Source organism: Pseudomonas sp. LP_7_YM (assembly GCF_004364435.1).
Lineage (GTDB): Bacteria > Pseudomonadota > Gammaproteobacteria > Pseudomonadales > Pseudomonadaceae > Aquipseudomonas.
Genome location: NZ_SOCT01000017.1, coordinates 1 through 57,298, shown reverse-complemented (window position 1 = coordinate 57,298; position 57,298 = coordinate 1). Strand labels below are relative to the sequence as shown.

Below are 57,298 nucleotides of genomic sequence, written 5' to 3'. Positions count from 1 at the left end.
TTCCGGGCACGTCGACTGGACGGATTGGTCGACCAACCTGGGCGTGGACGCAAGTCGTCTTTGCCTGAGGAAACGGTTCGCCGGGTCTTGGAACAAGTCACCCGACCCCGCATCGGAGAGCCGCGCTGGAGCTGTCGGAGCATGGCAAGGGCAGCGGGAATTTCCTCGACCACCGTCCATAAACTGTGGGCTGCCAACGATTTAAAGCCTCACCTGACACGCACATTCAAGCTGTCCAACGATCCGCAGTTTGACGAGAAATTCTGGGATGTGATCGGGCTTTATCTGGCCCCACCGGATAAGGCTTTGGTGTTGTGCTGTGATGAGAAAAGCCAGGTTCAGGCGTTGGAGCGAACACAGCCGGGCTTACCTTTGGGCATCGGTCATATCCAGACTAAATCCCATGATTACACCCGTCATGGCACGGTCACGTTATTCGCCGCACTGGATTATCTCCAAGGGAAATTGATCAGCAGCATCGAGCGTCAGCACCGGCATCAAGAGTGGCTGGCCTTTCTCAAGAAGATCAATAAAGAAACGCCCAAGCACCTCCAGCTTCATCTGATCGTCGATAACTATGCGACCCACAAGCATGCTGCGGTGAAAGCCTGGCTGGCGAAGCATCCGCGTTTTCATATTCATTTCACCCCAACCTCCAGCTCCTGGATGAACATGGTTGAGCGCTTCTTTCGAGACATCACCGTGTACTTGCGCGACGGCAGTTTTGCCTCCGTGCGAGAGTTAGAAAGCTCCATCACAACGTTTATGGCGTTACGAAATGCTCGGCCGACCCGGTACGTTTGGAACGCAAAGGGAGAGGAGATTTTGAACAAAATTCAACGTGCGCGTGAGGCGCTTGAAACTGCACAAGAAAATTAAGTTATTTCGAAAACAGTACACTAGGTCAGGTTCTGTAATCTTGAGCTTACGGGCCAGAACAATTGAATGCCTGCGGTCGACGGCGTGATGCGGTTTTGGCGTCAACTTGTCATAGCCGAAGTAAGTAATTTGCTGTTCTACCGCATGCCCATCCTGCTTACGGTAGATGCGTTCCGATTCGATGTGGCAGTTGAAGCCGATCTCATCGCCTGGGTAATCAATAGCTACCGGCAAGCTGAAAGCGGTCGTTGCGTAGTTGTTCTGGCTGTAGGCTTCAAAGCTCGTGAATTGGGCTATTTGGCTGGTGGTGAACGATGTATGTTCCAGAACGGTTCCTGTAAGCGCTCCTCTAAATAAATTTTTTAAAACTGTTTCTACGATGGTAATAGCGCCGGATGACAATTGGGCAAGATCTTTAGCGACTGAGTAATGAGTGTAATTGTTGAAATAGGTCCACTCAGTCACATTGTCGCCGCGAGCAAGGGAAATCAGATTACCCTCGACATCAAATTCGGCGACGGTGTTGTCTACAGGTTGGCCATCGATATGATGGCTAGTATGGAGTACTGCTACGTTGCGAGACTCGTCAGCCTGCAGATCGTACTGGACAGTGGAAATCGATTCTCCTATTTGAACGGTTTGCTTGCGCAGCTGATTATCAACGATTTCGAAGAGCGTCCTCGATAAGGTAGCATCGCCCTTGCTCAAAACAACGGTGGTGCCCTTCTCGTCATAGGTATAGGTTTTTCTCAATTCAATGCTGCTATTCTGTGATTGAACGCTGTAGCTTGATATTTTTTCAGCATGGTAAGTAAGTGACTCTCTGCTCTCGCGAGTAAAGTTGTCCGAATAACGGGTTTCGCATGAAACGGTTTGAATTTTATTATCACCAATCTGTATTTTGTAGATCATCTTTTCTGCTATCGGATCACTGCCCGTGATAATGATATTTACACTGTTAGCCGAATACACGCATTCATAAGTGATTTGCTCGTCGCTGTCTGGAAAGAGTACCAGATCCTTCAGTTCCGCCCTGTTATCATCTCTAATCCAACTCGCGGTCAGCAGCGTGCCGGCGGCATCCGCGATTCTGACAATTCTTGGGTGTTTCTCCTTTGATTCCCAAGTGAATGTCAGCCCCAGTCCGGACGGTTGCAGCAACTCCGTCATCAGGACGTTATCCTGGCCGGCTTTAAACGCCTCGCCCGCGCATTCGAACACTTGGGCCATGCCGTTCTTATGCAGAATGGACACGAATTGATCGGCAAGCGGTTTGCTTTGAAAATCACTGGAGCCCTCGGGAAAAGCCTTGCGGCGCTTGGTCAGTAACGGCGATGCATCAACAACGTAGTTCGGCCCCACCGTTCTGTCGTTTGTGCGGCTGGAAAGCTTGGCGTTAATGGTGTGGCCCTGATAAAGAGGGACGTCAATCAGATCCACACCGGTGCTTGGATAGTTATGTCCCCCAGTCCCTGCCCAGCGACCGTGGTCAAAGATATTCAGAGTGAGTCTGCCGTCATCGGCATCGAGACCAGCGGTAATATTGAGTTCAAAGGGCGCGCCTCCACCTTGCTCCAGAAAGTGCCTGACAGGCAGGCGGAACACTCCTTGTCCGGTGTGCTCGTTGATGACGATACAACTTGGGCCTGCCGCATGATCAACGCTTTCCTGGCCCAAAGCTTTATCGTCTGTTGAAGAAGGGGCCTCCGGTATATCAATGTCGTTCAGGACGTATAGTTTTAATATTTCGAAGATGTAAATGCTCTTGCTTTCTACTTGCCTAGCATACGTCAACAAACCAAAGTGCGGTTTCAGCGCGGAGTACGTTTCTCGAGTTTGCCCTTCGCTATGCAAAGTTAATTGCCAGCTTGCCTTTCCTGAAAGGCTACTTTTTATTTCTTCAATTCGCTCAACATTGCCATAAAAATAACCGTCTTCTTCTACCTCTATCAGCACCGGTCCAGAGGGTAGTGGAAGGAAGTGTATGTCATCGGATTTGACTGCTTTTGCGCCGTCTTCAAGTAGGCGTTTCACCTGTGCCGGTTCTTCGGATTTTTTTTTATCCAGCTCCGGGATGCTTTTGATTTTCTGATAGTCAAACTTTTGCGTCTCAGGTGTACCGAGGTGAATTTCATTTCCAAAGATCCCGTTAAAAATTCCTTCGTTACTGTCAACGGTAATGGAATCTCCCGGTGTGAGAAATTTTCTAATATCGTGTTTTGTATAATTCATTATGGTGTCCGTTTGTTGGGGTAAGTATTGAGTTAAAACTTCAACGTATAATACTTGCTAGCTGGGTGTTCATCTGAATGGTGCTGCTGTATCAGCAGCAATCAATACGTCTATAAGCAGCTAGCGCCTGAATATATTCGAGCGCGGCATCTATGTATTTATCTTGCTTTTTGCTTTTGCTATGGGTTATTGGTTCGGTTATGAATTTGCTGGAGTGATGAGTATAAGGAGCACTGCTCCGGTGAGTAATTGACCGCCTCAGTTCAAAGACTAGCAGCGTCGACAGCGTATGGAGAGAAATGGCCAGACGGATTAGCAATAATGTGTATAGCCAATCGCTATAGGGCCAAAGTGCGCTGTCCCATTGTGGAAATAACGCACGAAAAGCCGCCGGCGATGTATCGTCGGCAGCTGTGTGATTGGTACTTGAAGTTAATACGTGGCGGCAGTGCCCTGTAAGGCTTCGGCGTAATATTTCCCAAGTGAGCGTGGTGAAAGCTGTCGTCTCCCAGGGTTTTGCTTTGCGGCGAACGACCGAATGGCCCTAGAATCCAGCGTCAGCGTTATCGCTCAACCGAAGCCAACATCGCATCCACTCCAAGGGCCCGGATGCTTTCAGCCGCCGCTTCCGCCAGGCCGCCGACGCAGGAACGGTTTGGGTGGTCCAGCAGGCCGCCGGTGTGAATCACATCCACATGGGTCGCATCTGCCAGCGCATTGACCACGCCGAAGTCGTTGGTGACCACCGTCATGCCTGATAGCGCGACAATGTACGGCACGATTCCAACGTGCTGGTGCCGGCATCCAGATACACCGTCATCTTCGGGTGCAGCAGCCCGGCGGCCAGTTCCGCCATGTGCTTGTGCGGCAGTTCGATGACCGCCTTGGACTGATGGGCTAGGCTCGCTATGAACCTGACTGGTGATATGCACGCCACCGGTCACCGAATAAGCGCGGCCACTCTGTTCGCGCAAGGCAATGTCTTCTTCGCTGGACATTCAGGCTCCTGGGGCATTGGCACGCTTTCACGGTGGCTGGCATCTTAGCCAATCATTCGCGTTGTAGCAGCACTCAAGATGGCGCCGCAAAATGGGTGGCTGCATTGCGATGCGTTAAATCCATCTATCCTTCGCGACGCGCAGGCCACTGGCCGATCCGCCGAGGTCGTGGGCGGCTCGCTTACACGCCATGTCGAAGAACCTTTCGCTGCGCGGTGGCTCTTAGCTGTAGGCAGGTAATGCCCGAAATGCTTCTGATGAAGTTCAAAATTCAAAAGGATGATGCAAATGACCGTTGCTTTCTGGTGCGTGTTGATCGTGATTCTGTTGCCGCTGGTGTGCACCTCGATTGCCAAGTTCAGCAGCGGCAAGTTCGGGTCCCGGCAAAACCACAACCCGCGGGATTTCCTCGATAAGCTCGAAGGTCTGCCGCGCCGTGCCCATGCTGCGCAACAGAACAGTTTCGAAGCGATTCCCGGATTTGCCGCCGGGGTGATCATCGCCCACGTGGCAGGGGGCGCGCAGTTGGTGACCATCGACGTGCTGGCGGTGTTGTTCGTCACCAGCCGCCTGCTGTACATCATCTTCTATCTGGCGGATCTCGCGGCGCTGCGCTCGCTGGTATGGTTCATCGGCCTGGCGCTGGTGGTTGCGTTGTTTGGCGTTTCCGTCTGATCGTTCGGTCATTGGTTTTCATGGCGCAGGTTCAGGCGATCCATTTTTTTAGCGTGGGGATGCCGCGCCCTCCAAGAGCGTTGCCGTGAAAAGATCGCTGAGCAGTTCGTGGTTAAAGGTCACAGGGATGGTGCTGGTCGCCGGTTTGACGCTTGTCGCCTGCGGTGGAGTCGACCCTGATTCGCCGTTGGGCCAGCGCAAGGCCATCTTCAAGCAGATGCTCAAGACCAGTGAGGACACCGGCGGCATGTTGCGCGGCCGCTTGCCGTTCGACGGCGCCAGGTTCGCCGAAGGTGCAGTCAGGCTCGACGCACTTTCGCACGAACCGTGGAAGCATTTCCCTGCGGTGAAAGAGGCCGAGCACACAAGCGCCAAGGACGCCGTCTGGCAACGGCAGGCGCGGTTTCAGGAATTGGCTCGGGCGCTGGAGGCCCGAACCGGCGAACTGGTGCTAGCCACGCAGCAATCGCAGTTGAGCCCGGCAAACATGATCGCGCCGATGAACAACGTCGAAGATGCGTGCGATGCGTGTCACAAGGAGTTTCGGAATCACTGACGCTTGGCCGTTCAGGTAAACGTTATTCGTCATCTTCATCGGGCTGTAATTGCTCCAGCTTCTGCTGTTCGTCCTGCAATTCCTTGCGCGATTCGGCCAGCTTGTCCTTACGCTTGTTGATCTTGTCCGGATCGCCTTTTTTCATGGCCTTGTCCAGATCGGACTGCCGGGTGCTGACCTCGCGCTTGGCGTCGAGCACTTTCTTTTCCTGCTCCTTGAGCAGGCTGGCCTCGGTACAGTTGGCGGTGACTTCGCTCAATGCTTTTTCCAGCCCGGCCTGTTGATCGCTGTTGCCTGCGGTCTTGGCCTGTTCGATCCTGGCGCTGATGTCCTGCCGTTTGGCCGCACAGCCGCTCGGCTCGGGCGCAGAGTCGGCGGCAAGTGCGCAGGCCGTAAAGAGGCTCAATGCGGTGAACACCATCGCTGGTGAGAAGAACTTCATGATGACTCCTTAAAAAAACAGATAACCCGGACCGTCGATACGTCGTCCGGGGTAACAATGACTAAAACCCCTTGATGCCTTGCTCTCGCAATTGCCTGCTCAGCAACTGCACAGGCGGGTCCTGAAAAAATGCATATAACTGCCGGGCACGACCGGGACCTATGCCGGGCTCGGCTTGCCAGTCATCGATATTGCGAGCCGATAACGCCGCCCATGAATCACCCAGATCCGCACCGGCGGTAGGCGGTAAACCGAGGGCTTTGAGCCAGGTTTCGAACGATTGTTCGCGCGCCCCCTGAAAAGTCTCCGACAGTCTAGACCCGCTCAGCTCACCAAGGCCGGGAATATTACGCAGCTGTGCAGCGTCCAGCCGCATCCAGTCAAGCAAACCCTCAACCACGCCGGCTTTGATCAGCTTGTCCCAGGTGCCGGGTCCCACGCCGCTCAGAGCCAGGCCTTTCTTGCTGCCGAGCCATTTCAAGCGTTCCCGGAACTGGCCTTCGCAGCCCTCGGTGGGCTGCCAGCAACTGAGCGGGTGGTAGTCTGCCGCATGGGGTACAGGTAACGGCATACGGTCGACACTTCGTGTGACAACTTCGTCCAGTCGCGCAATGGTCAGGCCGGCCAGGCTGATGCTCACCTGATCACCAGGACGAATGTCCATCTTTTGCCAGCGCTTGAGCGATCCCACACTGACGCGGCTGATCTTCCGATCATCCAGCCGCACCGGCGCGAGATCCAGCACGGGCGTTATTTTGCCGCTGCGGCCCACGTTGAAGTTCACTCTGCGCACGTCGGCCAGCACCCGCGCGAAGGGGTATTTCCATGCGGCGATCCAGTACGGCGCTTTCGCCTGCCAGCGCTGCGTCGGCGGGCGCTCGCCCTGGCGGATCACCACGCCATCGGTGGCGAATGGCAATGGATGGGTGTACCAGTGTTCCCGCCAGTTTTTGGCTTGGGCAAAGCCCTGCATCGGTTCGCTGAAACGCAGACTGTCTTCAAAGCCCAACGCCCGCAGGCTGGCCAGGCGCTCGCGCATGGTTGCAGGCCCGTCCGGCCAATCCCAGACAAACAGGCCAAGCTGCGCACCCTCGTCTTCGTTGATGGTATTGCGCGCAAGCAACCCCGCTGCCTTACTGCGAGCGTTCAGACTTCCTGCCTTCGCCTGTACATGGTCCGACAGCCGCCAGTACAGCTCGCCCTGCAGCACCAGGGTGTTTTCCCAGGCGATATGCCGAGGAATCGCCTCAATCTGATGAGCATGTCTGGTCCAGTCCTGCCCCTTGACCCCATCACCGCGACTGATCGCCTGCACCAGCTTGCCTTTGTCATAAACCAGCGTGACTGCCACACCATCGACCTTGGGCTGAATCCACACGTCCTTTCGTCCCTTGAGCCAGGACCGTACGGCGACTTCGTCCGGCAACTTGTTCAGGCCGGTATGAGGAATCGGGTGAGGAACCGGGCCGCCAGCGGTTTTCAGCGGGTTGTCGACCCTTTCAGGTGGCGTGGCAAAACAGGTACGCAGGTATTTGAGGCGCTGGCGCGATTGGTCGTATAGCTCGTCCGCCACCTGCGACACACCCAAGCGGTGGTAGCTGTCGTCCCATTGTTCGATTTGCGCCTGGTGCAGAGCGATCTCGCTGCGGGCTTTTACCGGTGACCAGTCAGGACAGGTTTGAGCCCCGGCCAAGCTAGACGTGGCGGCGAACAAAGTGAAAGCGGTCCAGCGGAGGGAGAGGGGCATTTGAGCGTCCTTGCCTGGGGATAAGCGAGCAAGGCTAAGCCGTGCCAACGCAACATTCCCGTCTGCGTGGTTACCGCATTTGTCGATGGCTGATCCACTGTTCGCGCATGGCAACATGCCTGCATTGAAGCCTCTGGACGCCGCGAAACGTACTGCTTTCTGCCCTCGTATGACCATCCGTCACTCTCGGCGAACTCTGTGTGTTTCTCCTTGCTCAATCCTTTGTAACGAGTGTGTTGTCCGGTACGAACCGCGACGGTAACCCGACCGTATCCAGATGCCGTGCGCGCCTTTTCTTTAGATGGAAGATGGTGAATGACATGCCTACTACGTACGAGACCTCCCAAGGCGAAGAACGCCGGACACCACCCCCCTCCGAGCACTTACAGGACCTGCAGGATGACGCCCAGGCCCTGTTGAATACCGCTCGCGAGCAAGGTTCGGCCAAGCTCGACGAATACCGCGGCACCGCAGCCGACCAGCTCGAAAGCCTGGCCCAGACTGCGCAATCGGCCGCCGAGCAGATGCAGGACAAAGACACGTTGGGCCTCTCGAACTACGTGACCGATGCAGCGCAAAGCCTGACCACGCTGGCTGACAACCTGCGCAGCAAAAGCGCCGAAGAACTGTTGCAGCAGACCGGGCAGCTGGCTCGCGACAATCCGGCGTTGTTCCTGGCAGGCAGCATTGCGCTGGGCTTCGGTCTGTCACGCTTCTTGCGAGCTTCTAAACCCGACATCAACGCAAGTGCAAGCCGAACCCGCGACAACGATTTCCAGCAGGGCGGCGCCTGGGGGCGTAATGAACCCGGACACGCCGCAGGTCCGCAGGGCACTGACGATGGGTTTACCGCAAGTAGTGCGGATGGGCATCACAGTAGCCAGCCAGGGACGGCGAACCCCGCGCAGAGTCAGTCCTCTGCGACCGCAGGGACCACTGAACCGGGTATCAAGCCTTCTGGCGCAGAACTGGGCAGTTTCGAGAGCAGCGCTCACCCCGCAGCTTCCGCCTCTGATGAGCATTCGCACAGCGTCATTCCTATACAGCCCACGCCGAAACGTGAAGGGGAACTGTGATGGCCGTTAATTCTGATCTGCCCCCTCGCGAGGGCGTTGAAGGCGATACCTCGGTGCTGGGCCTGATTCGTCAGCTGGCTCACGAAGTACCGGTATTGGTCGGCAAGGAACTGGCGCTGGCAAAGGCTGAGATACGCGCCTCAATCGAAACCACCAAGGCGGGTGTAAGTGCGGTCGCAGGCGGTGCGGTGGTTATGCTCGCCGGGCTGGTGATTTTGCTGATGGCAGCGGTGTATGCCTTGGCAATGGTCCTGGCGCCGTGGCTGGCTGCACTGATCGTGGGCGTCGTGGCGATGCTGGTTGGCTATTTGATGATCAAGGCCGGCAAGAAGCAGTTCGAACCCTCCCATTTCACGCCCGAACGCACCATGAATTCCTTGCATAAAGACAAGGAAGCTATTCAGAGGAAAGTCTGATGAACAACGACAACAGTTTCGCTAATCAAGACAGTCTCGACAGCACAACCCGGTTCGAAGCCGATTCGCAAAAGACTCCTGAAGAACTGGAGCTGGAGATCGATCAACGCAGGGCCAGTATCGGCAGTTTGGTGGACGCTCTGGAAAGCAAGCTCTCACCGGGGCAGATGGTCGACCAGGCGCTGGCTTATGCCAAAGGCAACGGCGGGGAGTTTTTCACCAATCTGGGCAATACCGTCAAAGCCAATCCTTTACCGACCGTTCTCACTTCGGTGGGCCTGCTATGGCTGGCGCTGGGGCAAAATCGCAAGCCTGCTAGCGATGAAGGCTCAGTGTTTGGCGGGCTTGCTGATCGCGCCAGCGGTATCGCCGAACAGGTGGGTGACACCTTTGGCAATGCCAAGGCACGGGTTCAGGAAACCGCTGCCAAAATGAAGGCCAAAGCCAGTCACGTGTCCGATCAGGCCAGTGGTTTGGGCGACAGTGTCAGTGACCTCGGGCACCGTGCTCAGGATGGCTTGTCCGACGCCAACGCCCGCCTGCACTCGGGTGCACAACAGGCAGGCGAAACCCTGCGCCGCCAGGGGCAAAATCTGCAGTCCAGCCTGACTTACATGCTGCGCGAGCAACCCTTGGCAGTTGCCGCCATCGGCGTCGCGTTGGGTGCCGCACTTGGCGCCGCACTGCCTGCCACGGAGAAGGAAAACCAGCTCATGGGCGCCGCCAGCGACAAGGTGACCGGCCGGGTCAAAGACTTGGCGACCGACACCTATAGCAAGGCCAGCGACATGGGCAAGGATTTCGTCGATAACGTGAAGTCCCAAGCCGCTGCTCAACCGCCGAAACCGGAGGCTGGCAGCGACGCGCCGCCCAACGCGTCGGCGGTTTGATAGCAGTGTCGATAAGGCCGCCTTCCAAGAGGCGGCCTTTATTTTTGAGCGTTCGCGAGCGGTACAGTCCTTCTGTATTTCGCTGCACAGCTGTCTCTTGAGCTCATTCAAACGGCGTGCAAAATGGTGCCTTAATCCTGTGCCTGAAAAGACGCCCAGCAATGGACCTCTCGACCCTCGCCGTTTTCATCCTCGCGGGCTTGTTGGCCGGTGCTGCGTCGTTTTTGCTGGTGGCACGGCGCGCATAACGAAAAAAAACCCTGCTGATCGTCATCGGCAGGGGTTCGGCAAGCGTGCTTTGGGCCGAAAGCGGGCCGCATCAGGTTTTGATGTCTTTACGCAACGTTGTGATTTTATCGACCAGGGCGCTGTCACCGGGCTGCGCGGTGTACACCAGATTGAGTTGGATGTCTGTGACGACCGATTCCCCGTTCGCGTTTATCAGCGACTTGGCGAACTCACTGCCGGGCACCTGCAACTGCCAGTCCGAAATGGCGCCTGTGCCCTCGAACGGCAAGTAACGACCGTCATGAAACATCAGTTCGTACACCCATTCATTCGGCCCAAAGCCCAAGCCGTCTTCCAACGTCGAGGACGACAGGGCGATCTGTTGCTGGGCGCGCAGGTTGCGCTTGATGCTGGCCGGCGATGTGGCGGTCGGTGTGTACAGGTACTCCGCGCCCGCGCTCTCTGGTTTGACGAGCGTGGTGTTGCTGGTCTGGGTGAGGATGGCGGACAGCCCGTTTAACACCGCGCCGGACGCCAGAACGAATGACACCGACACGTGCTTGATCTGCCGCAGATAATGGCCCGGATAATCCTTGTCAAAATCTTCGGCTTTGAAGCTGAACACCAATGGCTCTCTTGCAGCGAGCTTTTTCACTGCCTCCTGCCATTTCCCCGAAAGGGCCTGCTTGAGGCTGAACGTGCGCTTGATCGTCAGCCGTCGTTCGTTGGCCAGCAAATAAGCGTTTTCCATTTCCTGAAGATCGACCAGCAGCGATTCCCCGGCCAGCATGCCTTTGTACGAATCATTCCAGCCCCGAGTCTTGATGAAGGCCTCATGGGTGTAATCGCCGATCTCGTAACGCCAGGCGGCCTCCAGGCCCAGGCACAGGGACAGCACGGCGTCGTACGCCGCGCCATACATCAGTTCCTGGCGGGAAACCAGCCAGTTGTAGATCGGAATAATGACGAAGCCAGTGGTCATGACCTCGTAAGCTTCTTCCAGGTTGGCGCGTTCTTGTCGTGCTTGTGCAAGGCTGATATTGGCAGCGTTGAGTTCGATGTTCGCCTCGGCGATTTGTTGATCGATCATCTGCATGTCCCACTGCGCCTGTTGCAGCTCAAAGTCCCATTCCGAGGCACGTCGCTCGTAGTCGGACTCAAGCAATAGCTGTTCTGATGCGAATTCGGCGATATCGCCCACAATACGGAACGTTGAAGCCATCCGCGCGCTGCCCCCTCCCGGGTGCGAGCCCCCGAAGGCCATGCCAAAAATGGTCGGAATATATTCCTGAATAGCAGCAACAGCCTCCAAAGGCACCGCTGTGGCATTGGACATCCTGGAGGCAATGGCCAGCCCGGTTGCCGCTTCCTCCATGGGCGATTTACCTTCGTCCAGAAGCGCCTGAAGCCGAGCTTTCCTGGCTTGCACCGCGCTGCGGCCCAGCTCCAGGGTGCGCTTGCCGGCTTGCACCGCATTGATCGCTTCCTGCTGCAGCTTCAACGTGAAATCGCAGAGCCTTATTTCCTGTGCCGTGAGCAAGGTGCTGAGCGTGACCTCGGACTCGTCTTCCATCAGCTTCATGTAGTGCCGGCCAAAATCCGCCAACTGGCGGGCAGCGGTACGGGCGGTAGGCAACAGCTGGCGGAAGCGGTACGCCGGGATCGCCGCGCGTTCGCTGTTGTAGCTACCGGCGACAAGGCTCACGGCCCCGCGGGCAGAGGCGAATGGGTCTGCGCCTTCACCTGCCCAGCCCAGATTGGGCAAGGTCTTGCCGTTGATCGTCAGGCCGTGACGCAGGTTATACAGGCGGTTTTCCAGGGTGTTCCTGATGCCTGTTACCCGCTGATTGATCGGAACGCGGAAGTGACCGGCAGTCACCGTGGACAGCGACAGTGGACTCCAGCGAGACACAGCCGTGCGTTCCGGCAAAGGCCCTACCAATTTCATGGCCTGTTGGTAACACAACCAGGCATGGTTCAGGCCGCTCAAGGTGAGCTGGCGGTAATAATGATCGCCTTGCTGTTGCCAGTTCTCCACCAGCGCCAGAAAAACCGACTGCCTGTAATAGCGAGACAGTGTGAAGGCGCGCGACGTTGGGTCCACCGGTTTGAGCAGCTCGGAGTTGAGTGAGCCTACCTCTGCCAGGGGGCGGGTATTCCAATGAGCGGGCCGCCCGGCCTGGTCCGGCTGCGCCCGGTAAGGATCGAACAGGTAGCGCAGGTACCAGACTTCTGCGTCTTCGAACTGTTGCTGTTCGGTGAGCCGAGTGGCGATGAGCGCGGGCAGGTGCAGGAACAGTTCGCGGAAATACAGGCCATTGGCGCCATGAAAGTCCACGGGCGGGTTGGTATTGGCAGCGTCAATGGTCGGCTCCTGCAGTTTCTGCGTCTCCCAGCCAAGGGCGCGTTCGATACTCTCTGTGGCGCGGGCGACCAGTTGTTTGCCGAACAGGGTATTAAGACGCACCTTGTCAGAGGCGAGTTTTGGTGCGTCATTCGAGACCGAGCTCAGGTCAAGGTACTGTGCTTGCTCGTCGTTGTTGATTATCGAGATGTGCCATGATTCGTCGATCACTTGTTCAGAAAGGTTGTAGGTATACTCCATGGTAAATATTCGGCTATCAAGCACGTAAATGAGTTCGAATGTATAGGTGCCAAGTTCTGTGAGTTCATGTTCATATTCATATTCACCTTTAAATTCATTTTCATTTTCATTTTCATAGGCTGACGATGTTTGTGAACTAGGCTTTACTATAATAGTGTGTATTTGGTCGCCGGGTCCTTTAATCGATATTTTAATATTTCGGATTTTTAGTTCGTACGCTTCATTAAAAGACCGGGTGAGGCTGATGGTCTTGCGAGCAGTGCTTAATAGTGTGGCTTTGAATTTGAAAGCGTCTGCGATAAATGCACTCGGTTTGGAGACTTTTAGACCGTTTATATTGATCGCCGTCTGCTTGAGTATCAGCGGTCGACCGTTATAGATATGTTGAATGGTTCTAATGTCTTGATAAGAGTTGTAGGCGGTGGTTGCCAGTTTTTTTTGTTCTGTATCCTTGAGTTTTTTACGCTCAAGTAATAACAGATCACGCATTTCGATAAAGTAATCCTTACCCTCATCGCCTAGTGAGTATTGGCCTTTTTCATTTTTATTACAGTCATATAGAATCACCGTCAGCCATGGATCTAACGGTCTATCTTCCACATTCACGAACGCAATCAGACCGGGTATATAGTTCTCGTCCTTAAGGTAATGGCTGTCCGTATCCTCTACGCGCTTGCCGTTTTTAGTACCATCCAGACTCATGAGTTCATTGGCGGGGCTCCAGAACCCATCACTTTGTCGATAAACATATTGAACCGATATCTTTCTCTTACCCGCAAGGGTCTGATTATTGCCCTTGTTGCTGGGCAAGTCAGTCGTGCTCCGTTCTACCCAGAACACATACGGCCTGCCAGCGATGATAACGGGGCGAATGGCATCAGACGTGTATACACTCCTACTCACCTCTTCTTGAACGGTATTTCCCTTAGCGTCTTTTACTTCTGTTCCGTTCTCGACCTTATTCTGCATCGTTATTTTCTCGTAACGACTCTGAGCAAGCTGCCCGGTGACCGGCAGGGTAATTTTCTCCCATTCGCTCCAGGCCAGCGGGCTCAGGCGCTGCTGGTCATCACGCAGGCCCATGTCCACGGACCGCCAGTAATATTCGGTGGGTGAGGTGTTGGTCTTGCCGATCAGGTAATAGGTGTCGCTTTTAGGGTCGCTGCCGTCCAGGTAACCACTGACGATATGCAGATTGCTCAGCCTCTCGAACTTGGTCAGGTAACTCAGGACCGCCGTTTGCAGCCTTTGGGTATCCAATCTGCCTTGAGAAATCTGATTGACCTCGACTTCAAGGTCCTTGAACGCAGCGCTTTTGTTGGGCCTGCTGGCGTAATAGATCAGGTTTTCCGGATGGTTGAGCTGCGCGCGCCATGCTTTCCAGGTGCCGTAGTGGCTCAGATATTGCTGCCAGTCACGTACGGTATCCAGCGCCAGACTGACCTTTTCATAGCCAGGTTCGAGGTGCGAGAACAGTCGGTAAAGGTAGTGCTGCAGGCTGGCAATAGCCTGGCTCACGGTGGCTGTCTTTCTGGCGTCGCTGCTCACCAGGACATCCGTGAGGAAGTAACTGGACAGGTCATCGAGCGCGGGCATGAACAGTTGCCGTTGCTCAGCGTAGGGCACCCAGTAACCCATCAGATAAGCTGCAAGCGCATCCCTCCACGCTTCCTGCAGGCCGTCCTCAATCACCTCACGTGCGTCATCGCTGCAGGCGCCCAGTAACATCTTTCCAGCGATGTCGATCTGTTCATAGGTCGATTGCTCGCCCAGCAACGCTATATCGCGAAGCGACTGGCACGACAGGCCGGTGATTTCGCATAGTTTTTGCAGACGCATCACCAGATCGATGTGGGTCACCGTTGAGGGGATCACCGGAATATTTTCCGTGCTCACGGGCATCAAGTTATCCTGATATTGCTCAGGTGAATAAACTTCCAGCTTTAACGGCTCTGGATTGGCTGCTTTTCTGCCACCGCTTTCTAACGACGCCTTGAACCTGGCCCATCGTTCGGGCTCGAAGCCATCGTCATATTGTTGTTGAGTGACTTTTAACGTTCCGGGGTTGTCTTTGATAAACTTCAAGAATTTATTGTATTCATTGTTGCTGTCCGCATTTGTATAGCTATTTCCATCGAGCAGGGAATGATAGTTACTAAGGAGTTGCTTGATTCCTCTGCCTGTCTTGTCAAAGTACTGTCGTTCCTCGACACTCAGCGAGTCCAGGAAATCATCAAAGGTTTTAGAGTTGACGTTGGTGTATTTTGCGAGCGTGATCGTCCGCTTGCTCTTTACATTCCTGGTGATCTTGGCCCAGATGTCAGGATGCGTCTCGGGCAAATAGTCCTGTTCGTGAACGATGATCGGCCCCGGATTTTTATCGAGAAATGCAACAAACTTCCTGTAGATCGCATTCGCGTTAGCGTACGTTTCACCGTTGTAGTGATACTTGCTGATCAGTACACCGAGCCCCTTGAGCTCTACTGCTCTGTCGCAATAATTGTAGTAGGCCCTTTCCGAGGGCAGCAGCGTTTGCAAATACGCTTCGAGTGAACTTCTGGCGACAACTTTTTGTGCAGGTGTATTGATCCTCGCATAGGGCACCGCGGCAAGCGTTTCATCTTCATCCCAATCGATAAGTTTCGCTAGCTGTTTGACGGCGTCATGAATGGCACCGGGTTCGGCACTGTCCCGCCGTTTCGACAAATAATCCAGCGCGTCTTTTTCATTGAAGTTGTTAGCCGCACAGGCGCTGATCCAGTCCCGGTAACAGGACAGCTGATACAGCAAGTCAAGGTTGAGCGGCGCTATCGGGGAAATTGCTGTGCCCGCGTCATCGGCTGGATCGCTGACCTGCTCAAGGTCAAACCACGCGGTGTGCTCTACCAAGGCTTCAAGTCCGGCAGGGCTCAAACTCAGCAAACGCACGGCCAGCGCATGTCGAGCCAGGCGGGTCCACAGCTCGAATGAGCTGTTTGGTTGCGCACCCGTGGATGTCGAGTCAGTGGCAGCGTTTGCCGGGGTGATCACCTGGTGCAGTACGTCGAGCGGTGTTTTACCCACCCATTTCAGAAGAGGCAGGGCGTATTCGGAGGTGACACCGGCGAGGCCTGTTACTCTGCCGACCGTCTGCGCAACGATGGATTTGGCCAGATCCTCTTGTTCAACCCGCCGGTTGGTCAACAGAGACGCCAGCGTCACGGCCGCCTCGTTTCGGCTCGTATCGTCACCTTCCAGCTTGCCGTTGAGCAGTGCTGTCAAGGCGGTTGAAAGTTCAGCCTCCGGCGTGAGTTCCGTGTTGATAAAACCTTTCTCGTCCAGATACCCGGCGAGCAGTTCGAGCCACGTGTCGGGGTTGGAGTCCAGCGGCTTGCTCGTCTCGGTTTTGGCACTCTTCTCGGTCGAGGATTCGACGGCAGCAGCGGTCTTGGGCTTTTTCAGTGAGGCGATGTTAACCCCCTTCAAAATCTCCTCTGTCAAACGTGATGTATTGACATTCGCCATCTGTTCTTTGAAGACCTGCTGCACTTGCTTGTCAATGGCGAGACGGTGCTCTTCGGTCTGTGCAGAGGGTGTGATTACCGCCAGTACCGCCTTGGGCGAGAACCGGTTACGGCGCAGCCATCGCTGGAGGTTCGCCAGCGCCACCAGCGCATCGAGGATGTCCGGTTGATCTGCGGCATCGCTGATATTCCCCTTACCGGCGACCGTCTTCAGAAATTGGTTATTGCTGAGGGTCAATATGGTGATCAGGCTATTGCCCTCACTGGCCGGCAATCTCAACAAGCGCGGCAGCCGGCTGAGGCGGTAGAGCGAAGACACTAATGCCAGTGTCATAGCCGGTTTGCTCAACCCATGTGCTGAAGTGGCCTGTTCAAGGTAGTTTCTGGCCAGCCGTTCTTCGGTCCCCAGTGCAAGGCACAAGCGTCCGATCGTCAACTGCGAGGCGTTATCGTCTGTGTCGTCGGCTAAATCAAGTTCACTGCCATCAATGCTCAGCCGGTCTTCGACCTCGGCCAGTTGTCGGGCACCAGGGCCGTCAAGCACGCGATCCAGAAACGGCACGTTCTCGCCCACTGCATACGGCGACACCTCATGAATGAGTGCAGCGAATTGTTCAGCGTTGATGGCGTAGATTTCGTTGAGATAACGAAACACCCCAAGCGCGCGCAGTGTGTTCTCCGTGATCTTGAAATCCCGAGTCTGGCCTTCCGCGCGCAGCGCGGACATCAGCAACAGGTCGACGTCGGCGAAGGGCAGCTTCAGTGCGTGTTGCAGATGAACGAGCTTGTGAATGCGGCCCAAGTGAGCGGCTGTCGCGCCTTTGATGGCCAGCGTAATGCCCGGACCTGCGCGTTTATCCTCCAGTGACAGCGCAGGCGCCACGCCGTTATTGATAAAGGCCGCGCCGTAGAGGTGGCCACTCGGTGCACTGCCCCGCGCAGGTTTGTAGGCGCTGGAACATTTGACGCTGGTATAGCCTTCGCTGGCATCGTCATCGACACCCGAGGTGGCAAGCAGGTCTTGAAGTTGCTCGGGTTTGAGTCCGGTTTTTTTGCAGAAAAATTCGGCATTGCTGAGTTCTTCCAGCGCAGTTTGAGCCGTTTCGGTAGTCCCGAAACGCTCGGCCAGGAATTTTTTTCCAGTGGCCGGGCTGTTATCCAGCAACAGGTTTTGCAGCTCCGGGCTGAAACCGCTCGAGGTGCGCATCACCTGTCGCAATTCTTCGGTACGCAGGTGGGCGTAACAAAAATTGGGAAAGGTATATCCCGAGGTTTGCAGCAATTCGAACAGCGGAAGTTTGTCGTGGCGCAGCACGGCCTGAATCTGCGCCAGCGGATAATGAAACGGCAGTCCAGCGGAGTACTGGGCCTGGCTGATCGCTTGTGCCAGATTGATTTCGGCTCCCGCATGACTCTGCGCCTGGCGGGTGAGGGCATTGATCGAAAGGGTCAGCGGCGGGATCTGTTTTTCCAGGCCCTCCTGATTCAGCAGCAGCTCACCGATGTCGGGCCGGCGTTGCGCCAGCGTGAAGCGTTTTTTCGATTCGCTGGTCGCTTCCAGCGCCAGTGCTTGTTGATACAGGGCGTGCAGGTAGGCGACCGGGCCACTGTTGGCTTCCAGTGCATCGGGTGCACACCGGTCGGCCAATTGCTCGGGAAAGAGCGTGGCGTAGGTGGCAGCGGCGGGCGTCTTGGTAGGGCTTGGCATGACGGATTCTTCCTTGATTCAGTAGTGCACCTAGGGCATTGCGGGTGAGCAGCACAACGCAAACGCCCACGGCGATTGATATCGCCGTGGGCGCAGCCCTGTCAGTGTCAGGAGGTTTTTGCTGGCGCTGCGGGTTCGGCAGCCCGCTTGCGCAGGTCCTTGATGCCTTTTACGAAATCACTTGTACCGGCCAGTGAGCTGTAAACCAGGTTGATCTGAATATCCTTCACAACCGGATTGGCGCCATTGATCAGTAACTTGGCCATATCGCTGTCAGGAATTTCCAACTGCCACTGCGAAATCGCCCCGGTCCCTTCAAAGGGCAGATAACGGCCGTCGTGGAACATCAACTCATAGACCCAATCACCCGGTCCATAGCCCAGCCCGTCCTCCTGTACTTGCGAAGACAGTGCGATCTGCTGCTGCGCCCGCAGATTACGCTTGATGCTCTCAGGTGGTGGCGTTGTGCCTTCGCTGTATAAGTACTCGGCGCCTTGCAGGTCTGGCTCGACCAGCGTCATGTTGGCTGCTTGTGTGAGGATGGCGGACAACTCCTCCAATTGTTGCCCCGACTCCATCACCAGTGACACCGACACGTGCTTGAGCTGACGCAGATAATGACCGGGGTAGTTTTTATCGAACTCGCTGGCTGCAAACCCAAACGCCAGTGAGTCGCCCTGGGCAAGCGTTTTGACGTTGGCCGTCCAACTTTTTTCCGCCAGCAGCTTCCTGAGGCTGAAGGTTTTCTTGATCGTCAGTCGCCGTTCGTTGGCCAGCAAGCAGGCATTTTCCATCTCCTGCAGGTCGACCAACAGCGACTCGCCCGCCAGCATGCCTTTGTAGGAATCACTCCAGGCACTGGTTTTAATGAACGCCTCGCGTTTGTAGTCGCCGATTTCATAGCGCCAGGCCGCTTCCACGCTCAGGCACAGCGACAGCACGGCGTCGTAGGCTGCGCCGTAAAGCAGCTCCTGACGCGCCACCAGCCAGTTGTAGATCGGGATGATGGTGAAGCCGGTGGTCATGGCGACGTAGGCTTGCTCCAGGTTTTTCCGTTCTTGTCGGGCTTGTTGCAGGCTGATAGTGGAAGCATTGAGTTCGATATTGGTTTCCGTGATTTGCTGATCGATCAGTCTCATGTCCCATTCGGCCTGACGCATATCGAACGTCCACCCGGTGGCACGACGTTCGTACCCGGACTCGGTTTGAAGCTGATTGGCCAGGAAGCTCAATGCCGTGCTGGACATCGACATGGCTTTCGATCCCATTCGAGCAAGCTCGGCAGGTCGGGTACCCCCCACAGCCATGCCCAGGATGGTGGGCACCACGCCATCGATGCCTCCGGCAACGATCTCGGCGGGGATGGCCGCGTACTTGAGCACGCCCGCTGTCCAGGTCATTGCTGTCGCGGCTTCCTCTCGGGGTGACCGTCCAACTTCCAGCAAACCGGCCCAATGATTCTTTCTGAATTCAGCAGCCTCAAGACTCAATTCAAGTTCACGTTTTTTTGCCTTTATGGAATTTATGTTTTCTTTACCTAATTGCAGGGTGAAGTCGGAAATCCTGGTTTCCTGGGCCTTGAGTAATACGGACAGCGATGTATTGAACTCATCTTCCATCAGCTTCATATAATGCCGGCCCATATCCAGCAACTGCTGGGCAGCGGCACGGGCTGCGGGCAGCAACTGGCGGAAACGGTAGGCCGGAACCGGTGCGCGATTGCTGTTGTAAGTGCCGGTGATGATGCTCAGCCCACCTTTTGCCGAAGCAAACGGGTCACCTCCTTCGTCGCCCCAGCCCAGGTTTGGCAAGGCCTTGCCGTCCAGGGTCAGGCCATGACGCAGGTTGTACAAACGCCGTTCGAGGAGTTTCCTGGCCTCGATCACCCGTTGGTTGACCGGCATGCGGAAGCTGTTTTCGCTCGCCGAAGCCAAAGGCACCGGGCTCCAGCGCGACACGGCAGCGCGCTCCGGCAGCGGGCCGATCAATTTCAGTGCCTGCTGATAGCACAACCAGGCGTGATTGAGGCTGCTGAGGGTCAGCTGCCGATAATAGTGGTCGCCCTGGCGCTGCCAGTTTTCCACCAGGTTCAGGAACACAGCCTGCCGGTAATAGCGCGACAGGATGAAGGCCCGTGCAACAGGGTCCACGGACTTGCGCAGTTCGGAAGTCAGGCTGCCCACCTCCGCCAGTGGCCGGGTGTTCCAGTAAGCAGGTCGGCCATCCTTCCCGGGCAAGGCACGGTAAGGGTCGAACAGGTAATGCAGGTACCAGCTTTCTGCTTCTTCAAACTGCTGCTGCTCGGTAAGGCGGCTGGCAATCAGCGCCGGCAGGTGCAGGAACAATTCACGGAAGTACAAGCCATTGGCTCCGTGGAAATCAACGCGCGGGTTGGGCTCAGCCTTGTCGATGGTCGGTTCCTTCAACTTTTGAGTGTCCCAACCCAGGGCACGCTCAACGCCTTCGCTGGCACGGGCTACCAGTTGTTTGCCGAACAGAGTATTAAGGCGAACGCTGTTGGATGGAAGTTTGGGGAGAGTTTTGTTTGCCGAACTTAGGTCGAGGAACTGGGCCTGTTCAGTGTTTTTAACGATCATCACATCCCAGAGTTCGTCCGTGTCGCTGGTTGAAAAGTCAAAGACAATTGTTCTAGAACTTGAATTAATAGAGGGGGCATCTAGGGAGAAAAAATAATCTCCTTGTTTGTCAAAGGTAAAATCATAACTTCGTGTCCTTGTTAAGGAGTCGGAGCGTAGTATTGGGCCCTCAACCAATCGCTCGGGGCGGATGCTCCCGGGCGTTTTTACCACAAGTTCAACGTGCTGTAGTCTCTGCGGAATATCGGCCTCAATAATTGCTTTTTTAAGCTGTGGGTTGGTAATTTTTATGGTAAGTCTAAAGAGGTCCAAAGCTAAATCTACAATGCTCGGATTTTTGGGTCTTGCTGTATCGCTCGTAGCGCCAGTCTCTTTTAAAGATACTACTTGGCCGTCATATGTGTGCTGAACTTTTCGTATGTCTTTATACGACTTGAATGCAGTCATTACGAGTCTGTCTCTGCGGTCTTCGCTGTCTTTGCTGTCTTTGATATCCTTTGATACTTGTTTCTTCTCAATCAACAACAAATCCCTTGCTTCGACAAAGTAATCATCGTTCAGCGTACCTAACCCCTCACCTTTTCTCTTGCAGTTATAAAGGATGACGGTAAGCCATGGATCTGATGAGCGTTCTCCCTCTTCATTCACGAACGCCATGAGGCCTGGAATATACGTGTCGTCTTTTAAATAAGGATTGGGTATGTTGTCTTTCTTGTCAGCCAAACGCTCACCGTTTTTTGTGCCGTCCAGACACATTAACTCGTTGGCCGTGCTCCAGAATCCGTCGCTTTGCCGATAAGCATATTGCACGGAGAGTTTCCTGAACTTGGTAGGCGTCTGGTTTTTCTCATCGGCACTGGGCAGGCCGGTGGCGCCTCGTTCCACCCAGAACACATAGGGCCGACCGGCAATGATCACCGGGCGGATAGCGTCGCTGGTGTGAGGGATTGTGATGGTGTTGGACTCCTCCTTGCCAGCGGGATTTTTCACTGTTGTTACTACCGTCTCCTCATAACGGCTCTGCGCGATCTGCCCGCTTACCGGCAGCGTGATCTTTTCCCACTCACTCCAAGCGAGCGGGCTCAGGCGTTGTCGATCATCGCGCAGGCCCATGTCCACCGAGCGCCAGTAATATTCCGGTGGCGAGGTGTTGGTCTTACCGATCAGGTGATAGGTATCGTTTTTCGGATCGTGGCCGTCCAGGTAGCCACTGACAATCTGCAGGTTGCTGAGCTTCTCGAACTTGGTCAGGTAGTTGCACACCGCCGTGTGCAGCAGTTCTGTGTCCAGCTTGCCTTGATTGACCTCAACTTCCAGTTCCTGAAAGGCAGCGGTCTTATTTGGACGGTTGGCGTAATAAATCAGGTTTTCCGGGTGATTGAACTGTGCCTGCCATTCTTTCCATGTGCCGTAGTGGCTCAGGTAGCGCTGCCATGCACTGTCGGCCCCGCCCGGGAAAGGACTGCTGCTATAGCCGGGCTCCAAATGGGAAAACAACCGATGCAGGTAATGCTGCAGGCTTGCGACGGCCTGGGTGATGGCGGTCGTGTCTCTGGCTTGCGAAGTCACGCTGACATCGGTGAGGAAATAGCTGGACAGGTCATCGACGCTGCTCAAAGCGGCTTGACGACCGGCATCTTTTGGCACCCACTCGCTCAGCAGATAATCGACCAGCGCATCGCGCCACTTCACTTGCAGGCCAGGCTCGATGGCTTCTCGTGCCTCATCGGTGCAGGCGCCGAGCAGTAACAAGCCGGCGATATGAAACGCTGCATAGCTCGACGCTTCATCAAGCCATGAGACGCCCAATAGCGATTGGCAAGAAAGGCCTGTGGTGACACTCAGCGACTGCAGGCGTAGTACGACGTCGATATCAAGCATGGTTGTAGGTACACGAGCATCACCTTCTTTAGCGAACACAGTGGGGGCATCTGTCGTTGGGGTAGGCGTTGGAGTTGAAGTTGAAGTGTCAGGTGGCTCTTCAACCGGTGCGCCAATCACTCTTATTTCCAGAGGTTTTGGAAGTACCGGAGTTTTGCCGTCTGCTTTTATTTTCTTAAACTCTGCTTCCCAAAATTTCGGATCATAATCAGCTTCTTTATATTGCTCTGGCGTTAAAAGCAGTGGGCCGGGGTTCTCGGACAAGAATTTTTTAAATTTTCTATTAGTCCCGTCAACTATCGGAGAGTAACTGTGATGACCGTGATTTAAAAAATATGACAGCAATACGCTTGGCATAAAGTGCTTTAATTGCTGATGGGTGTATGCCGTGACCTCCTCTGCTGTTAGCCAAGTAATGAACTCGTCCAGCGTCCCACTTTTCTTCGCAGGTTCCTTGGTTTTAACGGTATTCGTTTCTGGTTTCCGTGTTGTGGAGGTTGTGGAGGTAGATACCATGACATGCGGCAGTGCCCATAACGTCTCTTGCATATCCCAACCAATAAACTTCCCAAGCTGACGGGCTGCGGCCTCGACCGCTGCCGGTTCAGTACTTGCACGCAGGCTCGATAAATAGCCAAGCGCATCGCCTTCCTCAAACCCGTTTTCACGACAGATGCCGATCCAGGCACGGTAGCGTGTGAGTTGGTACAGCAAAGCCAGGCTCAACTCGTTCGAGATGGGAGGTTGTGTGTTGTTCTTTTTAAAGGCGAACCATTGCGGATGCTCCATCAGTGCCTCAAGCCCCGCCGGGCTTAAACCGGTGAGGCTGATCGCGAGCGTGTAGCGCGCCATGTCGCTCCACAATGCGAAGGAGTGAGTGCGTTGTGCCTGGTTGGCAGGTACAGGCACCAGCAGGTCTGAAAGCAGGTCAAGGGGGCTTCTTTTAATCCATCTCAGCAAGGCCAGCGCATAGCTGGACGCAAGGCTTGGCTCCAAACTGTTGGCGAACATGCGCGTAAAGACGTCCTTGGCCAGGTCTTCCTGCTTGATGCGGGCGTTGGTCAGCTCCGTGGCCAGTGCCTGGGCCAAGTCGGCGGCGGCTCTGGCGGTTTCTTTAAGTTTTCCCTTGAGCAGGTTGGCCAGCTCATTCCGTAATATGGGCTCCGCCGGAAGGCGGGGTTTGATCAGGCCGTTTTTGTCGAGGTAATCCTGGAGTACGGTCAGCCAGGTGCTGTCTGTTGCTTCAAACGCTTCATTGGCTTTCGGAACGCTGCGGATGTTTTGCTCTGAAAGGCAGACGCCCGCGACGTCAGGTGGGGCTTGACCCAGGACTTTTTCGCGTGCCGCTTCGATCTGGTTCAGCACCTGATCGGAGGCTTTGGGTGCGCTCAACAGTGCCAAAACTGCCGAAGGCGTCAATTCATTGCGGCGCAACCAGCGTTCGGCGTTGGCCAGTGCCATGAGCACGTCAAGGATGTCTGCCTTGGCCGGGTCGTCGCTGATCTGCCCCTTGCCAGCCACGATGCCCTGCACCTGGTCGTTACCGAGGGTCAGCAGGGCAATCAAGTTGGCACCTTCGTTCGCACTCAAGCGCAGCAGGCGTGGCAAGCGGCTCAGGCGGTAGAGTGAAGACAGCAACGCCAGCGATCGTTTGGGCTTTCTTTGGCCAAGTGCCTTGGTGACCTGTTTCAGATAATCATTGGCCACCTGTTCGCTCAAGCCAAGCGCCCTGCACAAGCGCCCCATCGTCGAGGTGACGGCGCTTTTGCCATCGCCGTCAACCTTTTCAGCCGGGTCAAATGTGCCGTCATCGATGTTCAGCCTGTCGTCGATTTCCGCCAGCTGGCCGCTGCCAGGGCCATCCAGCACGCGGTCGAGCAACGGCACCTTGTCCCCGACGGCGTAGGGCGACACTTCGTGGATCAGCGCAGCGAATTGCTCGACCTTGACGTCGTAGGCTTCATTGAAGAAGCGGAAGACCCCGATCGCCCGCAGGGTATTGGCGGTGATGTGGAAATCCTTGGTCTGACCTTCAGCGCGCAGGGCTGACATCAGCAACAAATCGGTTTCGGCAAAGGACAACTCAAGCGCATGCGCCAGATGGATGAGTTTATGAATACGGGCGTAGTGGGCGGCGGTGGCGTCCGTGATCGCCAATTGGATGCCGGGGCCTGACAGGGTGTCTTTCAGCGAAAGGCTCTTGGATTCGCCGTTGTTGATGAACACCGCGCCGTAATGTTTACCGTCCGCCGTTTTGCTGCCGGCCACCTGGTAAGCGGTGGACGTTTTGACGCTGGTTACCCCTTCGCTGGCGCCGTCGTCGACGCCCGCAATGGCCAGCAAGTCCAATACGTCCTCGGGTTTGAGGCCTGTTTTCTGGCAGAAAAATTCCACCCTGTTCAGTTTAGAGGCTACCGATAGGTTGTTCCCGGTCGTGCTGAAGCGGGTAGCTAAAAAGTTCTCTCTATCGTTCAGGTCATCGTCCTGCAGCAGTTTTTGCAATGCCGGGCTAAAGCCGGTTGCGGTGCGCATGACCTGCCGCAGCTCATCGGTACGCAGGTTGCCATGGCAAAAATTGGGGAAGCTGTATTCAGACTGTTGCAGCAGGTCGAACAGCGGCAGCTTCTTGTGTCGCAACACGGCCTGGATCTGTGCCAGGGGATAGTGAAACGGCAACCCGACACGCTGCTGCGCCTTGCTCACTGTTTCGGCCAAGGGCGTATCCCGCCCTGCATGGGCCTGCGCCTGGCGGGTGAGGGCATTAATTGCCAACGTCAACGCAGGGATCTGTTTTTCCAGGCCCTCCTGATTCAGCAGCAGCTCACCAATGTCGGGTCGGCGTTGCGCCAGCGTGAAGCGTTCGTCCGATTCGCTGGTCGCTTCCAGCGCCAGTGCTTGTTGATACAGGGCGTGCAGGTAGGCGACCGGGCCACTGTTGGCTTCCAGTGCATCGGGTGCACACCGGTCGGCCAATTGTTCGGGAAAGAGCGTGGCGTAGGTGGCGGCGGCGGGCGTGTTGGTAGGGCTTGGCATGACGGATTCTTCCTTGATTCAGAGAGTTGGCGCAGGTGGGGCCAAGGCGCGTCGCGGCTGAACCGCACTGCGTGACGCTGGTTGAAAATTGCGACCTGTTCGGGTCCTCTGAAAAGGCTAGCCGTTCTGTGGCAGGCGCGAAGGCCCCGTGCTAGAAGGGTTCGCGATAGGGTGAATCGCCAATCGCTATATGTAAGCTGCGTGAGCCGCAAAAGAGACGCGCAAAAAAATGCCCCTGACGAAGTGCTGTGTCAGGGGCATTTTTTGCGATGGGCGGCGATGGCTTTTTAGCAGGCCGGATCGCTAGACGGGCGGCGTTCGGGTGGCTTGGGACTGGCGTAAAACATCGCCCAGGCCGGCAATCGAAGCATCCAGCAGCGCCTTGGCGGCTTCGATCTGGTGCACCACGGCTCTGGCCAGGGGGCGGAATTCCGGCGGGCTGTTATCCGCTGATTCATAGGCGGTGGCGGCGGCGCAGTTGAGGTATTCGCTTACAAGTGCGAGGGCGTCTTCGACATGGATACCGGGCTGGACCGTGAACAGGTTCTGGCTGCCGATATTGAGCCCGAAGGGGGTGGATTGGGTGACGGGTATTTCAGGGGGATGCGGCGTGGATCGAATCATTGTGAACTCTCTCTTTGGGTGCCAGATCCATTCCGCTGTCAAACAGAATGGGTGGCAGCTGTACGCGGGTTGACAGACCAGTAGAGAGCAACCTGGCGCACACGAGTGTGCCCCACGTACGGCCGCCATGAGACAGCCCACAGATTCAAAATCTGTGAATGCTCGGCTGACGCTGCGTTGTTCTCTATACGGTCTGTCAAAACCGGTCGCTGGAAGCAGCGACGCGAAAGAGGGTAAGCCCAGATCCATAGAGCCGCAACGCGCGCAGGAGAATAGCGACAATTTTCAGACGCGTCCTACAAAGATGTTTGGTTTTTATTCGTGAATGTGTCCGGAATAAACATTTTGCGGCTCATTACAACGCCGCCGACTGCGTCAATGCGGCAGATGTTTCAGGCCACGAAACGCTTCGGCTGTTGCGTCGCATCGCGAGTGAATTCGCTCTCACGGCTTTTTCATCGGTCTTGCGATAGTCGCAGGCTGCTGCTTCTCGCAGCGAGGGTTGCCGAGCACACGTTCACAAAAAGCCCCTGACGATTTTCATCGTCAGGGGCTTTTCTTACGCTGTATGACTATCGGGCGTTACAAACCGGCAGCAGCGCGCAACGCCTCGGCGCGGTCGGTTTTTTCCCAGGTGAACGTGGTGAAGGTGTCATCGCCCACGGTCCTGGTTTGCGGCGTGCGGCCGAAGTGGCCGTAGGCTGCGGTTTCCTGGTACATCGGGTGCAGCAGGTCGAGCATCTTGGTGATCGCGTACGGACGCAGGTCGAAATGCTCGCGCACCAGTTGCACGATCTTGTCGTCGCTGATCTTGCCGGTGCCGAAGGTGTTCAGCGAGATCGACGTCGGTTGCGCAACGCCGATGGCATAGGAGACCTGAATTTCGCAGCGCTCGGCCAGACCGGCCGCAACGATGTTCTTGGCAACGTAACGCCCGGCGTAGGCCGCCGAACGGTCAACCTTGGACGGGTCCTTGCCGGAGAACGCGCCGCCGCCGTGACGGGCCATGCCGCCGTAGCTGTCGACGATGATCTTGCGACCGGTCAGACCGCAGTCGCCTACCGGGCCACCGATGATGAACTGGCCGGTCGGGTTGATGTGGAATTGGGTGTCCTTGTGCAGCAGTTCGGCAGGCAGCACGTGTTTGACGATCAGCTCCATCACGCCTTCGCGCAGGTCGGCGTAGGCCACTTCCGGGTTGTGCTGGGTCGACAGCACGACGGCATCGATACCGACCACGATGCCGTTTTCATAGCGGCAGGTGACTTGGGATTTGGCGTCCGGGCGCAGCCAGGGCAGCAGGCCCGATTTACGGGCTTCGGCCTGACGGTGCACCAGTTGGTGCGAGAACGCGATCGGCGCAGGCATCAGCGCTGCGGTTTCGTTGCTGGCGTAGCCGAACATCAGGCCCTGGTCGCCCGCGCCCTGATCTTCAGGCTTGGCGCGGTCAACACCCTGGTTGATGTCGGGCGATTGCTTGCCAATGATGTTCATCACGCTGCAGGTTGCGCCGTCGAAGCCGACGTTGGAGCTGGTGTAGCCAATGCCGCTGATCACGTCACGAACGATCTGCTCCAGGTCGACCCAGGCACTGGTGGTGACTTCACCGGCAACGATCGCAACGCCGGTCTTGACCAGGGTTTCCACCGCAACACGTGCGTGTTTGTCCTGAGCAATGATGGCATCCAGCACTGCATCGGAGATCTGGTCGGCGATTTTGTCCGGATGCCCTTCGGACACGGACTCGGAGGTGAAAAGGGAGTATTCGCTCATCTCGACGGGTTTCCTGAGTGTTACCGATGGTGAGTGTCGCCAGCCGGTCGCTGAAAATGGCGGACCTGGATCTGGAAACCATTACGTAAACCTATGTACAGACTTTCCCCGGGGACCAGCCCCGCAGCGATGGCCCAACGGGCCAGATCTTCCTGTTCGAAGCCCAACCAGAGATCGCCACAGGCCTCCCTGGCCCAGCTCTGGTCATGGCTGCATAACTCTGTGACCAACAGGCTCGCGCCCGGTTTCAGCAGGTTGGCCAGCTGTTTGAGTGCTTCGGCCGGCGCCGCAAGGTGGTGAAGCACCATGTTCAAGACGATGCAGTCACCCTGAACATTAGCGTCGGACAACGCATCGGCCAGTTTCAGCTCCACGTTGTGCAATGCCTTCTGCTTACAGAGGCTGCGCGCCAGATCGAGCATGGCCGGGCTGTTGTCCAGCCCCGTGACATGCACAAAGCGCTGCGCCAGATCAGGCAGAAAACCACCGTCACCGGGGCCGACTTCCACGGCGGTGGCTGCGCAGTCGAAGCTGAGTTTGTCCAGCAGCGACAACAGGCTGTCGCGGTACTGGGGCAGTCCTGCGATCAGGTCCTGCTGGGCACGAAACTTTTGCGCAGTGCGTGCGAAAAAGTCCTGACTGGCATTGGCGCGCTGACGGTGCACCAGGCCAATGCGGGCCTGGATATCGTCTGGCAGGCAGAGGCCGTCGACCTCTTCGAGCAGCGCCGCATGAAGCTTGCCGCCGGTCCGTTCGGTGTGGGGCAGGGCGCGGCGATAAAAGATTGCGTTGCCTTCGCGGCGCGTAGCGACCAGATTGGCCTGAGCGAGCACTTTGAGGTGGTGGCTCATGCCCGACTGACCGATGGCGAAGATCTGCGCCAGTTCCAGCACGCCGAACGAATCGTTGAACAGAGCGCGCAGCACATTGAGCCGCAGCGGGTCGCCACCGGCTTTGCACAAGGCAGCCAGTTCGTCGCTTTGATCAGGTTCAAGGGCAGACGCGGGAAGATTCATAAGCGGGCAGTCTAGTTACCGACCCAGTCACTCGCAAGGCCAATATCAAAAAGTTTTGATATTGGCGAATGGTGCCAGGCAACGGGCGCCACGATTACGCCATTTGCAGGTATATCCCACGGACCGCCTGAGAAAAACCTGCTGGACGCGGGAAAATCGCGCATCAGCCTGCATCTCTGATTGCCCCCAGGCAGTGCCTGAGGGAAAATGGCCGCCTTTTTCAGATCCACTTCCTTTCTGTCTCAGGAGATCAGCGATGCCAAGCCGTCGTGAGCGTGCCAATGCCATTCGTGCACTCAGCATGGATGCCGTGCAAAAGGCCAACAGCGGCCACCCCGGTGCCCCGATGGGCATGGCGGATATCGCTGAAGTCCTTTGGCACGATTACCTGAAGCACAACCCGAGCAACCCGATGTTCGCTGACCGTGACCGGTTCATCCTGTCCAACGGTCACGGCTCGATGCTGATCTACTCGCTGCTGCACCTGAGCGGTTACGACCTGTCCATCGAAGACCTGAAAAACTTCCGTCAGTTGCACAGCCGCACGCCGGGTCACCCTGAATACGGTTATACCCCGGGCATTGAAACCACCACCGGCCCACTGGGTCAGGGTTTTGCCAACGCAGTCGGGTTCGCCGTAGCCGAGAAGACCCTGGCGGCGCAGTTCAACCGTCCAGGCCACGCCATCGTCGATCACCACACCTATGTGTTCATGGGTGATGGCTGCATGATGGAAGGCATTTCCCACGAAGTCGCTTCGCTGGCAGGCACGCTGCGGCTGAACAAACTGGTTGCCTTCTACGACGACAACGGCATTTCCATCGACGGCGAAGTCGAAGGCTGGTTCACCGATGACACGCCCAAGCGCTTCGAGGCTTACGGCTGGCTGGTGATTCGTAACGTCGACGGCCATGACGCCGACGAAATCAAGACCGCCATCGACACCGCTCACAAGAGCGACACGCCGACGCTGATCTGCTGCAAGACCACCATCGGTTTCGGCTCGCCGAACAAGCAGGGCAAGGAAGAGTGCCACGGCGCACCACTGGGCAATGACGAAATCGCCCTGACCCGCGCTGCGCTGAAATGGACCCACGGTCCATTCGAAATCCCGACCGACATCTATAAAGAGTGGAACGCCAAGGAAAAAGGTCTGGCGACCGAAGCCGAGTGGGACCAGCGCTTCGCTGCCTATTCCGCTGCATTCCCTGAGCTGGCCAACGAGCTGATCCGTCGCATGAGCGGCGAGCTGCCAGCCGATTTCGCTGAAAAATCTGCAGCCTATGTCGCTGAAGTCAACGCCAAGGGCGATACCATCGCCAGCCGCAAGGCGAGCCAGAACGCACTCAGCGCCTTTGGCCCGTTGCTGCCTGAATTCCTTGGCGGCTCGGCTGACCTGGCCGGCTCCAACCTGACCATCTGGAAAGGCTGCAAGAGCATCTTCGCTGATGACGCCAGCGGCAACTACCTGCACTACGGTGTGCGTGAGTTCGGCATGGGCGCGATCATGAACGGTATCGCCCTGCACGGCGGTTTCGTGCCGTACGGCGCGACCTTCCTGATCTTCATGGAATACGCCCGCAACGCGGTGCGCATGTCGTCGCTGATGAAAAAGCGCGTCATTTACGTGTTCACCCACGACTCCATCGGTTTGGGCGAGGACGGCCCGACTCACCAGCCAATCGAGCAACTGACCAGCCTGCGCACCACGCCGAACCTGGACACCTGGCGCCCGGCCGACGCCGTGGAATCGGCCGTGGCCTGGAAGCACGCCATCGAGCGTAACGACGGTCCGTCAGCGCTGATCTTCTCCCGCCAGAACCTGCAGCACCAGGCACGCGATGCGCTGCAACTGGAAAATATCAACCGGGGCGGTTACGTGCTGCGCGACTGCAGTGGCGAGCCGGATCTGATCCTGATCGCGACCGGTTCGGAAGTCGGTCTGGCGGTTCAGGCGTTCGACAAGCTGACCGCTGAAGGCAAGAACGTGCGTGTGGTTTCCATGCCGTGCACCAGCGTCTTCGAAGCTCAGGACGCGTTGTACAAGCAGTCGGTACTGCCACTGGAAGTCAGCGCTCGTATCGCCATCGAAGCCGCGCACGCTGACTACTGGTACAAATACGTCGGTCTGGAAGGCCGCGTGATCGGCATGACCACCTTCGGCGAGTCGGCCCCTGCGAACCTGCTGTTCGAAGCGTTCGGCTTCACGCTGGAGAACATCCTCTCCACCGCCGAAGAGCTGATGGAAGACTGATCAAATAGTCTGTGCTCCAACCCTGTAGCAGCCCGGCTTGCCGGCGGTGGCATTCTCAAGATGTCACCGCTGGCGAGCCGGACTGCTAAAGGTTAAACGGTAACGTTCAGGTTCTCTGAACACCAAAAAAATTCGAGAACCCCATGCCTCAGCCACGCCCTTATAAAGTCGCCCTCAATGGTTACGGTCGTATCGGCCGCTGTGTACTGCGTGCATTGTGCGAGCGAGGCGCGAAGGCGGGGTTCGATGTGGTGGCGATCAACGATCTGGCCGACATGGCCAGTCTCGAATACCTGACGCGCTTTGACTCCACACATGGCCGGTTTCCTGGCGAGGTGCGGGTCGAAGGCGATTTTCTGCACATCAACGATCACGTCATCAAAGTGTTTCGCAGCGCGACGCCGGAAGGCATCGACTGGGGCGCGCTGGGCGTCGATCTGGTGCTCGAATGCTCTGGCGTCTACAACAGCCGGGCCGACGGCGAGCGTTTCCTCTCGGCGGGGGCGCCGCGTGTGCTGTTCTCCCAGCCAATGGCCAGCGAGGCCGATGTCGATGCCACCGTCGTCTATGGCATCAACCAGCAAACGCTGATCGGCGCGGAGCGTCTTGTTTCAGCGGCGTCCTGCACCACCAATTGCAGCGTGCCGTTGCTGGACTTGCTCAACCGCGCCTTGGGGTTGGAATACGTCACCATCACCACGATTCACTCGGCGATGAACGATCAACCGGTGATCGACGCTTATCATCACGAGGATCTGCGGCGCACACGCTCGGCGTTCCAGTCGATCATTCCGGTGTCCACCGGTCTGGCGCGAGGGATCGAGCGGCTGCTTCCGGAACTTGCAGGCCGAATTCAGGCCAAAGCTGTTCGGGTGCCGACGGTGAACGTCTCATGCCTGGACATCACGATGCAGGTTGCCCGTGATACCGATGCGCAGGAGATCAATCGCATTTTGCGCGAGGCCGCCACCAGCGGCCCGCTCAAGGGGTTGCTGGCTTACACCGAATTGCCCCACGCCAGCTGTGATTTCAACCATGACCCGCATTCGGCAATCGTCGATGCCAGCCAGACACGGGTTTCCGGGCCTCGCCTGGTCAACGTCCTGGCCTGGTTCGACAACGAATGGGGTTTTGCCAACCGCATGCTGGATGTCGCCGATCACTTTTTGCACAGCATCCATAAACAACAGTAATAAACAGGGAACGCCTCATGACCGTGTTGAAGATGTCCGACCTCGACCTGCAAGGTAAGCGTGTACTGATCCGCGAAGACCTCAACGTCCCGGTCAAGGACGGTGTTGTCACCAGCGACGCACGTATTCTTGCTTCGCTGCCGACCATCAAGCTGGCGCTGGAAAAAGGCGCAGCCGTCATGGTCTGCTCGCATCTGGGTCGTCCGACCGAGGGCGAATTTTCCGCCGAGAACAGCCTCAAGCCGGTTGCCGAGTACCTGAGCAAGGCGCTGGGCCGTGATGTGCCGCTGGTGGCCGACTATCTGGACGGCGTGGACGTCAAGGCCGGTGACATCGTGCTGTTCGAAAACGTGCGCTTTAACAAGGGCGAGAAGAAGAACGCCGACGAGTTGGCGCAAAAATACGCGGCACTGTGCGACGTTTTCGTCATGGACGCTTTCGGCACCGCTCACCGCGCCGAAGGTTCGACTCACGGTGTTGCCAAGTTTGCCAAAGTTGCCGCGGCAGGCCCTCTGCTGGCTGCCGAACTCGATGCGCTGGGCAAGGCGCTGGGCGCCCCAGCCAAGCCGATGGCCGCCATCGTTGCCGGTTCCAAGGTGTCGACCAAGCTGGACGTGCTCAACAGCCTGAGCCAGATCTGCGATCAACTGATTGTGGGCGGCGGCATCGCCAATACCTTCCTGGCGGCGGCTGGCCACCCGGTCGGCAAGTCGTTGTACGAACCGGACCTGCTGGACACTGCGCGCGCCATTGCCGCAAAAGTCAGCGTGCCGCTGCCGGTGGATGTGGTGGTCGCCAGCAAGTTTGCCGAAGATGCCGAGGCGACCGTCAAACTGATCGCCGACGTGGCCGATGACGACATGATTCTCGACATTGGCCCGCAAACGGCGGCCCAGTTCGCAGATTTGCTGAAGTCTTCCAAAACGATTCTGTGGAACGGTCCGGTTGGCGTGTTCGAGTTCGACCAGTTCGGTGAAGGCACCAAGACCCTGGCCAAGGCGATTGCCCAGAGCCCGGCGTTCTCCATCGCAGGCGGTGGCGATACGCTGGCTGCTATCGATAAATATGGTGTGAAAGATCAGATTTCGTACATTTCCACCGGCGGCGGCGCGTTCCTCGAGTTCGTCGAGGGCAAGGTGCTGCCTGCCGTGGAAATTCTGGAAAAACGCGCCAAGGCCTGATCCAGGCCAGCGTGAAGGGGAATGAGATGGTCAAGCCATTACCGCTGTTGATCATGGCGGGTTTGTTGGTTGGCTGCGCAAGCAAGCCCGAAGCTCAGACGGCGCAGAGCAATGCGCCCGAACAGCTTCAGGTCAGCTGCTATCAAGCGGGCTGGCAGGCTGAAACCGTACCGATCGTTTACAAGCGCGGCGGTCCTGAGGTTTGGGAAAAATACGAGTTCATGCCCGCGGTTGGGCCGGTCGCCTGTCACTGAATCTGACCTGACGGCGCACTGCAACATCTGAAACCAAAGAGCCTTTGGGCATCGGCGCGACCGACAGGCACCGCGCCCAGCCAGGGCCAGGAGTGGTAATGAAAGGCTTGATTGCCCTTGTGACACTGACGCTGCTGGGCGGTTGCGCCAGCATGAAGTCGTCTGAACCGGTTGCGCCGTGGACCCATTGGGTCTGCGACAGCAAGGCGCAGATTTACTGGCGTTACGCCGATGCTGCGAACAAAGAGGTCGACGTACGCTTGAACGATAGCGAGCAGGTGTTCCGTCTGCAGGTCGAGCCCGGCGCTTCGGGTTCGCTCTATAGCAACGGCGTGCTGGCGTTCGACAACAAGGGCAGCGAAGGCCTGGTCTACTGGGACGCTACCAACGATTTGATCGGTCGCGGATGCAAGGCGCCCTGACGGGCCGGGCATTCAGACCGATGCAGCACCGGGCGGTGACTGAGTCGTACGCCCCTATAATTTGAATAGCCGCCGTTACGGCAGGCACACGCGATCAACGACCCTACCGGGAGAGAAAAAGACAATGGCACTTATCAGCATGCGCCAGATGTTGGACCACGCCGCCGAATTCGGCTATGGCGTTCCTGCATTCAACGTGAACAACCTGGAACAGATGCGCGCCATTATGGAAGCGGCCGACAAGACCGATTCCCCGGTGATCGTTCAGGCATCGGCCGGTGCGCGCAAATACGCAGGCGCCCCGTTCCTGCGTCATCTGATTCTGGCGGCGATTGAAGAGTTTCCGCACATTCCGGTGGTCATGCACCAGGACCACGGCACCAGCCCTGCCATTTGCCAACGTTCGATCCAACTGGGCTTCAGCTCGGTGATGATGGACGGCTCGCTGCGCGAAGACGGCAAAAGCCCGGCGGATTATGAGTACAACGTGCGCGTGACTCAGGAGACCGTAGCCATGGCGCATGCCTGCGGCGTTTCCGTTGAAGGTGAGCTGGGCGTTCTGGGCTCGCTGGAAACCGGTATGGCCGGTGAAGAAGACGGCGTGGGCGCCGAAGGGGTGCTGGATCACAGCCAGATGCTGACTGACCCGGAAGAAGCAGCCGACTTCGTCAAGAAGACTCAGGTTGACGCCCTGGCCATCGCCATCGGCACCAGCCACGGCGCGTACAAGTTCACCAAGCCGCCTACCGGCGACATCCTGGCGATCGAGCGCATCAAAGAGATTCACAAACGCATCCCGAACACTCACCTGGTGATGCACGGTTCTTCGTCGGTTCCGCAGGAATGGCTGAAGATCATCAACGAGTTCGGCGGCGACATCAAAGAAACCTACGGTGTGCCGGTCGAAGAAATCGTTGAAGGCATCAAGCACGGCGTGCGCAAGGTCAACATCGACACTGACCTGCGTCTGGCTTCTACCGGTGCCATTCGCGAGTTCATGGCCAAGAACCCGAGCGAGTTCGACCCGCGCAAATACCTGGCGAAAACCGTCTCGGCCATGCGTGACGTGTGCATCGCCCGTTACGAAGCGTTCGGTACCGCTGGCAACGCTTCGAAGATCAAACCGATCTCCCTGGAGAAGATGTTCGAGCGCTATGCCAACGGCGAGCTGAACGCCAAGGTCAACTGATCGCTTTTTGATCAAAGTAGCCGTTAAGAAGAAGCCCGCAGTGATGCGGGCTTTTTTGTGGGCGAATGTTGGCGGGAGCATCGAAGCGGATCAGGCTTTACCGGGTAAACCTATGACACGACCGGTATAGCGCGGCGTGGGCTGGTCGTGCTGTGCCTCGATGAGCGCGGCAAGGGCGTGCAGCGATTGCTCGCTGAATGGGGCTGCTTTCGGCCCGGCTGCGAGGTCGACGTGCAGCAGCATTTGCTCGCTGGCCGCCAGTTCCTGTTCGCCGCCGGTTTTGTACAGACTGTGATAGAGCTGCACTCGCTTGCTGTCGTGGGCGACGATCTGGGTGCGCACTTCTACCTCTTCGTCGAGTTTGACCTCATGCAGGTAGTTGATGTGCGCCTCCAGGGTGAACAGCGAATGGCCGCTGGCGTCGCGGTCATCGCAGGCCAGGCCGATACGGTCCATGAAGGCGTCAGTGGCGTAGCTGAAGATCAGCAGGTAGAAGGCATCGCGAAGATGGCCGTTGTAATCGACCCAATCGGCGAGGATTGGAGTTTGGTAAGTGCTCAGGGCAGGCATGGGGTCTTCCGGGTTATGTGGATTGATCGTACCCACGCTCTGCGTGGGCACGCCTCGGGTGACGCGCTGCGTCGTAGGGATGCGGAGCGTCCAGAGCTGCATTCCCACGCGCAGCGTGTGGAACGATCAGGCGGTGGCGGGTTGGCGATCAATCCTCAAACGCCATTCCATGCCTGGCCTTGGTGTTGATCGTACCCACGCTCTGCGTGGGCACGCCTCGGGTGACGCGCTGCGTCGTAGGGATGCGGAGCGTCCAGAGCTGCATTCCCACGCGCAGCGTGTGGAACGATCAGGCGGTGGCGGGTTGGCGATCAATCCTCAAACGCCATTCCATGCCTGGCCTTGGTGTTGATCGTACCCACGCTCTGCGTGGGCACGCATCGGGTGACGCTCTGCGTCATAGGGACGATGAGCCTCCAGAGTTGTATTCCCACGCGCAGCGTGTGGAACGATCAGGCGGTGGCGTTGGCGATTACTCCTCAAACGCCATCCCAGTGGATTGATCGTACCCACGCTCTGCGTGGGCACGCCTCGGGTGACGCGCTGCGTCGTAGGGACGCGGAGCGTCCAGAGCTGCATTCCCACGCGCAGCGTGTGGAACGATCAGGCGGTGGCGTTGGCGATTACTCCTCAAACGCCATCCCATGTGGATTGATCGTACCCACGCTCTGCGTGGGCACGCCTCGGGTGACGCGCTGCGTCGTAGGGACGCGGAGCGTCCAGAGCTGCATTCCCACGCGCAGCGTGTGGAACGATCAGGCGGTGGCGGGTTGGCGATCAATCCTCAAACGCCATTCCATGCCTGGCCTTGGTGGTTTTCACGGCTTCCAGCACCGCCAGCAGGCAGTCGTCGCGATAACGTTCCAGTGCCGAGATGCTGTGACTGCCCAGCTGATCACTGGTGCCGTCGACCACATCGTCGATCAGCTTGTCAGTCAACTCTGGGGCAGGCAGGTAGGTCCATGGCAATTGCAGCGCCGGGCCGAATTGCGCCATGAAGTGGCGCATTCCTGCGTCGCCGCCTGCCAGGGTATACGTCAGAAAGGTGCCCATGAACGACCAGCGCAAACCCGCGCCGAAGCGAATGGCGTCGTCAATTTCGCCGGTGGTCGCCACCCCATCGTTGACCAGGTGCAGCGCTTCACGCCATAGGGCTTCGAGCAAACGGTCGGCAATGAAACCAGGCACCTCCTTACGCACATGCAGCGGCCGCATGCCCAGTGACTCATACACCTTGATCGCCGCTTGAACCGCTTCCGGGGCTGTGTGCCTGCCGCCGACCACTTCGACCAGTGGCAATAGATACACCGGGTTGAACGGGTGACCCACCACGCAACGCTCCGGGTGAATCGCATGCTCATAGAACTCCGACGGCAATAACCCCGAGGTGCTGGATCCGATGATCGCGTCAGGTTTGGCAGCGGCGCTGATCTTGTTGTGCAGGTCCAGCTTCAGATCCAGACGCTCCGGCGCGCTTTCCTGAATGAAGTCGGCCTCCCGCACGCACTCTTCGATGGTGGCGACGAAACGCAGGCGATCCTGAGAGGCGCCAACGGCGAGGCCTTTCTGTTCGAGGGCAGGCCAGGCATTGGCAACACGCTTGCGCAATGCAGTCTCGGCACCGGGCGCGGGATCCCATGCCACGACGTCCAGACCGTGGGCGAGGGCGCGCGCAACCCAGCCGCTGCCAATGACACCGCTACCCAGCGCGGCGAAGGTTTTGATGTGGGTGATGAAGATCATGTTGATGTCCTGACGAAAATGCGTTGGTCGATGCGGTCAACTCTGGGAGCGAATGCCTCTGCGAGGGCAGGTACAGCCCACCGATTCGGCGTTTGTTAAACCGCTCCACGAATGAATTCGCTGCTACAGGGGATGTGGTGACACTCGGTGTCAGAAACGTTTTGTCAGCCCCATCTTCACGCGACCCTCGGCCGGGGTCATGACCCGAGCACCCAAACGGTTGAGGATTTCGCTGGCGCGTTCGACCAGCGCGCCGTTACTGGCCAGTACGCCTTTATCCAGCCAGATGTTGTCTTCCAGTCCGACGCGCACGTTGCCGCCCAGCAGCACCGCTTGCGCAGCCATTGGCATCTGCATGCGCCCGATGCCGAAACCGGCCCAGACCGCATCGGCTGGCAAATTGTCGACCATGGCCTTCATGGTCGTGGTGTCTGCCGGTGCGCCCCATGGGATGCCCAGGCACAGCTGGAACAGCGGGTTATCCAGCAAACCTTCTTTCATCATTTGCTTGGCGAACCACAGGTGGCCGGTGTCGAAGATTTCCAGCTCGGCCTTCACGCCCAGCGCCTGAATGCGCCTGGCGCCTGCACGCAGCTGCGCCGGGGTGGACACATAAATGGTGTCGCCGTCGCCGAAGTTCAGCGTGCCGCAATCCAGTGTGCAGATTTCCGGCAGCAGGGCTTCGACGTGCGCCAGCCGCGTCAGCGGGCCGACCAGATCGGTCGCCGGGCCGAAGTAGGTCGGACGTTCGCCCGGGCCGATTTCCAGATCGCCACCCATGCCCGCCGTGAGGTTAACGATGATGTCGATGTCAGCCTCGCGGATGCGCTCCATGACCTCGCGGTACAGCTCGACATCACGGCTGAACTTGCCGGTTTGTGGATCCCGCACATGGCAATGCACGACGGTTGCGCCGGCCTTGGCGGCCTCGACGGCAGCGGCGGCGATCTGCTTCGGGGTGATCGGGACCAGATGGCTTTTCCCGGTCGTGTCGCCAGCACCGGTGAGTGCGCAGGTGATGATGACGTCGTGATTCATGGATGAGGTTCCTTACAGGCCAGGTTCGTTTGCGTCGCAGGCTTTCGGTGCCCGCTTTTGAGGTGCAACGCTACGCAGGCCATGGCGCCTCAACGCGCACAGCGGCGACAAGCTCTTGCACAGCAGCGACCTGCGCTGTTGCCCAGCTTCGGGAACCGGTGTATTGGATTGTGCGTCAGCGGGTGCAATGCCCCTCAAATCCTCAAGGAACGCGCCAACGATGTCCCAGGATTTCTACTTTCTGCTCATGCCCGGTTTTTCGATGATGGGGTTCGTCTCGGCAATCGAACCCCTGCGCGTGGCCAATCGCTTCGGCGGCGAGCTGTATCGCTGGCATGTGCTAAGCGCCGATGGCGGTCCGGTGATTGCCAGCAACGGGATGTCGGTCAATGCCGATGCCGCGCTGGAGCCGCTGAAAAAGGGGGCGACGCTGTGTGTCATGGCCAGCGTCGAGCCGTTGAAGTTTTACACCTCGGCCCTGGAGCACTGGCTGCGGCGCCTGGACCTCGAAGGCGTGACCTTGGGTGCGATTGACACCGGCAGCTTCGTCCTGGCCCAGGCCGGCTTGCTGGAAGGTTATCGCCTGACGCTGCATTGGGAGGCGCTGGGTGCCTTCAAGGAAACTTACCCGAGCCTGCAAGCGACCCAGGAACTCTTCGAAATCGACCGTCGGCGTATCAGCTCGGCAGGCGGCACCGCATCAATTGACCTGATGCTCGACCTGATCGGTCAGGCCCACGGCCCGGGCCTGGCGATCAACGTCTCTGAACAATTCGTGCTGGGCCGCATTCGCCAGCGCAAAGACCACCAACGCCTGCAGATCGCCACGCGCTACGGCATCAATAACAAGAAGCTGGTGCAGGTGATCGGGATGATGGAACAACACACCGAGCCGCCGTTGAGCACCCTGGCGCTGGCCGATGGCATTCAGGTTACTCGCCGTCAGTTGGAGCGCCTGTTTCGCCTGCATTTGAATGACACGCCGAGCAACTTCTATCTCGGGCTGCGGTTGGAGAAAGCCCGGCAACTGCTGCGCCAGAGCGACATGAGCGTGCTGGAAGTCAGCATCGCCTGTGGCTTCGAATCGCCTTCGTATTTCACCCGTAGCTACAAGGCGCGCCATGCGGTGTGTCCACGGGAAGATCGGGGACGGTTGGTGCGGGAGCACAGGCTCGTTTGACTGCGGATTATTGTGAATTATACTCACGACCATAAATTATGGTCGCTGCAATAATTGGGTATAAATCATGACGAAGCGCACTGGCTTTGTATTCAGGCGCGACAGTCTTGCGCTCACTGTCGCGCGAGGGCTCATCGGCGAAGGCTTGCACGATTACGCCTCCGGGCTGTTTCTTGCCGCACCGCGTCGAACCGGCAAGAGCACCTTTCTGCGTGAGGATCTGCTGCCGCAGTGCCTGAAACAGGATTGGCTACCGGTTTATGTCGACCTGTGGGCAGACCGGGAAAAAGATCCCGCCGAGTTGATAAGTTCGGCAATCGCGGTCGCTCTGGTGCCGTACGAGAAAGGTATTCGCAAGCTTGCCAAGTCTGCCGGAATCGAAAAACTCAACTTCCTGCGCACGCTGTCCTGGGATTTTACCCAGCCGCAATTGCCTGAAGGCGCGACGCTGACCCAAGCGTTAGAGCTGCTCAACAATGCGTCGCAGAAGATGATCGTACTGATCATCGATGAAGCCCAGCACGCCCTGACCAGTGAGGCCGGTGTTAACGCAATGTTTGCGTTGAAGGCTGCACGAGATGAGCTTAATCAAGGGTTGGAGCGCGGCAACGGCGGATTGCGTCTGGTGCTCACCGGCTCCAATCGAGACAAGCTGGCGCATCTGGTGTTGAACAAAAATCAGCCTTTCTATGGTTCGAGCATCACGCCGTTCCCGCTATTGGGCAAAGACTTCACCCAGGCTTACACCGCGCACCTGAACAGCCACCTGGCGCAAACCAATCAGTTCTCTGCGGCTAATATTGATGCTGCGTTCGACCTGGTAGGGCGCCGCCCTGAACTGCTGCGTACGATCATCGGCGATGTCGCATTGGAACTTGGAGAGGCGCAAAATCTGGGCGAACTGCTTCGTAACAGTGCCCAACTGCTGCGTGCAGGTGTGTGGGAAGAGTTCGAAAGCACCTACAACGCGTTGACCCTGCCGCAGCGCGCGGTGCTTCGGGTTATGGCTGATCGTGCGTATGACAACCAACCCTTTGCGCCATTTGCCGATACCACGGTGCTGGCGGTGGGCGAGGTGCTGAAGGCTTTGAACAGCGACGTTGTGCCCGGTACACAGACCATTCAGGCGGCCATCGACTCGTTGCGGGAGAAAGAGCTGGTCTGGAAATCCAGTCGCGGGGCCTATGCGTTGGAGGACAAAGCGTTCGGCGAGTGGCTGCGCCAGCGCAGGGGTTAAGAACACCCATGCGTGATTTTGAGGTCCGTAACCCTGCCGCAGTCAAAGCGTTAACAAGGACAGCGTTATTTGATGCCCTTCATCAGCGCCGAACACGCCGCCTTGTACGCCTCATGCTGATATTTGTTCAGCGCGGCAGGCAGTTCGAAGCTGTGCTTTTTCATCTGGGCATTGATGGTCTGCGGTGAGAGCAGCACCACGTCGCAGTCATCCAGCAGTTGGAAAACCGTTTCGATCTTGAAGGTTGTCGGGCCGCCAGCGAATTCGCCTTTCTTGCTGCGTTTCTTGATAGCGATGTGGGCAATACCGTTTTCGCGGACGAATGTCGCGATCTGTTGCGCGAACGCTTTGACATTGCCGGCCTCGTCATCGTCCTCCAGCGCTATCTTCTTGATTGCCAGTGGCAGGTGTTCGAGGGCGCCGGACGCGCGAGTGGCGACAGCGAAGATGGCTTCGCTGCCTTTGATTTCTACGCCGCAGATGTTCATGTGCCTACCTTGAGCTGGTGAAGGGCATCAGGGTAGCGCATTGGTGATTCATTCTGCCTGCAGGATGCTATCCAGATACTCCGACCGCTCGTCGCTCGTGCGCGCTGTGCAATCGTTTTGGCCGATGTTGAATTCCTTGGTGCCTTTTCTGGCCGGGAATACTTCAACCTCGCAGTCGGCGTCGCGCAGAATTTTCCAGGCGTCCTGGGCGGTTTTCAGTTTGGCGATGAAATCATTGGCCTCGGCCTTGTTGGCGCCGTACTGAGTGTTCACACGCTCTATCAGGTTGCCGAAGTTTTCACCGAGCAGTTTCACCGCAGTATCGCGGCTGTAGACCGAGCACTCCAGGGTCTGCTTCCCATTGTCCTCGTCCACGCCGTCGCACGGGGTGGCGTCGGGGTTTGCCGCTGCGTGTGCGCCTGTCGCCAATAGAGCCAGAGCCAGAAAAATCGTCTTCATTGGGGGTTCCCGATTCAGTGATGCTCAGGATTCTCGCCCAAGCGCGCGGCAAAGAACAGTTATCAAATGCGGGGAGCGTCCGTACGAAGTAAGCCGTTGTCGCTTGTTGACGGTTTTGACCATTTTGCGGTCGCATTTGCTCGCCAGGTTTAGGATAGCCAATGCTCTAGGCCGGGCTGCAGCGTTGAGTTTTCGTTGAAAAGACAACCGTCCTGCAGAAAATTCTGAAACTTCCGTCGAGGGTTCGCGTGACGGTTTTCTTCATGTAGGATTCAATCTGCGCTGTTAACACGCGCTCGTAAACGATGACGATCAAGCAACTCAAGGAGAGAACTCATGGCGCTTGACGCGTTTATCCAATTCGACGGCATCCCGGGTGAGAGCCTCGACGACCAGCACAAGAACTGGATCGAAATCCTCGGCTATAACTTTGGCACCCATCAAAGCGCATCGGCAACGGCCAGTTCGGCGGGCGGTGCTTCGTCAGGCCGAACCACTGTTACCACCTTCAACTTCTCTAAATTCCTCGACGCCGCCAGTGCAAAGCTGCTGCAGGCAAGCTGTGCAGGTCAGCACTTTTCAAAGGTGACCATCGCGGTACACCGTGCCGGTGGTGACAAGCTCAAATATTATGAAATCGTCCTCGAGGAAGTGATCATCGCTGACTATGCCCAAAGCGCGAGCGACGGCGTGCCTCGCGAAGTGGTGCAGCTCGATTACGGGCGTATCAAGACCAACTACGTTCAGCAGCGTCGCAGCGATGGTGGTGGGGGCGGCAACGTGACGGGTGGCTGGGACCGTATCAAAAATACAATTTACGCGTGAGGGGTGTTCATGTCCCAGCCCTTCAGTTTCGTTAATGAGCGTATGCAGACGTATCAGGCCATCAAAGCGAGCTTGCCCTTGGGGCGGCGCCTCGCGGAGAAGTTCGATGTAGTCAATGCGCATATCCGTAACAACGTCGTGGTTGCCGGTGAACTCGTCATCATTGGCGATGATTCAACGGCCGCCTGTACGGCTGAAGAAGCGGAGCTTATGCGCCTGGCTGCCGTCACTCATCAAACGCTGGTAGACAATGATGCAGGAGGTGACGACTTCATAGTCGCCAACCACGAGTTCCTGACTCGGCTCATCAGCACTACCTCCATCGGTGTCGATATGGCGCTTGACGGTTGGGAGAAACATCTGGAAAACGTGAAAAAGACGCTTGAAAGCATCGACGTCTTGCACAAGCAGTACCTGACATCGGGTACGGTAATCGAGCGAAACCTGTTCTACACCAAACGCCGCCAGCTCTTTGACCAGCTTGATAAGTTGCTGAAAGGGTTTCTCAAGTTTGGCACCGGTCTGCGTAACACCGGGTCCATCAAACAGATGCTCGGTATCTCGACCAAAAGCTACCTGCACACGGGCGAGATCCGGAATTATGCCGAGAAGCTGGCGGGCGTGGCCCGGGCGTCGAAGCTGATCAAGAGGGGGGCTTACGTGGGGATTGTGCTAGACACGGCCTCGACAGCCATTGATATCAAAACGGCATGTTCTACCGGGCGAGAGGATGAGTGCACGAAGGCTAAATATGTTGAGGGTGGGAAGCTGGTTGGTAGCTTGAGCGGGGCAGCTTTTCTAGGCTCACTAAGTACTGTTGCGGCGACTTTGTTGTGCGTAACAGTGTTAGGGCTGACAACTGGGCCAGGAGCGTTGGCGTGCGGTGTAATCACAGGCGCGACAATGGGGTGGGCGGGCGGTGAGGCAGGAAGTTACGCTGGAGAAAATATAGGTGATTACCTTTATGAGACTATTGAGTAATGACGAACGTTGAACCAGGCTTCATCGCCTTAATCATCATGGTCCCGTTATTGTTGGATCTTGTTGCGATCATAGTTGTAACTTGCTGTGTTAGGCACAAAATAGATGTCTTGCTATCTGATTGCTCTGTGGTTGTGGACCATAAAGTGACGTTCGGGGGGTTGGGCATAATGGGGGACGTTGTGAGGGTGGGCGTGGTCGGTACAATCTTTATGTTTCCAAAGCTCTACTTAAGAAAAGGATTCATCGACCTAAGTCAGGTAGCTGCCTTTCCAAAAAAATTACGATATCTGATTGTTATCCCTTGGGTCATTGCAGTTGTAGTAGCGACGGCGCTAATGTTATTTAGGCTGTGGGGGTATATTTATGACATCAAGCCCGGTAGCTGATTCGGACGGCAAGACACGGCGCCCTCATGTTCGGACACGTCTAAGTTGCTAATGTTTACACTGGTTATTTTGAGTATATGGATCAAATCTTATAATCCGTAACTGGCCTCTCAGCCAATGGATATGTGGTCTTGCATTTGAATGGGAATAATTGATTCGGGGTTGGTTGCTACGATCGTAATGGCATTGATTCTTCTCAGTCTGATCACCCTCGTCATTACAACCTGCGTGGCACGGCGGAGAATCGATACGCTGCTGTCGAGGTGCACTGTTGTAGCTGATCATAAGGCCACGTTTGGGGGGTTAGGGTTTATAGAGGATGTGATAAGGGTGGGAACGGTTTGCACCATTCTCTTAATTCCCAAAGCCTACGCCAGAAAGAACTTCATTGATGAGGAGCAGGTTCAGGAATTTCCATCGGGTCTGAGATTTTTGATTGTGAGTGCTTGGAGCCTGATTTTCATTGCTGCGCTTGCGTTGGTCGCTTTCCGATTTTATATGTACCTCTATGATATTCATCCATCGGGGAAGTGAGCCCATGTGTGAAGCAATATGGGTTGAAGAACCATTGAATAGTAGCTGGCACTGATTCGGCAGCCGGACTGAGTGATCCAGTGCCGGCATCGCAGCTACTTTTTTCAGTTGTCGTCGATCATGAGGCTACATCTTAGGGCTTGGTGTGATGGGTGACGTAGTGCGGGTAGGCGTCTTGGCAATTATTTTTTCTCTCTCCAGAGCCTTTTGTTATGCGAGGAGTCATTGATCTGTGCAGTGCAGATATAAGCTGTGTCGCCGTGATTGCGTCCTTCGCCTTCATTCTAATAATAGTGCAGACGTTGGTTCTCGCTTTTTACTTCAAAAATAAAATAGACGAGTTGCTTGGCAATTGTGAAGCTATAAAGAATCCCAGTTTACTCTTTAGCCAGCCTGGCGTGTGGAACGGAATAACTAAGCTGGGAACCGTTGCCACGATTTTTTTACTGCCAAAGACTATGCTGAAGTATGGTTTTATTGATCCCGTTCAGGTAAAGGCATTTCCTCCAACGTTCAAATACATAATCCTGATCCACTTTTTCATGACCTTATCGGTTTTCTTTGTGTTGGGTATGCTTCGGCTCAGATCCTATCTGTGCGGCGTTTGGAGATTTTCTAGACCTCAAGTGGCGATGCCGTCCCGTACTCGCCTTTGATTTGGTGAAGCTGCAGCGCTTTCGGCCCCATCACCCCCCTTTGTCGTTTCTTGACGCTTTCGGCAATTCCCCTGTCGTTTTTGCACCCGGCTCATCCGACCCTCAGGCATATGCTGGCCCCAAAGCGCCGGCAGACGTTTCGGCGCGTGATTGACCAAAGGGGACAGCCTGATGAGCCCAGCCGAATTGCACGCCGACAGCATCGTTATCGACGGGCTGATCATTGCCAAATGGAACCGTGAGCTGTTCGAGGACATGCGCAAAGGCGGACTGACCATGGCCAACTGCACGGTGTCGGTGTGGGAAGGTTTTCAGCAGACCGTCAACAGCATCGCCTCCAGCCAGAAGCTGATCCGCGAAAACAGCGATCTGGTAATTCAAGTGCGCAATACCGCCGATATCCGCAAGGCCAAGGAACTGGGCAAGACGGGCATCCTGTTCGGTTTCCAGAACGCGCATGCTTTCGAAGATCAGATTGGTTACGTCGAGATCTTCAAGCAACTGGGCGTGGGCATCGTGCAGATGTGCTACAACACCCAGAACCTGGTGGGCACCGGCTGTTACGAGCGCGATGGCGGGCTGTCCGGCTTTGGCCGTGAGATCGTCGCCGAAATGAACCGGGTCGGCGTCATGTGCGACCTGTCCCACGTAGGTTCCAAGACCTCCGAGGAGGTCATCCTCGAATCGAAGAAGCCAGTGACCTATTCCCACTGCCTGCCTTCAGGTCTGAAAGAACACCCACGTAACAAGTCCGACGTCGAGCTGAAATTCATTGCCGACCATGGCGGTTTCGTCGGCGTGACCATGTTCGCCCCGTTCCTGGCCAAGGGTATCGACTCGACCATCGACGACTACGCCGAAGCCATCGAGTACGTAATGAACATTGTCGGTGAAGACGCGATCGGTATCGGCACTGACTTTACCCAGGGCCACGGCCAGGAGTTCTTCGAATACCTGACCCACGACAAGGGCTACGCCCGTCGCCTGACCAACTTCGGCAAGATCATTAACCCGCTGGGCATCCGCACCGTCGGTGAATTCCCGAACCTCACCGAAACCCTGCTCAAGCGCGGCCACCCCGAGCGCGTGGTGCGCAAGATCATGGGCGAGAACTGGGTTCGTGTTTTAGGCGATGTCTGGGGCGAGTAACCCTTGCCCGATCACTGAATGTCTGCCTCTCCCGTTCGCGGAGAGGACATCCAAACGAATTTTTCTGGAGTTAAGTTTCCATGGCCAAGATCGCCCCGCAATTGCCTATCGAAGTCGACAGCGAGACCGGTGTCTGGACCTCCGACGCCCTGCCGATGCTGTACGTGCCTCGGCATTTCTTCGTCAACAACCACATGGGCATCGAAGAAGTATTGGGCGCCGAGGCCTACGCCGAGATTCTTTACAAAGCAGGCTACAAATCCGCCTGGCACTGGTGCGAGAAAGAAGCCGAGTGCCACGGCATCGAGGGTGTTGCAGTGTTCGAGCACTACATGAATCGTCTGTCGCAGCGCGGCTGGGGCCTGTTCAAGATCCAGGAAATCGACCTGGATAAAGGCACCGCCAGCGTCAAGCTGGAGCATTCGGCCTTCGTTTATGTGTACGGCAAGGTTGGCCGTAAGGTCGATTACATGTTCACCGGCTGGTTCGCAGGCGCCATGGACCAGATCCTGGCGGCCAAAGGCAGCTCCGTTCGTACTGTCGCCGAGCAGGTTTACGGCGGATCGGAAGAAGGCCACGAAGATGGCCTGTTTGTCGTAAAACCGTTGTAAGCCGAGGACCGTGTCATGGCTTTCGAAGCAATGTTTCAGCCTATTCAGATCGGCAAACTCACCATCCGCAACCGCGTCCTCAGTACCGCGCACGCCGAGGTCTACGCCACTGATGGCGGCATGACCACCGACCGTTACGTGAAGTACTACGAGGAGAAAGCCAAGGGCGGCATTGGTCTGGCCATTTGTGGCGGCTCCTCCAGCGTTGCGATCGACAGCCCGCAAGGCTGGTGGAAGTCGGTCAACCTGGCGACCGACAAGATCATTCCGCATTTCCAGAACCTGGCTGACGCCATGCACAAGCACGGCGCCAAGATCATGATCCAGATTACCCACATGGGCCGTCGCTCCCGCTGGGATGGCGACCATTGGCCGACCTTGCTGTCGCCGTCGGGCATCCGCGAGCCGGTCCACCGCGCAACCTGCAAAACCATCGAACCGGAAGAGATCTGGCGCGTGATCGGCAACTACGCCAGCGCTGCAGCCCGTGCCAAGGCCGGTGGCCTTGATGGTGTCGAGTTGTCGGCGGTGCACCAGCACATGATTGACCAGTTCTGGAGCCCGCGCGTCAACAAGCGCACCGATGAATGGGGCGGCAGTTTCGAGAACCGCATGCGCTTCGGGCTGGAAGTGATCAAAGCCGTGCGCAAGGAAGTCGGCCCTGACTTCTGTGTGGGCCTGCGTATCTGCGGTGATGAATTCCACCCGGACGGTCTGAGCCACGAAGACATGAAGGAGATCGCCAAGTACTACGATCAGACCGGCATGATCGATTTCATCGGGGTGGTGGGCTCCGGTTGCGACACGCACAACACCCTGGCCAACGTTATCCCCAACATGAGTTATCCACCGGAGCCGTTCCTGCACCTGGCCGCCGGGATCAAGGAGGTGGTCAAGGCGCCGGTCTTGCACGCGCAGAACATCAAGGACCCGAACCAGGCGACGCGTATTCTCGAAGGCGGTTACGTCGATATGGTCGGCATGACCCGCGCGCACATTGCCGACCCGCATCTGATCACCAAGATCAAGATGGGGCAGGTCGACCAGATTCGTCAGTGCGTGGGTGCCAACTACTGCATTGACCGTCAGTATCAGGGCCTGGACGTGCTGTGCATCCAGAATGCTGCGACTTCCCGCGAATACATGGGCGTGCCGCACATCATCGAGAAAACCACCGGCGTCAAACGCAAAGTGGTGATCGTCGGTGCCGGCCCTGCGGGGATGGAAGCGGCGCGGGTATCTGCCGAACGGGGTCACGACGTGACGCTGTTCGAGAAGAAGGACGCGATTGGCGGCCAGATCACCACGGCGTCGAAAGCGCCACAGCGGGACCAGATTGCCGGTATCACCCGTTGGTATCAGCTGGAGCTGGCGCGCCTGAAAGTCGATCTGCGCGTGGGCACGGCGGCGGATATCGCGACCATTCTGGATTTGCGTCCCGATGTGGTGGTGCTGGCCGTCGGCGGTCATCCATACCTTGAGCAGAACGAGCATTGGGGCGCGGCCGAGGGCTTGGTGGTCAGCAGTTGGGATGTGCTCGATGGCAAGGTGGCGCCGGGCAAGAACGTGCTGGTCTACGACACCATCTGTGAATTCACCGGTATGTCGGTCGCCGACTTCATTGCCGACAAGGGCAGCCAGGTCGAGATCGTCACCGATGACATCAAGCCGGGTGTGGCCATTGGCGGTACGTCGTTTCCGACCTACTACCGCAGCATGTACCCCAAAGAAGTGATCATGACCGGCGACATGATGCTGGAGAAGGTCTACCGCGAAGGCGACAAGCTGGTGGCAGTGTTGGAGAACGAATACACCGGCGCCAAAGAGGAGCGGGTGGTCGATCAGGTGGTGATCGAAAACGGCGTGCGCCCCGACGAAGAGCTGTACTACGGTCTGAAGCAGGATTCGCGCAACAAGGGCCAGATCGACATCGACGCCCTGTTCGCCATCCAGCCACAGCCTTCGTTGAGCCAGCCAGGCGATGGCTATTTGCTCTTCCGCATCGGTGATTGCGTGGCGCAGCGCAATACGCACGCGGCCATCTACGACGCGCTGCGGCTCTGTAAAGATTTTTAGGCACCGACGATCGTTCCCACGCTCTGCGTGGGAACGTCCTGATAGGCGCTCTGCGCCCGCTTGGGTGACGCGGAGCGTCATCGAATGCATTCCCACGCAGAGCGCGGGAACGATCAGGCCCTAGCCAAATCCTCGGTCTTTGGGAGCTCCACATGTTAAACACCCTTCTTCCCATCCTGCTGTTCGCGGCCTTGGGGCTGGCGATCCTCGGTGCTCTGCGGCGGGCAGCCATGTGGCGCAACGGGCGTGCGTCAAAGGTCGATTTACTCGGCGGCCTGCTGGCAATGCCCAAGCGCTACATGGTCGATCTGCACCACGTGGTCGCGCGCGACAAATACATCGCCAACACCCACGTTGCGACAGCGGGGGGCGCAGTGGCGTCCATTGTGCTGGCGATTCTGGTCCATGGTTTCGGCCTGCATAACCGCATCCTGGGTTACGCACTGTTGCTGATGTCCGCGGTGATGTTCGTGGGCGCGATTTTCATGTACCTGCGTCGTCGTAACCCCCCGAGCCGTCTGTCGAAAGGCCCGTGGATGAGGCTGCCGAAAAGCCTGCTGGCGTTCTCCGGCTCTTTCTTTCTGGTGACCCTGCCGGTGGCAGGCATCCTTGCGGAGAACTTCGGTGGCTGGCTGCTGGCGATCATTCTCGGGGTCGGTGTGCTGTGGGGCGTTTGCGAGTTGTTCCTGGGCATGACCTGGGGCGGCCCGATGAAGCACGCCTTCGCCGGTGCGCTGCATCTGGCTTGGCACCGACGCGCCGAACGTTTCGGCGGCGGTCGCTCCACTGGCCTTAAACCGCTGGACCTGACAGACCCGAATGCGCCGCTGGGTGTGGGAAAACCCAAGGATTTCACCTGGAACCAGTTGCTGGGTTTCGATGCCTGCGTGCAGTGCGGCAAGTGCGAAGCGGCATGCCCGGCGTTCGCGGCAGGTCAGCCGCTGAACCCTAAAAAGTTGATTCAGGACATGGTGGTGGGTCTGGCGGGAGGCACAGACGCCAGCTTCGCGGGCAGCCCCTATCCGGGTAAAGCCGTGGGCGAGCATGGGGGTAGTCCGCATCAACCGATCGTCAACGGGCTGGTGGACGCCGAAACCCTGTGGTCCTGCACCACCTGCCGCGCATGCGTGGAAGAGTGCCCGATGATGATCGAGCACGTGGATGCCATCGTCGACATGCGCCGCCACCTGACGCTGGAAAAGGGCGCAACCCCGAATAAAGGCGCTGAAGTTCTGGAAAACCTCATCGCCACTGACAACCCCGGCGGTTTCGCACCGGGTGGGCGGATGAACTGGGCGGCGGACTTGAACCTCAATTTGATGAGCGAGAAGAAGGCGGTCGACGTGCTGTTCTGGGTCGGCGATGGCGCGTTCGACATGCGCAACCAGCGCACCCTTCGCGCGTTCGTCAAGGTGCTGAAAGCGGCCAAGGTCGATTTCGCGGTGCTGGGACTTGAAGAGCGTGACAGCGGCGACGTAGCCCGTCGTCTCGGTGATGAGGCGACGTTCCAGATGCTCGCCAGGCGCAATATCCAGACGCTGTCCGGATACAACTTCAAGCGTATCGTTACCTGCGACCCGCACAGCTTCCACGTACTAAAAAATGAATATGGGGCTTTCGATGGCAACTATGTGGTGCTGCACCACAGTACCTACATGGCCGAGCTGATTGGCAACGGTGCGCTGAATCTGGGACAGCACAAAGGCGCCAGCGTGACCTATCACGACCCCTGCTATCTGGGCCGCTACAACGGCGAATACCAAGCACCACGTGACGTGCTCAAGGCATTGGGGATCGAGGTGATGGAGATGCAACGTTCCGGTTTCCGCTCCCGCTGCTGTGGCGGCGGCGGCGGTGCGCCGATCACTGATATTCCCGGCAAGCAGCGTATTCCCGACATGCGTATGGACGACATTCGCGAGACTGGCGCTGAGCTGGTGGCCGTGGGTTGCCCGCAGTGCACGGCGATGCTTGAAGGCGTGGTTGAGCCGCGCCCGATGATCAAGGACATCGCTGAACTGGTGGCCGAAGCGTTGCTTGAGGAGGCCCCGGTCAAACCGGCTGCCGTCAAACGTGAACCTGCGGAGGCCCATTGATGAGCGACATTATCCGCCGCGACCCCCGGGCCGAATGGATCGCCCGTAACCGCTTGCACCCGCTGCACGCCACGATGCAACCCACGCAGAGCAGCTGGATGGGGCCCAATGGCGTCATCCGCAAGAACGTCCACGGCATCGGCTTCATCGGCCCCAACGGCATCAAGCGTATCGACCGCAGCGGCGCGCAGCAGGGCGCAGCGGTCAAGCGTTCTGCGTCTGTTGAAGTGCAATTGCCACTGCATCAGGTCGCCGCGCCGGCTTTCTATATCGCTGTTGTACCCGACATGGTTGGCGGCCGCCTGAGTAGCCACGATCGCGACCTGCTGGGGCTGGCGCATGGCTTGGCGGGCAAGGACGGCGCGGTATTGGCCGTCGTTTTTGGCGAGCACAAAGAGACAGCATTCGACGCGGCGGGTGTGGATCGCCTGCTGGTATTGGAAGGTGGCGAGTTTGCCGGTTACTCCCCTGAGCAACGTGTGCAAGGTTTGCGAGCTGTGGATAACCAGTTCGGCCCGCGCCACTGGCTGCTTCCCGATAGCCGCACGGGCGGCGGTGAATTGGGTCGGCGGTTTGCCGCAAGCATCGGTGAACGCCCAGCGACGCGCGTCTGGCAGGTCAAGGATGAACAAGCCACCGGCCGCGCAGGCGCGGGCCGTGAAGATCTGATGCGGCACGTGTCGCGCCTGATTCTGGCTGCTGCAGAGTGCGCCGAGCCGGTCAGCGAAACCCGTCACGAGGCGTTGCCCGTAGAGTTGTCCACAACCATCGCCCGCAGCTTGCCGCGTATCGAAGACCTGGGTGCAGTGGCGGTCGACCCCTCGCTTATCCCCATGGCCGAAGCGGAATTCATTTTCTCAGGAGGCAATGGTGTCAAGGATTGGGACCTGTTTCACCGCACGGCAGAGGCATTGGGTGCCACCAAGGGCGCCTCTCGCGTTGCCGTGGATGACGGTTTCATGAGTCGCGATCGACAAGTGGGTGCATCCGGGACCTGGGTCACCGCACGGGTTTATGTGGCGGTGGGTATTTCGGGCGCGATCCAGCATCTGCAAGGCATCGGCGCCTGCGACAAGGTAGTGGCGATCAACCTCGACCCCTCCTGCGACATGATCAAACGCGCGGATTTATCAGTGATTGGCGAAAGTGCGGCGATACTCGGTGCACTGATCGACGCCGTCCAGGCCTACCGCAACGGAGCTAAACGCGATGCAGCCTGACAACAAATCGCCTGTGGATAAAAGCTGCATCCATATCATCAGCCTGGTTTCCGTCGGCGCGCACCCGACTTCCGGCCGTCCGCGCCGTGCTGAACAGGACGCCCGGGCGGTCGAGCTGGGGCTGCAACTGGCTGGGGATAACTTGCACGTGCTGCATGCCGGCAATGCACAGGAACCAGCGCTGCGGGCCTATCTGGGCATGGGACTGAACGAGCTGCATGTGCTTGAGCAACCGCAAGATGCCGATGCGCTGCCGGGTCTGGCTGATTACATACGTGAATCCGGCGTGCAACTGGTGCTGACCGGCAGCCAGGCGGAAACCGGAGAAGGCTCCGGGATGCTCCCGTACCTGTTGGCCGAAAAACTGGGCTGGCCGCTGGTAGTAGGCATGGCTGAAGTGGAATCCATGAGCAACGGCACCGCCCAGGTACTCCAAGCATTGCCTCGCGGCCAGCGCCGTCGCCTCAAAGTCCGCCTGCCGTTCCTCGCCACTGTGGACAACGCCGCGCCCAAGCCTCGTCAGAGCGCCTATGGCCCAGCGCAGCGGGGGGTTCTGGACGTTGAGGAGGTGGACGTGGTCATCGACGAGTTATTCACAAGCGCTGAACTGACGCCTGCCAAGCCGAGGCCAAAGCGGTTGAAGGTGATCAAAGCGAAAAGCGGTGCCGATCGCATGAAAGCGGCAACCGCCAAGGCCACTGGCGGCGGTGGGCAAGTGCTCAAGGATGTCAGCCCACAGGAAGGGGCGGCGGCGATCCTGAAGTTGTTGGTGGAGGAGGGGGTGGTACGGTGAGCTAAAAGCCTAATTGGCTAGCCTGAGGCGGGCGACATTAGCCATATCATCCGCCCGCGGCTGTAGGCGCGACGCGCCTAGCTGTCAACAGGATGCGAAATTCGTTTTGATGATGCCGCCTGCTACGACTATGCTGACCGCAAAGGTTGTCAAAAAAATCGTTCTATGAAACTCGTTGAGTTTCTTTTTCCTGTCCTTGCGTAATTTATAAATGATTGGATAAGTTGCACATAATGTACAAGCGCCAATCGCCATTATTAATAGTCCGTCGTTGCATATTATATTCATTGGTCGCGTAATACTTTGGTATGAGCTGAGCGGGCACCCGTCCAGCGGGACTCGCTTTAGGGCTCGAGGTTAGTATCCGCCGCCGCAATAGTTTAATCCAGTAGGATCAGCGGGAGTCGAATCATTGATGATTTTTTCAACACCGCCTCCAATTAGTCCAGCGTGGAAACCAACTTCCGCTCCCGCTACAATGGCCGGAAATGTTGCCGGCCCACCAAAAAAACCAGCAGCAGCCCCCGCTGCGGCGGCGCCTGCAAGGCCCGCAGCACTCCCTTGCCCTGAGCCGATCGCATAGCCGCTGTAGCTGGCAGCACCCACAGCTGCTCCCCCTGCTGCGCCTGCAGGCCCAAAACCTCCTGAAATGATTTTCAAATCTGTGACTGAGAGTTCTCTCATGTTTTATTTACTTCATATAAAAGTAGCTATGGATTTAAATCATTTAGTTTATAAATCTAACTAGCCTGTACGAATATATTTGCTATTTCTCCTCTCTCAAGTTCAATGAATCGCGAGGCTAAAGTGAGGCTCTCCCTACGGTGAGCAATGATAACTATAGTGCAGGAAAGCATTTTTAAAGACGAAATTATATGCTGTTCGCTGTGTAGGTCCAAGTTGTTGATGGCCTCGTCCAATAATAATAGTTTTGGGGTTTTATAGAGCGCTCTTGCTAAGAAAAGCCGCTGCCTCTGCCCTGACGACAGAGTCGAGCAACCATCACTAATAACTGTAAGGTATCCCATTGGAAGCTTGTTGACGATAGCATGAAAGTTTGCAGATTTAGCAGCGTTTTGAATTCTCTGCATGCAGGGGTTTAAATCGAAACCTGATATATTTTCGGAAATTGATCCCGCTAGTACCTGATCTTCTTGCAACACCGTGCCCGTGATGGTGCGTAAGTGCGTGGTGCCAAAATCAGTAGATTTAATACCGTTGATCAGCACTTGGCCCCTACTAGGCTGCAGTACACCTAGGATTATCTTAGCTAAGGTTGATTTGCCACTGCCTGATCTGCCAACTATCGCAAGATGCTCCCCGGGGGATAGTGTCAGGTTTATATCTCTCAAAATCCAAGGCGACAGTGGGCTGTGTCTGAACGATACGTTTATCAGCTCAATTTTTACTGGTGTATCATCCCGGCAGAAATAGTGCGATTCTACATTTTCTGGATCCTGCAGCGCAATATCAGCTAGCCTGTCGCAGTGAACCGACTGCATGCACCAGTCAATAATGATGTTAACCATTTTGGAGAACCGACTGGTGAAGTTTCCTTTAAAGCCGATAAAGGCAACAAGCATGCCTATGCTCATTTGCGACTCAATTATTGCGCCACCTGCAATGTACAGCACACACATCGACTCAACACCAAAAATAAGTGTGTTCACGCCTGAAGCCGTAATATGAATTTTTTGGGTTGCGGTGTCTCTATTCTGCACATCCACAATCATACTATTCCACCGGCTACAGCGGTAAGCAGTATTGCCTAACATTTTCAATGTCAGCACGGATCTAATACTCTCCAAGAAAAAAGCATGCTCGTTGGCTGAAAGTACGAGTCTTTCGGCCGTGGCATTTCTGAGAAATGGGTAAAAGATTGCTTGAGTAGACGCATAGCCAAGGCACGCGACAATGACTACACCCAGCAAGGTTATGCTATATATGCCCATGAAAATTCCGGCGCATATTAAGACTATAAAATCCGTTGTAATGCCGATAGTGATGGTCAGTAAGAAATCCTTAATTGGCCTAAGTGCGGAAAAGCGGCTGCTTATTTCACCCAGCTGCCGGCCCTGGAAGTAGCTCAAAGGCAACCGGATTAAATGTGAAAATAAATTAGATGTCCACTTAAGGCCTATTCGCTGATTGAGTTTGAGTTTTGCAACTTCGCTCAGGACACTGAGCGCGAACTGACATAAGACAAGTAATATACCTCCCATCGCAGCTACTAACAAAAAATCCTTATCATGAGAGGTAATCGCGCCGTCTATCACTACCTGTGAAATTAATGGCATGACCAGTGTTACGGTTTCCAGAATGGCTACCATCAAAATTATGAAGGAGAGCGCTGCGCGCTCATCCTTCAGTCCCCTAACCAAGCTTGTTAACGATATCGCAGGCGAGATCTTCTTCGGGACAAACGCTTCGGATGGCGTCAGTTCTAGTGCTACACCGGTGAATGACTCCGAAAGTACAGCGTGAGAAATGGTTTTTCTTCCGTAGGCGGGGTCCACGATGACGATTTTACTGCCGCTCGCGGATTCTAGGACCACAAAATGATTCATTTTCCAGTGCAATATGCATGGCGTTTTTAACTCTTCCAGTTCATGTGGCTCAAGTCTGAGCACACGACTATTGACTTTGATTTCGTCGGCAAGTTGAACGATATCGTGGGCTGTCATAGCGCTGCCGTGTGTATTTACGCGACCGGCTAACTGACGAACGGTGACGTTTAGTCCGTGATGGCAAGCGATCATTGCGATGCATGCGAGCCCGCAATCATTTGTGCTTTCCTGAAAAATTGGAATTATCATGTTCACGGTTTTTTTCGATTAGGTATACGGACCGATAGTACATCTTGCTTGACCATTTCATTTATGAATGACCTCACATCTGTTTCTGAAGATTCGGGAAAATTCGCTAGTAGCGTGTCTAGCGTTATAACTCTTTTCTCAGAAATAAATTCTACTATGTCTTTGCTCAATCCTGTCACCTTGAGTTTTATGCCGTTGGTTATAAGTTGGTCTCCCCGCCATGCGCGGCAGTCAGTCGCGTTTACACCTATCAAAGTATCGCCTGGAATTGCTGTAGCGTTGGAATTTCCAAAAAACTCGATAGCATAAGGTGACTCTATCCTTTGTTGCGCACTGAACCATTGCAGGAAATCTTGTTGGTTGTTTGTCGCTTCTAAGGCGTCTTTGAGTTCCAGACCTGCTTGCTGGAGACTGCCTGTGCGCAGCAGTTCCTCATCAAACGGAAGTCTGAAAATCTCTGATTCAGACGAGATCCGATCCACTAGCCAGTTTAGATAGTCAGTCACATAAGGCGGGTAGGTACCAACGGCAAGATGAAATGTCTCGTCGCCCGAAGCGGTGACCTCATGCCACCATCCTCGCGGCAAATAAAAGACATCGCCCGCTTCCAGATATATGTCTATTGTAGGAACGTCGGTACATGCCTGCTCCTTTCCTACACTGGAATTCTTGTAGAGCGGATTACCTTCTGTGGGAGCGTAGATCGTCCAGCGCTTTTTACCTATTAGTTGGACTGCAAAGACATCGTGGGTATCCCAATGATTGCCAAAAGATGGCTCGGTTCCGAAGGCTGCATAGCCGCTCACGATGGTCTGCCTTCCGGTAAAGTGGGCAATTTGAGTCCTGACTTGATCAATTTGCGAGCAGTTCTCTATTTTGTTGAGCGCAAGACTTGCTCCTTCGCACATTAAATTATAGAGCCTAGATTTTATTGTTCGGTATTTGGTGGTGAAGACCTCTTGATACTGCTCTAGGGAAACTCTGAAAAAGACTTCCTAATTTGGCAAAATCTCCGGACACCAGTCGCCGAGCTTTTCGATGATGAAACAGATGACCTTCGCCGAC

General features: G+C 56.7%; 39 protein-coding genes and 1 pseudogene. 23 read left to right on the top strand and 17 right to left on the bottom strand.

Annotation, left to right across the window (positions count from 1 at the left end; all coding sequences use genetic code 11):
• On the top strand, positions 1-879 hold an 879-nt coding region (locus EC915_RS23310), incomplete at its 5' end, for an IS630-like element ISPsy25 family transposase (protein ID WP_133752864.1).
• Here the strand turns inward: EC915_RS23310 and EC915_RS23305 are convergent.
• The gene (locus EC915_RS23305) at positions 772-3,111 is read right to left on the bottom strand and encodes a hypothetical protein (protein ID WP_133752863.1); all 2,340 of its coding nucleotides are present in this window, start codon (positions 3,109-3,111) and stop codon (positions 772-774) included. The genes EC915_RS23310 and EC915_RS23305 overlap by 108 nt on opposite strands.
• Positions 3,112-3,686: 575 nt before the next feature.
• Positions 3,687-4,109 (bottom strand): annotated as a pseudogene (locus EC915_RS23300) (DeoR/GlpR transcriptional regulator); the annotation flags it as partial.
• A 288-nt stretch (positions 4,110-4,397) separates the two neighbouring features.
• On the opposite strand from EC915_RS23300, the gene EC915_RS23295 reads away from it, so the two are divergent.
• Together EC915_RS23295 and EC915_RS23290 are read left to right on the top strand one after the other, a co-directional pair.
• Complete coding sequence (locus EC915_RS23295; protein ID WP_133752862.1) at positions 4,398-4,784, top strand: MAPEG family protein; 387 nt, start codon at positions 4,398-4,400, stop codon at positions 4,782-4,784.
• A 127-nt stretch (positions 4,785-4,911) separates the two neighbouring features.
• Complete coding sequence (locus tag EC915_RS23290) at positions 4,912-5,340, top strand: cytochrome c (RefSeq protein ID WP_133752865.1); 429 nt, start codon at positions 4,912-4,914, stop codon at positions 5,338-5,340.
• Between the two features lie 22 nt (positions 5,341-5,362).
• Here EC915_RS23290 and EC915_RS23285 read toward each other — a convergent pair whose 3' ends face one another.
• Together EC915_RS23285 and ligB are read right to left on the bottom strand one after the other, a co-directional pair.
• Positions 5,363-5,782: a DUF1090 domain-containing protein gene (locus EC915_RS23285; RefSeq protein WP_133752861.1), complete on the bottom strand. Its 420-nt coding sequence runs from the start codon at positions 5,780-5,782 to the stop codon at positions 5,363-5,365.
• A gap of 61 nt (positions 5,783-5,843) precedes the next feature.
• Entirely contained in the window at positions 5,844-7,529 is a 1,686-nt protein-coding gene (gene ligB, locus EC915_RS23280; protein WP_133752860.1) for an NAD-dependent DNA ligase LigB, read from the bottom strand.
• A gap of 320 nt (positions 7,530-7,849) precedes the next feature.
• On the opposite strand from ligB, the gene EC915_RS23275 reads away from it, so the two are divergent.
• Genes EC915_RS23275 through EC915_RS23265 form a run of 3 tightly spaced genes read left to right on the top strand, consistent with a single transcriptional unit; the run spans position 7,850 to position 9,911 of the window.
• Positions 7,850-8,605 carry a hypothetical protein gene (locus EC915_RS23275; protein ID WP_177413431.1) on the top strand — a complete coding sequence of 252 codons (756 nt, stop codon included), beginning with the start codon at positions 7,850-7,852 and terminating at the stop codon, positions 8,603-8,605.
• Positions 8,605-9,021: a phage holin family protein gene (locus EC915_RS23270; protein WP_133752859.1), complete on the top strand. Its 417-nt coding sequence runs from the start codon at positions 8,605-8,607 to the stop codon at positions 9,019-9,021. The genes EC915_RS23275 and EC915_RS23270 overlap by 1 nt, the downstream gene beginning before the upstream one ends.
• The gene (locus tag EC915_RS23265) at positions 9,021-9,911 is read left to right on the top strand and encodes a DUF3618 domain-containing protein (protein WP_133752858.1); all 891 of its coding nucleotides are present in this window, start codon (positions 9,021-9,023) and stop codon (positions 9,909-9,911) included. The genes EC915_RS23270 and EC915_RS23265 overlap by 1 nt, the downstream gene beginning before the upstream one ends.
• 319 nt (positions 9,912-10,230) lie before the next feature.
• On the opposite strand, the gene EC915_RS23260 is transcribed toward EC915_RS23265, so the two are convergent.
• The 5 genes from EC915_RS23260 to EC915_RS23240 form a co-directional block, all read right to left on the bottom strand.
• Positions 10,231-17,955, bottom strand: a complete 7,725-nt coding sequence (locus EC915_RS23260; RefSeq protein ID WP_133752857.1) for a Tc toxin subunit A — start codon at positions 17,953-17,955, stop codon at positions 10,231-10,233.
• A 107-nt stretch (positions 17,956-18,062) separates the two neighbouring features.
• Entirely contained in the window at positions 18,063-25,466 is a 7,404-nt protein-coding gene (locus EC915_RS23255; protein WP_133752856.1) for a Tc toxin subunit A, read from the bottom strand.
• 303 nt (positions 25,467-25,769) lie between these two features.
• A complete protein-coding gene (locus tag EC915_RS23250) occupies positions 25,770-26,090 on the bottom strand; it encodes a DUF6124 family protein (RefSeq protein ID WP_133752855.1) in 321 nt (106 codons plus the stop codon).
• A 582-nt stretch (positions 26,091-26,672) separates the two neighbouring features.
• On the bottom strand, positions 26,673-27,863 hold the full coding sequence (gene metK / locus EC915_RS23245; protein WP_133752854.1) for a methionine adenosyltransferase: 1,191 nt from the start codon (positions 27,861-27,863) through the stop codon (positions 26,673-26,675).
• A 20-nt stretch (positions 27,864-27,883) separates the two neighbouring features.
• Positions 27,884-28,879, bottom strand: coding sequence for a metalloregulator ArsR/SmtB family transcription factor (locus EC915_RS23240; RefSeq protein ID WP_133752853.1), 996 nt, complete (start codon positions 28,877-28,879; stop codon positions 27,884-27,886).
• Positions 28,880-29,135: 256 nt separating this feature from the next.
• Here EC915_RS23240 and tkt point away from each other — a divergent pair, with 256 nt between their 5' ends.
• The 6 genes from tkt to fba all read left to right on the top strand — a co-directional run bounded on the left by tkt (position 29,136) and on the right by fba (position 35,372).
• A complete protein-coding gene (tkt, locus tag EC915_RS23235; protein ID WP_133752852.1) occupies positions 29,136-31,133 on the top strand; it encodes a transketolase in 1,998 nt (665 codons plus the stop codon).
• Between the two features lie 143 nt (positions 31,134-31,276).
• Positions 31,277-32,326, top strand: coding sequence for an erythrose-4-phosphate dehydrogenase (gene epd, locus EC915_RS23230; protein ID WP_133752851.1), 1,050 nt, complete (start codon positions 31,277-31,279; stop codon positions 32,324-32,326).
• Positions 32,327-32,343: 17 nt separating this feature from the next.
• Positions 32,344-33,507, top strand: a complete 1,164-nt coding sequence (locus EC915_RS23225; protein ID WP_133752850.1) for a phosphoglycerate kinase — start codon at positions 32,344-32,346, stop codon at positions 33,505-33,507.
• 26 nt (positions 33,508-33,533) lie between these two features.
• Positions 33,534-33,761 carry a hypothetical protein gene (locus EC915_RS23220; protein ID WP_133752849.1) on the top strand — a complete coding sequence of 76 codons (228 nt, stop codon included), beginning with the start codon at positions 33,534-33,536 and terminating at the stop codon, positions 33,759-33,761.
• 98 nt (positions 33,762-33,859) lie between these two features.
• Positions 33,860-34,183, top strand: coding sequence for an MliC family protein (locus EC915_RS23215; RefSeq protein ID WP_133752848.1), 324 nt, complete (start codon positions 33,860-33,862; stop codon positions 34,181-34,183).
• A gap of 124 nt (positions 34,184-34,307) precedes the next feature.
• Positions 34,308-35,372, top strand: coding sequence for a class II fructose-bisphosphate aldolase (gene fba, locus EC915_RS23210; RefSeq protein WP_133752847.1), 1,065 nt, complete (start codon positions 34,308-34,310; stop codon positions 35,370-35,372).
• A 90-nt stretch (positions 35,373-35,462) separates the two neighbouring features.
• Here the strand turns inward: fba and EC915_RS23205 are convergent, their stop codons facing one another.
• The 3 genes from EC915_RS23205 to EC915_RS23195 all read right to left on the bottom strand — a co-directional run bounded on the left by EC915_RS23205 (position 35,463) and on the right by EC915_RS23195 (position 38,723).
• Entirely contained in the window at positions 35,463-35,942 is a 480-nt protein-coding gene (locus EC915_RS23205; protein WP_133752846.1) for a thioesterase family protein, read from the bottom strand.
• A gap of 777 nt (positions 35,943-36,719) precedes the next feature.
• Positions 36,720-37,685: an L-carnitine dehydrogenase gene (locus EC915_RS23200; protein ID WP_133752845.1), complete on the bottom strand. Its 966-nt coding sequence runs from the start codon at positions 37,683-37,685 to the stop codon at positions 36,720-36,722.
• Between the two features lie 150 nt (positions 37,686-37,835).
• Positions 37,836-38,723, bottom strand: coding sequence for a 3-keto-5-aminohexanoate cleavage protein (locus tag EC915_RS23195; protein WP_133752844.1), 888 nt, complete (start codon positions 38,721-38,723; stop codon positions 37,836-37,838).
• A 220-nt stretch (positions 38,724-38,943) separates the two neighbouring features.
• Here EC915_RS23195 and EC915_RS23190 point away from each other — a divergent pair, with 220 nt between their 5' ends.
• Entirely contained in the window at positions 38,944-39,903 is a 960-nt protein-coding gene (locus EC915_RS23190; RefSeq protein WP_133752843.1) for a GlxA family transcriptional regulator, read from the top strand.
• 67 nt (positions 39,904-39,970) lie between these two features.
• Complete coding sequence (locus EC915_RS23185; protein WP_133752842.1) at positions 39,971-41,140, top strand: hypothetical protein; 1,170 nt, start codon at positions 39,971-39,973, stop codon at positions 41,138-41,140.
• 65 nt (positions 41,141-41,205) lie between these two features.
• On the opposite strand, the gene EC915_RS23180 is transcribed toward EC915_RS23185, so the two are convergent.
• The gene (locus EC915_RS23180) at positions 41,206-41,628 is read right to left on the bottom strand and encodes a DUF3010 family protein (RefSeq protein WP_133752841.1); all 423 of its coding nucleotides are present in this window, start codon (positions 41,626-41,628) and stop codon (positions 41,206-41,208) included.
• A 48-nt stretch (positions 41,629-41,676) separates the two neighbouring features.
• Entirely contained in the window at positions 41,677-42,087 is a 411-nt protein-coding gene (locus tag EC915_RS23175) for a lysozyme inhibitor LprI family protein (protein ID WP_133752840.1), read from the bottom strand.
• A gap of 336 nt (positions 42,088-42,423) precedes the next feature.
• On the opposite strand from EC915_RS23175, the gene EC915_RS23170 reads away from it, so the two are divergent.
• From EC915_RS23170 to EC915_RS23130, 9 genes are all read left to right on the top strand, one after another.
• Positions 42,424-42,912: a type VI secretion system tube protein Hcp gene (locus EC915_RS23170; protein WP_122624457.1), complete on the top strand. Its 489-nt coding sequence runs from the start codon at positions 42,424-42,426 to the stop codon at positions 42,910-42,912.
• A 9-nt stretch (positions 42,913-42,921) separates the two neighbouring features.
• Complete coding sequence (locus EC915_RS23165; RefSeq protein ID WP_133752839.1) at positions 42,922-43,893, top strand: hypothetical protein; 972 nt, start codon at positions 42,922-42,924, stop codon at positions 43,891-43,893.
• Between the two features lie 569 nt (positions 43,894-44,462).
• Positions 44,463-44,816, top strand: coding sequence for a hypothetical protein (locus EC915_RS23160; RefSeq protein WP_133752838.1), 354 nt, complete (start codon positions 44,463-44,465; stop codon positions 44,814-44,816).
• Between the two features lie 827 nt (positions 44,817-45,643).
• Positions 45,644-46,621 carry a dipeptidase gene (locus tag EC915_RS23155; protein WP_133752837.1) on the top strand — a complete coding sequence of 326 codons (978 nt, stop codon included), beginning with the start codon at positions 45,644-45,646 and terminating at the stop codon, positions 46,619-46,621.
• An 80-nt stretch (positions 46,622-46,701) separates the two neighbouring features.
• A complete protein-coding gene (locus EC915_RS23150) occupies positions 46,702-47,232 on the top strand; it encodes a DUF5943 domain-containing protein (protein WP_093468445.1) in 531 nt (176 codons plus the stop codon).
• Positions 47,233-47,247: 15 nt separating this feature from the next.
• Positions 47,248-49,308 (top strand): dimethylglycine demethylation protein DgcA, encoded by a 2,061-nt coding sequence (gene dgcA / locus EC915_RS23145; RefSeq protein WP_133752836.1) that lies wholly within the window; start codon positions 47,248-47,250, stop codon positions 49,306-49,308.
• A gap of 152 nt (positions 49,309-49,460) precedes the next feature.
• Positions 49,461-51,404, top strand: coding sequence for a dimethylglycine demethylation protein DgcB (gene dgcB, locus EC915_RS23140; protein ID WP_133752835.1), 1,944 nt, complete (start codon positions 49,461-49,463; stop codon positions 51,402-51,404).
• A complete protein-coding gene (locus EC915_RS23135; protein ID WP_133752834.1) occupies positions 51,404-52,624 on the top strand; it encodes an electron transfer flavoprotein subunit alpha/FixB family protein in 1,221 nt (406 codons plus the stop codon). Before dgcB ends, EC915_RS23135 begins: the two co-directional genes overlap by 1 nt.
• Positions 52,614-53,417 carry an electron transfer flavoprotein subunit beta gene (locus EC915_RS23130; RefSeq protein ID WP_133752833.1) on the top strand — a complete coding sequence of 268 codons (804 nt, stop codon included), beginning with the start codon at positions 52,614-52,616 and terminating at the stop codon, positions 53,415-53,417. The genes EC915_RS23135 and EC915_RS23130 overlap by 11 nt, the downstream gene beginning before the upstream one ends.
• A gap of 357 nt (positions 53,418-53,774) precedes the next feature.
• Here EC915_RS23130 and EC915_RS23125 read toward each other — a convergent pair whose 3' ends face one another.
• Genes EC915_RS23125 through EC915_RS23115 form a run of 3 tightly spaced genes read right to left on the bottom strand, consistent with a single transcriptional unit; the run spans position 53,775 to position 57,141 of the window.
• Positions 53,775-54,101, bottom strand: a complete 327-nt coding sequence (locus EC915_RS23125; protein WP_133752832.1) for a hypothetical protein — start codon at positions 54,099-54,101, stop codon at positions 53,775-53,777.
• 56 nt (positions 54,102-54,157) lie between these two features.
• A complete protein-coding gene (locus EC915_RS23120) occupies positions 54,158-56,233 on the bottom strand; it encodes a peptidase domain-containing ABC transporter (protein WP_256658818.1) in 2,076 nt (691 codons plus the stop codon).
• Between the two features lie 2 nt (positions 56,234-56,235).
• Positions 56,236-57,141 (bottom strand): JmjC domain-containing protein, encoded by a 906-nt coding sequence (locus EC915_RS23115; RefSeq protein ID WP_372237947.1) that lies wholly within the window; start codon positions 57,139-57,141, stop codon positions 56,236-56,238.
• Positions 57,142-57,298 lie beyond the last annotated feature (157 nt).

Coding starts and splice junctions, on each gene's coding strand:
- EC915_RS23305 (WP_133752863.1), bottom strand. CDS start 3,111: ATGAATTATACAAAACACGATATTAGAAAATTTCTCACACCGGGAGAT.
- EC915_RS23295 (WP_133752862.1), top strand. CDS start 4,398: ATGACCGTTGCTTTCTGGTGCGTGTTGATCGTGATTCTGTTGCCGCTG.
- EC915_RS23290 (WP_133752865.1), top strand. CDS start 4,912: ATGGTGCTGGTCGCCGGTTTGACGCTTGTCGCCTGCGGTGGAGTCGAC.
- EC915_RS23285 (WP_133752861.1), bottom strand. CDS start 5,782: ATGAAGTTCTTCTCACCAGCGATGGTGTTCACCGCATTGAGCCTCTTT.
- ligB (WP_133752860.1), bottom strand. CDS start 7,529: ATGCCCCTCTCCCTCCGCTGGACCGCTTTCACTTTGTTCGCCGCCACG.
- EC915_RS23275 (WP_177413431.1), top strand. CDS start 7,850: ATGCCTACTACGTACGAGACCTCCCAAGGCGAAGAACGCCGGACACCA.
- EC915_RS23270 (WP_133752859.1), top strand. CDS start 8,605: ATGGCCGTTAATTCTGATCTGCCCCCTCGCGAGGGCGTTGAAGGCGAT.
- EC915_RS23265 (WP_133752858.1), top strand. CDS start 9,021: ATGAACAACGACAACAGTTTCGCTAATCAAGACAGTCTCGACAGCACA.
- EC915_RS23260 (WP_133752857.1), bottom strand. CDS start 17,955: ATGCCAAGCCCTACCAAGACGCCCGCCGCTGCCACCTACGCCACGCTC.
- EC915_RS23255 (WP_133752856.1), bottom strand. CDS start 25,466: ATGCCAAGCCCTACCAACACGCCCGCCGCCGCCACCTACGCCACGCTC.
- EC915_RS23250 (WP_133752855.1), bottom strand. CDS start 26,090: ATGATTCGATCCACGCCGCATCCCCCTGAAATACCCGTCACCCAATCC.
- metK (WP_133752854.1), bottom strand. CDS start 27,863: ATGAGCGAATACTCCCTTTTCACCTCCGAGTCCGTGTCCGAAGGGCAT.
- EC915_RS23240 (WP_133752853.1), bottom strand. CDS start 28,879: ATGAATCTTCCCGCGTCTGCCCTTGAACCTGATCAAAGCGACGAACTG.
- tkt (WP_133752852.1), top strand. CDS start 29,136: ATGCCAAGCCGTCGTGAGCGTGCCAATGCCATTCGTGCACTCAGCATG.
- epd (WP_133752851.1), top strand. CDS start 31,277: ATGCCTCAGCCACGCCCTTATAAAGTCGCCCTCAATGGTTACGGTCGT.
- EC915_RS23225 (WP_133752850.1), top strand. CDS start 32,344: ATGACCGTGTTGAAGATGTCCGACCTCGACCTGCAAGGTAAGCGTGTA.
- EC915_RS23220 (WP_133752849.1), top strand. CDS start 33,534: ATGGTCAAGCCATTACCGCTGTTGATCATGGCGGGTTTGTTGGTTGGC.
- EC915_RS23215 (WP_133752848.1), top strand. CDS start 33,860: ATGAAAGGCTTGATTGCCCTTGTGACACTGACGCTGCTGGGCGGTTGC.
- fba (WP_133752847.1), top strand. CDS start 34,308: ATGGCACTTATCAGCATGCGCCAGATGTTGGACCACGCCGCCGAATTC.
- EC915_RS23205 (WP_133752846.1), bottom strand. CDS start 35,942: ATGCCTGCCCTGAGCACTTACCAAACTCCAATCCTCGCCGATTGGGTC.
- EC915_RS23200 (WP_133752845.1), bottom strand. CDS start 37,685: ATGATCTTCATCACCCACATCAAAACCTTCGCCGCGCTGGGTAGCGGT.
- EC915_RS23195 (WP_133752844.1), bottom strand. CDS start 38,723: ATGAATCACGACGTCATCATCACCTGCGCACTCACCGGTGCTGGCGAC.
- EC915_RS23190 (WP_133752843.1), top strand. CDS start 38,944: ATGTCCCAGGATTTCTACTTTCTGCTCATGCCCGGTTTTTCGATGATG.
- EC915_RS23185 (WP_133752842.1), top strand. CDS start 39,971: ATGACGAAGCGCACTGGCTTTGTATTCAGGCGCGACAGTCTTGCGCTC.
- EC915_RS23180 (WP_133752841.1), bottom strand. CDS start 41,628: ATGAACATCTGCGGCGTAGAAATCAAAGGCAGCGAAGCCATCTTCGCT.
- EC915_RS23175 (WP_133752840.1), bottom strand. CDS start 42,087: ATGAAGACGATTTTTCTGGCTCTGGCTCTATTGGCGACAGGCGCACAC.
- EC915_RS23170 (WP_122624457.1), top strand. CDS start 42,424: ATGGCGCTTGACGCGTTTATCCAATTCGACGGCATCCCGGGTGAGAGC.
- EC915_RS23165 (WP_133752839.1), top strand. CDS start 42,922: ATGTCCCAGCCCTTCAGTTTCGTTAATGAGCGTATGCAGACGTATCAG.
- EC915_RS23160 (WP_133752838.1), top strand. CDS start 44,463: ATGGCATTGATTCTTCTCAGTCTGATCACCCTCGTCATTACAACCTGC.
- EC915_RS23155 (WP_133752837.1), top strand. CDS start 45,644: ATGAGCCCAGCCGAATTGCACGCCGACAGCATCGTTATCGACGGGCTG.
- EC915_RS23150 (WP_093468445.1), top strand. CDS start 46,702: ATGGCCAAGATCGCCCCGCAATTGCCTATCGAAGTCGACAGCGAGACC.
- dgcA (WP_133752836.1), top strand. CDS start 47,248: ATGGCTTTCGAAGCAATGTTTCAGCCTATTCAGATCGGCAAACTCACC.
- dgcB (WP_133752835.1), top strand. CDS start 49,461: ATGTTAAACACCCTTCTTCCCATCCTGCTGTTCGCGGCCTTGGGGCTG.
- EC915_RS23135 (WP_133752834.1), top strand. CDS start 51,404: ATGAGCGACATTATCCGCCGCGACCCCCGGGCCGAATGGATCGCCCGT.
- EC915_RS23130 (WP_133752833.1), top strand. CDS start 52,614: ATGCAGCCTGACAACAAATCGCCTGTGGATAAAAGCTGCATCCATATC.
- EC915_RS23125 (WP_133752832.1), bottom strand. CDS start 54,101: ATGAGAGAACTCTCAGTCACAGATTTGAAAATCATTTCAGGAGGTTTT.
- EC915_RS23120 (WP_256658818.1), bottom strand. CDS start 56,233: ATGATAATTCCAATTTTTCAGGAAAGCACAAATGATTGCGGGCTCGCA.
- EC915_RS23115 (WP_372237947.1), bottom strand. CDS start 57,141: ATGTGCGAAGGAGCAAGTCTTGCGCTCAACAAAATAGAGAACTGCTCG.